The organism is Actinomadura kijaniata, assembly GCF_014138665.1.
GTDB lineage: Bacteria > Actinomycetota > Actinomycetes > Streptosporangiales > Streptosporangiaceae > Spirillospora > Spirillospora kijaniata.
Map to the genome: position 1 here is coordinate 57,450 of NZ_JACJIA010000006.1, position 57,671 is coordinate 115,120.

Below are 57,671 nucleotides of genomic sequence, written 5' to 3' on the forward strand. Positions count from 1 at the left end.
CGTGGTGGCCGCCGGTCCCGAGGACGCGGCCGAGGCCGTGGTGTTCGTGCACGGCAGTCCGGGGTCGGCCGAGGACTGGGCCGACCTCGTCGGCAGGGTCGGCGCGCACGCGCGCGCGGTCGCCCTGACGATGCCGGGGTTCGCCCGGGCGGGCGTCCCGGACGGGTTCGACCACAGCGCGGAGGCCTACGCCGACCGTCTCGACCGGGTCCTGGGAGGGCTCGGCGTCGAGCGCGCGCACCTGGTGCTGCACGACTTCGGCGGGCTGTGGGGGCTCACCTGGGCGGCCCGCGACCCCGGCCGCGTCGCGGGGCTGACCCTCGTGAACACCGGCTGCATGATCGGCTACCGGTGGCACGCCCTCGCCCGGGCGTGGCGGACTCCGCTGCTGGGGGAGCTGGTCATGAGGACGACGACCAGAGGGGTGTTCGGCCGGCTGCTGCGGCGCGGCCCCCGCCCGCTGCCCGCCTCGTTCGTCCGGCGCACCTACGACGACTTCGACCGCGGCACCAGGGACACCGTGCTGCGGCTGTACCGCGGGGCCGGGGACGTCAGCGGGGCGTCGGCCCGGCTACGGCGCCCGCTGCGGGCCCACCGGTACCCCGTCCAGGTGATCTGGGGCGCGCACGACCCGTACCTGCCCGTCCGCTACGCCCATCTCCAGCGGGAGGTCTTCCCGCGCGCCCAGGTCGCGGTGCTCCCCTTCTCCGGGCACTGGCCCTTCGCCGACGACCCCGAGGGGGTGGCCGGCACGCTCGTGCCGTTCGTCGCGCGCACGATGAGTTTCTCCGTCCGCACGGGTCCTTAGTTTCCCGGACAGAGGAGCATCGGATGCGCTTTTCCAGCACATCGGCGAACACGGCCCTGCTCAGGCAGGCGGCGGACTTCGCGCTGTCGGCGATCCAGCCCGTCGTCCCCGCGATGCTGGCCCGCCCGACGCCGTGCGCCGAATGGGACCTGGAGAAGCTGCTGCTCCACCTGTGCGACTCGATCTCCGCGCTCCTGGAGGGCCGGGGCGACCAGGTCGTCGCCCACTCCGCGGGGGCGCCGATCCCCGCCGACGACCCCCTGTCGGCCTGCCGCGTCCGGGTGCTCCGGCTGCGCCGCTCCTGCGAACGGCCGGGCAAGTGCGGCCCGGTCGTCGTCGGCGACCGGCCGCTCGACCCCGAGCTGCTGCTCGCGGCGGGGGCCGTCGAGGTCGCGGTGCACGCCTGGGACGTGTCGCAGGCGTGCGGCGCGCGGCTGCCCGTCCCCGCCGACCTGGCCGCCGCGCTGCTGCCGGTCTGCCCCCTGATCGCCCCGGAGGACGACCGCGCCCCGCTGTTCGCCGCGCCCCGCCCGGTGCCGCCCGGGGCGGGTCCCGGGGAACGCCTGATCGCCTTCCTGGGCCGCTCGGCGGCAGGGCAACGGAGGAGATGCCCGCCATGAGCCGCCGGGTGAGCATGGGAACGGCGGACGACGACGCCCGCCGTTCCCATGGGAGGGGATCGTGCCCACCATCCTCGGCGCCCTGCGCAGCCTCGCCTTCGCCCCGTCGCTCGACTCGGTGACGTTCGCCGCCCGCGGGTTCGGCGGCGAGCCGACCGACGCGACGCGGAGCCTGGAGGCCGTGCCGCAGTCGGTGATCTGCGGGTTCGAGTGGGGGATGGAGACCGGCGGATCCGGCGAGCTGGTCCGCCGCCTGGACTTCGTCACCCCCGAGCTGCGCGGCTTCGCCTACGAGGGCGCGACGATGGCCTGCACCATCCTCGACGTGATGCCCGGCCGCGGCGGCCGTACGCGGGAGCTGCTGCGCGAGGCCGGCCGCCCGCACATCTTCCTCTCCTACATCGGCATCGGGTTCGCCATGGCGCGGCTGCCGCGCATGCTGTGGCGCAAGGTCATGCCGGACCTGCCCGACGCGCGGTACTACCCGCGGATGTCCTGGCTGGCGGTGGACGGCTACGGCTTCGACCGCGCCTACTTCGAGACCCCGCGCTGGGTGGACCGCCAGGAACGGCCGGCCCCCTACGCGTGGGAGGGCGACGCCGGCTACTTCTCCCGGGCGGCCGACCAGGGCCTCGGGCGGGCCCTGTGGTTCATCGGCGGCGGGCGGGCGGCCGATGTCGCCGCCGCCGTCCGGAGGTTCGCCGACCACCGGAGGGCCGACCTGTGGAGCGGCGTGGGCCTGGCCGCGGCGTTCGCGGGCGGCTGCGACGACGCCGGGCTGGAGACGCTGCGCAGGGAGGCGGGGGAGTACCGGGACCACCTGGCGCAGGGCGTGGTCTTCGCGGTGAAGGCGCGCGCGTACGCGGGCTTCGTGCCCGCCCACACCGAGCGCGCCGCCGGAGCGCTGGCGGGGGTGACGACGCGGGGCGCGGTGGCGCTGGCCGACGACGCCGCGGTGGAGCGGCCCGCCGACGGCGTTCCCGCGTACGAGCTGTGGCGCCGCAACGTGCGCGCCGGTCTCGCCACGGCGGCCCTCGCGGCGGAGTGAGCCGCCGGGGGCGGTGACCACGCGCCCTCCCGCCGCCCGGTCCCGCGCGGCCCTCCTCCATTCCATCCTCGCCACAAATGCGCCTGCCGTTCAATTCTCTATCGTGCTCATTCGGTCCGCACGAATGAAGTAGCGGAGCGCTCGCCCGTTGTGGCTAGATCGATAAAGCGGAATCCGGCTGCGGACGCGAATTCAAGATCGGTTCCCGTGGCGGGGATTGGGGTAGGCATTGACTGCGATACTGCGTAAGCTCGTCAGTTCCGCGATCACTCCGGGAGCTGCGGAGACGAGCCTGGTGAAGCGGGGCTTCACGGTGAAGAACCCCGAGTCCAAAGAGATACTCGAAACGATCGGGAAGTCGTTCCTCCGCGGTTACTCAAGCGCCGTCGAAGTGGGGAAGCCGGAGGCACTTCCCACCCGTCTCAACTCCATTCCCGCGCGTTATCGGGGCTTTGCCTACGAGGGCGCCGGGATGGGGTTCGCGATGGTCGACGCACTGACTTTCGCGAGGAGCAGGCGCGTTCGCGGCTACCTGGTGGGCTCCGGCGAACCGCACATCTACATGGCCTACATCGGGGTGGGCTGGGCGATGGCCCGGCTGCCGCGGTTCCGCTGGCCGAGGCTGCCGCTGGACCCGCTGCTCCAGTGGTTCCTCCCCGAGGGGTACGGCTTCCACCAGGCGTACTTCCGCACCGAACAGTACGTCCGGCGGCACCACCGGGAGCCGGCGGCGCCCTGGCCGTTCGACGACCCGCACGGCTACGCCGCCCGCGCGATCGACCAGGGCGTGGGACGCGCGCTGTGGTTCGTCGGCGGCACCGACCCGGACGTGGTGACCGCGCTGATCGAGGGCTTCGCGCCCGACCGGCGCGCCGACCTGTACTCGGGGGCCGGCCTCGCCGCCACCTACGCGGGCGGGGTCGACGAGGACGAGCTGCGGAGCTTCTGGAAGCGGGCGGGCGAGCACCGCCGGTGGGTGGCGCAGGGCAGCGCGTTCGCGGCCGAGGCCCGCCAGCGCGCCGGCCTGGCCACGCCGCACACGGCGCTCGCCACCGGGGTCTTCTGCGAGATGTCCCCCGACGACGCGGCCCAGGTCTGCCTGGACCTGCGCCCCGACCACGCCGCGGTGGCCCGGTGGGACGACCGCGCGTCCGGCCCCGTCTTCGAACGGTGGCGACAGGACATCGCCGACAAGTTCGCATCTCTGGGGAGGAGCTAGCCCGTGACCCCGATCTCCCGGCGGATCATCCGCCAACTTCCGGGGGCGGTCGCCCTGCTGATGGTGCTGGCCGCGTTCTTCGTCGTCCGGCTGCCCGAGGCGCCGGCGGCCACGCGCTCCGACGTGGCGAAGCGGTACGGCTTCCAGCCCATGAACATCGCCCTGCCGGGCGGCTACCGCCAGCAGACGATCCGCCGCGTCAACAAGGACTACAAGCACATCGACGCCTGGATCTCCTCGGTCGGCGCCGGCGTCGCGATGAACGACCTGGACGGCGACGGCCTGCCCAACGACCTGTGCGTCACCGACCCGCGCATCGACCAGGTCGTGGTGACCCCGGCCCCCGGCGCCCGGTCCCAGCGGTACGCGCCGTTCGCGCTCACCACCGGCTCCCTGCCGATGAACCCCGCCATCGCGCCCATGGGCTGCGCGCCCGGCGACTTCAACGAGGACGGGCGGATGGACCTGCTGGTCTACTACTGGGGGCGCACCCCGGTCGTGCAGCTCGCCCGGCCCGACGCCAAGGGCCTGGCCGCCGCGTCCTACACACCCGTCGAGGTCGTGCCCAACAACGGCGGCGGCACCTACACCGGGCCGGAGTGGAACTCCAACGCCGTGGCGGTCGACGACTTCGACGGCGACGGCCACCTGGACTTCTACATCGGCAACTACTTCCCGCACGGCCCCGTCCTGGACGACCGCAAGAGCGGCGGGGTCGCGATGAACCGGTCGCTGTCCAACGCCAGCAACGGCGGCGAGGACTACTTCTTCCGCTGGACCGGCGCGACCGGCGGCTCCACCCCGGCGGTGACCTTCCAGCGCGTCGACAACGCACTGCCCGCCAAGATCTCCAAGGGCTGGGTCCTCGGCGCGGGGGCCAACGACCTGGACGGCGACCAGCTGCCCGAGCTGTACCTGGCCCAGGACCACGGCACCGACGCGCTGCTGTACAACCTGTCGCGCCCCGGGAAGATCGAGTTCCAGGCCGTGCACGGCCGCCGCACCCCGGGACTGCCCAAGTCCAAGCGGATCGGCGACGACTCGTTCAAGGGCATGGGCGTCGACTTCGCCGACTTCGACCACGACGGCCTGTACGACATGTTCGTCAGCAACATCACCACCTCGTTCGGCATCCAGGAGAGCAACCTCCACTTCTTCAACACCGCCGCCGACCAGGCCGACCTGCGGGCCAGGCTGCGCGACGGGGACGCCCCCTGGACCGACCGCAGCACCAAGGTCGGCACCGCCTGGTCCGGCTGGGCGTGGGACGTCAAGGCGGCGGACTTCGACAACTCCGGCGATCCCGCCATCGCCCAGACCACCGGGTTCGTCAAGGGCGAGGTCAACCGGTGGCCCCAGCTCCAGGAGCTGGCCGCCTCCAACGACCTGACGGTGGAGCACCCCCGCTTCTGGCCGCACGTGACCGCCGGGGACGACATCGCCGGCAGCCAGCGGCTGGCGTTCTTCGCCAAGGACCGCGACGGCTCCTACGTCAACGTCGCCGACCGGCTCGGCCTGGCGATCCCGGTGCCCACCCGCGGCATCGCCGTGGGCGACGCCGACGGCGACGGCAAGCTGGACATGGCGGTGGCCCGCCAGTGGGACGAGCCGGTCTTCTACCGCAACACCAGCGGCTCCCGCGGCTCCTACCTGAACCTGCGTCTGCTGCACGACACCGCGTCCGGCAAGGGGACCCTGCCCGCCGCGGGATCGCCCGCGGTCGGCGCGCAGGTGACCGTGACGACCCCCGACGGCCGCAAGCACCTGGCGCGCGTCGACGGCGGCAGCGGCCACTCCGGCAAGCGCAGCAACGAGATCCACCTCGGCCTCGGCGCGAACGTCACCGGCCCCGTCCAGGTCCGCCTGCGCTGGCGCGACCGCTCCGGCCAGGTCCGCGAACAGACCCTGCAACTCACCCCGGGCCGCCACACCCTGCTGCTCGGCGTCCAGGCCAAGGAGAAGTGACCCCCATGTCGACGAAGAAGCCCAGCCCACCGCGCCACGACCCCAAGGTCGTCAAGGCACTGCGCAACTTCGCCATCTCGATGTCGGTGTTCAACATCCTCGGCTACACGGTCCTGGGATTCGAGCAGCCGTGGACATGGCCGTTCGTCGCGATGGCGACCGCCTACCTCTTCGAGACCCTGCTGGAGGTGATCGGAGCCCGGGTGGAGGGCCGCGCCCCGCGCTTCGCGGGCAACGGCTGGAAGGGCGTGCTGGAGTTCCTCTACCCGGCGCACATCACCGCCCTCGCCATGAACATGCTCATCTACGTCAACGACGAGATCTGGGTGATGGTCTTCGGCGTCATGGTCGCCGTCGGCGCCAAGTGGGTGCTGCGCGCCCCGGTGAAGGGGCGGCTGCGCCACTACATGAACCCCTCCAACTTCGGGATCACCGTGATCCTGCTGGTGTTCCCCTGGGCGAGCATCGCGCCGCCCTACCACTTCACCGAACGCTGGGAGCACCCGGTCGACTGGCTCGTCCCGCTGATCATCCTGGGCGCGGGCACCATGCTGAACGCCAAGCTCACCGGCCGCACCTGGCTGATCATGGGCTGGATCAGCTTCTACGTGATCCAGGCGGTCGTGCGCGGCGTGCTGCTGGACACCTCGATCCCGGCCGCGCTGATCATGATGACCGGCGTCGCGTTCGTCCTCTACACCAACTACATGGTCACCGACCCGGGCACCACCCCGTCGGTCCCGGCCTCCCAGTTCGCCTTCGGCGCGGGCATCGCGATCGTCTACGGCTTCCTCACCGGGGCCGGGATCGCCTACGGCCTGTTCTTCGCCACCGCGCTCGTCTGCCTGGTCCGCGGGCTGTACCTGTGGGCGCTGCACTGGTCCGCCAAGGCCCGCGAGCAGCGCGCCGCGGGCGAGGCCGCCGGCGCCGTCCCGATCGACGCCAACGGCCAGCCCGCCGACAACGGGCAGTCCGTTCCCGGAAAGAAGGTTGTACCGGCATGACCACGACCCGGATCGCCATCGTCGGCCTGGCGTGCCGCTACCCGGACGCGACCTCGCCGCAGGAGCTCTGGGAGAACGCCCTCGCCGGACGCCGGGCCTTCCGGCGGCTGCCCGACGAGCGGATGCGGCTGGAGGACTACTGGGACCCCGACCCCCAGGCGCCCGACCGGTTCTACGCGCGCAACGCCGCCGTCATCGAGGGCTACGAGTTCGACCGCGTGGCGCACCGCATCGCCGGCAGCACCTACCGCTCCACGGACCTGACGCACTGGCTCGCGCTGGACGTCGCCGGGCGGGCGCTCGCCGACGCGGGGTTCCCCGAAAGCGAGGGCCTGCCCCGCGAACGCACCGGCGTGATCGTGGGCAACACCCTCACCGGGGAGTTCACCCGCGCCAACACGCTGCGGCTGCGCTGGCCCTACGTGCGGCGGGTCGTCGCCGCGGCGCTCCGCGAGCGGGAGGGCTGGGACGACGACGAACGGCTGGCGGGGTTCCTCGGCGACCTGGAGGACGCCTACAAGGCGCCGTTCCCGGCCATCGACGAGGACTCCCTGGCGGGCGGCCTGTCCAACACGATCGCGGGCCGCATCTGCAACCACTTCGACCTCAAGGGCGGCGGGTACACCGTCGACGGCGCGTGCTCCTCCTCGCTGCTGTCGGTGGTGACCGCGTGCACGTCGCTGCTGAACGGCGACCTCGACATCGCCGTCGCCGGCGGCGTGGACCTGTCGATCGACCCCTTCGAGATCATCGGGTTCGCCAAGACCGGCGCGCTGGCACGGGGCGAGATGCGGCTCTACGACCGCCGCTCCAACGGCTTCTGGCCGGGCGAGGGCTGCGGGATGGTCGTGCTCATGCGGGAGGACGACGCCCGCGCCCAGGGCCGCCGCGTCTACGCGACGGTCGCCGGATGGGGCGTCTCCTCCGACGGCCAGGGCGGCATCACCCGGCCCGAGGTGGCCGGTTACCGGCTCGCGCTCGCCCGCGCCTACGAGCGCGCGGGGTTCGGGATCGAGACGGTGCCGATGTTCGAGGGGCACGGCACCGGCACGCAGGTCGGCGACGCCACCGAGCTGCGCGCGCTGTCCCTGGCGCGCCGCGGCGCCGACCCGCAGGCCGCGCCCGCCGCGATCAGCTCCATCAAGGGGATGATCGGGCACACCAAGGCCGCGGCCGGGGTGGCCGGTCTCATCAAGGCCGTGATGGCGGTGCACGAGCAGGTCATCCCGCCGACCACCGGATGCGTCGACCCGCACCCGGTGCTGGAGGAGGAGCCCGCCACGCTGCGGGTCCTGCGCAGGGCCGAGCCCTTCCCGGCGGGCGGGCCCGTGCGGGCCGGGGTCACCGCCATGGGCTTCGGCGGCATCAACACCCACGTCGTGGTGGACGCCGCGGCCCCGCGGCGGCGCGTTCCGGCCGGCACCCGGACCCGGGCGCTGATCGCCTCGGTGCAGGACGTGGAGCTGCTGCTGGTCGACGCCGACTCACCCGACCACCTGCGCGAGCGGCTGACCGAGCTGGCCGGGTTCGTTCCCCGGCTGTCCTACGCGCAGCTCGGCGACCTCGCCGCCACGTTGCAGCGCCGGCTGGCGAACCGGCCCTACCGCGCGGCCCTGGTGGTCTCCTCGCCCGAGGACGCCGAACGGCGCGCGCGGCGGGCGCTGGAGGCGCTGGACGCGGACGGCCCGGAACTGATCGACCCCGAGGGCCGCGTCCACCTGGGCCACGCGGGCGGGCGCGGGCAGGGACGGATCGGCCTGCTGTTCCCCGGCCAGGGGTCGGGCCGGGGGACCAGCGGCGGCGCGCTCCGCCGCCGCCTCGCCGAGGTGGAGGAGGTCTACCTCAAGGCCGCGCTGCCCGCCGCCGGCGACATGGTGGCGACGGAGGTGGCCCAGCCGCGCATCGTCACCGGCGCGATGGCCGGGCTGCGCGGGCTGTCCGTCCTCGGCGTCGACGGCGACGTCGCGGTCGGCCACAGCCTCGGCGAGCTGTCGGCCCTGCACTGGGCCGGGGCGATGGACGAGGAGACCCTGCTGCGGGTGGCGGGCGTCCGCGGCCGCACGATGACCGCGCACAGCTCCTCGGGCACCATGGCCGGGATCAGCGCGCCGCCGCCGGTGGTGGACGGGCTGGTCGCCGGGCTGCCGGTGGTGATCGCCGGGTACAACGGCCCCGACCAGACGGTCGTCGCGGGCTCGGCGGAGGCGATCGACGCCGTCGGCCGCGCCGCCGAGCAGGCCGGGGTGGGCTGGACGCGGCTGCCGGTCTCGCACGCCTTCCACTCCCCGCTGGTGGCCCCGGCCGCCGACGCGTTCGGCGACTGGCTCGCCGGCGAGCGGTTCGGCCCGGTCGAACGGCGGGTGGTCTCCACCGTGACGGGGGAGGCGCTGGCCGCCGACACCGACCTGCCCGCGCTGCTGCGCCGGCAGATCACCGACCCCGTGCAGTTCGCCCAGGCGGTCGAGCTCGCGGCCAAGGAGGTCGACCTGTTCGTCGAGGTCGGCCCCGGCAGGGTGCTCAGCCGGCTGGTGACGACCATCGCCGACGTGCCGGCCCTCGCCCTGGACACCGACGACGAGTCGCTCGTCGGGCTGCTCCAGGTGGTCGGCGCCGCGTACGCCCTCGGCGTCCCCGTCCGGCCCGAGGCGCTCTTCCACGGCAGGCTGGTCCGGCCGCTGGAGATCGGCGCCGAGTTCCGGTTCTTCGCGAGCCCCGCCGAGGCGGCCCCGCCGCTGCGGATCGACGGCTCGACCCGGTCCCACCGCACGCCGCCCGCCCCCGAGGAGACCGGCGGCGCGACCCCCGACGACGGCGCGACCTCCGACGAGCCCGGGATCGAGCTGCTGCGGCGGCTGGTGGCGCAGCGCGTCGAGCTGCCGACGGAGATGGTCACCGACGACAGCCGGCTGCTCGACGACCTGCACCTGAGCTCGATCACCGTGGGACAGGTCGTCAACCAGGCGGCGCAGATGCTCCGCCTGCCGGTGACGCAGGCGCCGACCAACTTCGCCACCGCCACGCTGCGGGAGCTGGGCGAGGCGCTGGACGCGCTGGCCGAGACCGCCCAGCCCGGGGACGCCGTTCCGGCGGCCATGGCCGCCGGCGCCGCCCCGTGGGCCCGGCCGTTCCGGATCGATCTGGACGAGACGCCGCTGCCCGCGCGGGCGGCGCCGCAGCCCAGCGGGCCCTGGCAGGTGTTCGCGCCGCCCGGGCACCCGCTGGCCGAGCCGTTGCGCCGGGCCCTGGAACGCGCCGACGTCGGTGGCGGGGTCCTGGTCTGCCTGCCGCCGGACTGCGCCCGGGAACACGTGAGGCTCGCGCTGGAGGGTGCGCAGCGGGCCCTCGGGAGCGAGGGCGGCCGGTTCGTCCTGGTGCAGCACGGCCGGGGCGCGGCGGGCCTGGCCAAGACGCTGCGGCTGGAGGCGCCGCACGTGCGCACCACCATCGTCCATCTGCCGGAGGGCTCCGAGGCCGTCGACACGGTCGTGGCCGAGGTGGCGGCGACGGCCGACTTCGCCGAGGTGCACCACGGCGCCGACGGCGTCCGGCGGGTGCCGACCCTGCGGTCCATGCCGGTGCGGGCGGACCGGGTGCGGGCCCCGCTGGACGGGAGCGACGTCCTGCTGGTCACCGGCGGCGGGAAGGGCATCACCGCCGAGTGCGCGCTGGCGCTGGCCGCCGACACCGGGGCCGGGCTGGCGGTGCTGGGGCGTTCGGACCCCGCCGAGGACGAGGAGCTGGCGGCGAACCTGCGGCGGATGGCCGACAGCGGCGCGGCCGTGCGCTACGTCCGCGCCGACGTCACCGACCCCGACCAGGTCGGCGCGGCCCTCGCCGAACTGACCGCGACGCTCGGCCCGGTCACCGCCGTCCTGCACGGCGCCGGGCGCAACCAGCCGGCCGCGATCACGGGCCTGGACTTCGAGGAGTTCCGGCGCACCTTCGCCCCGAAGGTCGACGGCCTGCGCACCGTGCTCGACGCGGTCGAGCCCGGCCGGCTGAGGCTGCTGGTGACGTTCGGCAGCATCATCGGCCGGTCGGGGCTGCGCGGCGAGGCCCACTACGCCACCGCCAACGAGTGGCTGGCCGACCTGACCCGCGAGGCGGCCGAGCGGCACCCGGGCTGCCGGGCGCTGTGCATGGAGTGGTCGGTGTGGTCCGGGGTCGGCATGGGCGAACGCCTGTCGGTCGTCGAGAACCTGGCCCGGGAGGGCATCACCGCGATCACCCCCGACCAGGGCGTGGAGATCATGCGGCGGCTGGTGTCGGACCCGGACGCCCCGCCCGTCGTCGTGATCAGCGGGCGGACCGGGACCATCGACACGGTCCGGCACGACCTGCCGCCGCTGCCGCTGCTGCGCTTCGTCGACCGGCCGCTGGTCCGCTACCACGGGGTCGAGCTGGTCACCGAGGTCGAGCTGAACGCGGGCACCGACCCCTATCTCGCCGACCACCTGCTGGACGGCAACCTGCTGTTCCCGGCCGTGCTCGGCCTGGAGGCCATGGCCCAGGTCGCCGCGGCGGCCACCGGCCGCTCCGGCCCGCCGGTCATCGAGGCGGCCGAGTTCGACCGGCCCATCGTGGTCCCGCCCGGCGGCGGCACCACCATCCGGGTGGCCGCCACCGTGGTCGACGACGGCGTGGCCGAGGTGGCCATCCGCAGCGCGGAGACCGCGTTCGCCGCCGACCACTTCCGGGCGCGGCTGGTCTTCGCCGGCGCCGAGGTGCCGGACGGCCCGCCGGACCGGACCGCCGACGGCCTCGCGCGGGTGCCGCTGGACCCGGTCGCCGACCTGTACGGGGGCGTGCTGTTCCAGGGGACCAGGTTCCAGCGGCTGCGCGGTTACCACCGGGCCGCGGCCCGGCACGTGGACGCCGACGTCGCCGTGGACCCGGCCGCGGGCTGGTTCGCCGGGTTCCTGCCCGGCGAACTGCTGCTCGGCGACCCGGGCGCGCGGGACACGCTCATGCACGGCAACCAGGTGTGCGTGCCCGACGCGACGCTGCTCCCCTCCGGCATCGAGCGGGTGCACATCGGCCGCGCCGCGGTGGAGGCCACCGATGACCTGCGCTACTGCGCCACCGAACGGCGGCGCGACGGCGACACCTACGTCTACGACATCGCGGTGCGCGACGGCCGGGGCCGGACCGTCGAACGCTGGGAGGGCCTGCGCCTGCGGGCGGTGCGCAAGGGCGACGGCAGCGGGCCCTGGGTGGCCCCCCTGCTCGGTCCGTACCTGGAACGCGAGGTGGAGGAGCTGGTCGGCGTCCGCGTCGCGACGGCGGTGGAGCCCGACACCGGGGACTCCCCGGACGACGGCGGACGGCGCGCGCGCACCGCGCGGGCCGCGGGCCGCGCGCTCGGCCGCCCCGCCGAGGTCCGGTACCGCCCCGACGGGCGGCCCGAGCTCGCGGGCGGCCCGACGATGTCCGCCTCGCACGGGGCGGGCGTCACCCTCTGCGTCGTGGCGGAGGGAAGGCTGGGCTGCGACGTCGAGCCCGTGGCCGAACGCCCGGCGGGGGAGTGGCGGGGGCTGCTGGGCGACCACGCGGCGCTCGCCGACCTGATCGCGCGGGAGACGGGCGAGCCCCCCGGCACGGCCCGGACCCGGGTCTGGTCGGCCCTGGAGTGCCTCCGCAAGGCGGGCCTCCCGGCGGACGCCCCGCTCACACCCACCCTCCCGGGGCGGGGGGCCTGGACGGTCCTCGCCTCCGGCCCGCTCCGGATCGCGACGTTCGTCACCGCCCTGCGGGACGTCCCCGACCCCGTCGTGTTCGCGGTCCTCGTGGAAGGACGGTCGTAAGAGATGGACAACTACTTCGAGTACCGGCACACCGTCGGGTTCGAGGAGACCAACATCGTCGGCAACGTCTACTACGTCAACTACCTGCGCTGGCAGGGACGCTGTCGCGAGATGTTCCTCAAGGAGCGGGCCCCGGAGGTGCTCGCCGAGCTGTGGGAGGACCTCAAGCTGTTCACCCTGAAGGTCGACTGCGAGTTCTACGCGGAGATCACCGCGTTCGACGAGCTGTCGATCCGGATGCGCCTGCTCGAACTGGCCCAGACCCAGCTGGAGTTCGGCTTCGACTACGTGCGGCTCGACCCGGGCGGGCTGGAGACGCTGGTCGCCCGCGGCCGCCAGCGGGTGGCCTGCATGCGCGGCCCCAACACCCGCACGGTCCCGGCGCGCGTCCCCGAGGCGCTGGGCCGGGCGCTGGCCCCCTACGTGCCCGCCGAAGCGGGGAGGGCGACATGAGCCGGACGAACGGCGTCGGCGACGTCAAGCTGCTGCGGAGAACGTTCGCGGCCTTCCCCACCGGGGTCACGGTCGTGACGGTCGGCGGCGACTCCCCCCACGCCATGACCGCCAACTCCTTCACCTCCCTGTCGCTGGACCCGCCGCTCGCGCTGATCTGCGTCGGCCACCAGGCGGTCATGCACGGCAGGCTCGCCGCCGGGCACTTCGGGGTGTCGGTGCTGGGCGTCGGCCAGGAGGCGCTGGCGCGCCGGTTCGCGGACCTGTCGCGCCCCCTGGGCGCGGCCCAGTTCGACGGCGTCGACTGCGACCCCGGCCCGGCGACCGGCGTCCCGCTGATCAGCGGGGCCCTGGCCCGCTTCGAGTGCCGGTTGTGGCGCACCTACGAGGGCGGGGACCACTCGATCTTCATCGGCGAGGTCCTGTCGATGGACCGGCCGTCCCGGCCGGAGGACGACGAGGCGCTGCTGTTCTACGAGGGGCGCTTCCGCCGGCTCGAACCCGAGCGGAGCGAGGTGACGGCATGAGCGCGCTGAGGCAGTCCGCGGGCGCCCGCCGGGGCGCTCCGCGGCGCGTGCCCCCGGGGCCGCCGCGCACGGCGGCGCTGGGCCTGCTGCGGAAGCTGGCCTTCGACCGGCTCGGGCTGATGACCGCGGCGGCGGAGTACGGCGACGCCGCCCGGATCGCCATCGGCCCGCGGACGCTCTACTTCTTCAACCACCCCGACCACGCCAAGCGGCTGCTGGCCGACAACGGCGCCAACTACCACAAGGGCATCGGCCTGGTGCAGGCGCGCCGGGCCCTCGGCGACGGGCTGCTGACGAGCGAGGGCGAGCTGTGGCGCAAACAGCGCCAGGTCGTCCAGCCCGCCTTCCAGCGCAAGCGGATGGTCCGCCAGGCGGACGCGGTCGCCGAGGAGGCGGCGAAGCTGGTCGCCGGGCTGCGGGCGCGGGCCGGCGGGGGACCGGTCGACCTCATGGGGGAGCTGACCGGGCTCACCCTCGGCGTCCTCGGCCGGACGCTGCTGGACGCCGACCTCAGCGCGCACGGCTCGGTGGGCGGCGCGTTCGAGGCCGTGCAGGACCAGGCGATGTTCGAGATGGTGACGCAGGGCATGGTGCCGCTGTGGGCGCCGCTGCCCAAGCAGCTGCGCTTCCGCCGGGCCCGCCGGGAGCTGGAGCGGGTCGTGGGCCGGCTGGTGACCGAACGGGCCGCCCGCCCCGACGGCGACGACGCGCTGTCCCGCCTGATCGCCTCCGTCCGGCGGGAGCCGGACCCCCGGGTCGGCCGGCAGCGGCTGCGGGACGAGCTGGTCACCCTGCTGCTCGCCGGGCACGAGACGACGGCGAGCACCCTGGGGTGGACCTTCCACCTGCTGGACCGGCACCCGGAGGTGCTGGAGCGGCTGCGCGAGGAGGCGGCGGGGACCCTCGGCGACCGGATGCCGACCTTCGAGGACCTGCACGGCCTGCCCTACACCACGATGGTGATCCAGGAGGCGATGCGGCTCTACCCGCCGGTGTGGATCCTGACGCGGGTGGCCCAGTCCGAGGACGAGGTCGGGGGGTTCCACGTCCCGTCCGGCGCCGACGTGATGGTCTGCCCCTACACCCTGCACCGGCATCCGGGCTTCTGGGAGGAGCCGGAGCGGTTCGACCCCGAGCGCTTCGACCCCGAGCGCCCCGAGACCCGGCCCCGGTACGCCTACATCCCGTTCGGCGCGGGCCCGCGGTTCTGCGTCGGCAACCACCTCGGGATGATGGAGGCCACCTTCGTGCTCGCCATGGTGGTGCGCGAGCTGCGGCTGACCACCGTGCCCGGCCACCGCGTGGTCCCCGAGCCGATGCTGTCCCTCCGCCTCCGGGACGGCCTGCCGGTGAACGTCACCGCGCTCTGACCGGGCACGCGCGAAGCCCCGGCCGTGGGATCCACGGCCGGGGCTTCGCGTCCGCATCGGCTCTGCGCCGGCTCTGTACGGGAGTCGTCGCGGGGGTGGACGCCGGATCCCGGAGAGGTCAGCTCGCGGCCGCGCTGAGCGCGCCGCGGCGGACGTCCAGCAGCGCGAGCAGCACCGGCGGGTCGAGGGTCCGCATGGGCCGCAGCCCGATCCGCAGCGGGCCGATGATGTGGCCGTGGCGGACGGTGATCGGCCCGTGCGCGGCGACGGTCGGGGGAGCGTTCCCGATGACGTGCTCCTCACCGGGGACCACCGACTGCGCGAGCAGGTACCAGTCGCCCTCGGGGACGTTGTCGAGCCGGAAGGGGCCCGGCCGCTCCAGCACCGTGCAGCAGGCCGGCCGCCCCTGGGGGATGGTGTCGGGGAAGAGGCCGACGAAGACCGTCCCCTCGCCGGCGCCCGCGTCCTGCTGGAAGACCTCGCCGTGGACGCTGATCGAGCGGGTGGCGGGCCGCTGGATGTCGACGGGGATGCTGGCGGCGAAGCCGCGCAGCTCCCGGTAGGCGGAGGGGGAGAGCCCGACGCTGCTCTTGAAGCGGGAGCTGAAGGTCCCGACGCTGCTGTAGCCCACCTTGTGGCTGATCTCGGTGACGCTCAGGGACGTGGACAGGAGCAGCCGCTTGGCCTCCTGCAGCCGGACCGCCGACAGGAAACGCCCGGGGGACACCCCCGTAACCCGCTGGAAAATGCGGGTGAAATGGAACTTGCTGAACATCGCGGTGCGCGCCATGTCGTCGATGGTTATCGGCTCGCCAATGTTCTGGTGGATGCTGTCGATGACTCTCCGGACGCTCTCTTCCACATGTCCACCCATCAGATTTCTCCGTCGCTCGCGTCGGATCCGGCTGCGCGGCAATAGCCTTCGCAGAGGGATGAGCAGGCTTCGAGCGGTCGCGGTGGCGGCGGCTCGAGGAACTAGCCGGGAGCATATCAAAAATGCTTCCGGAGAAAACTTGACGGGTTTGAACGCCTAAACCCATGTATTTGATTCGTGACTGTGGGTGGACGGGGCGGGTCATTGAACCGTCCATTAACCGCAGAATGGGATTCGGAAATTTACCGCCGCGCGCCCACGGCGGACAGAAGTGTTCTGCGCCGGCGCTCTGGGACCGGCGGTATTCGGGGTGCGCGAATACCGGGAGAGGGGGTGTGCACCGCCGGAGTTCGCGGACACCGGGCGGTGACGGCGGAGGCCGTTCGGGGCAGGGGCGACCGTAATGGAGGCCCGGTCCGTTCGGAGGCCCTCAGGCCGGGGGACCCTCGCGGTTCTCGAGGGCGCGCGCGAAGTGCTCCCAGCTCTCCGCGTACTGGCGGGCGATCGCGACGATCGTGGCGACGCGGTGCGGCGGTATCGCGTCGACGAGCGCACTCCAGTCCGCGGCGGCCACCGACCGGGTGTGCAGCAGTTGCAGGAGCCTGCGGCCCTGCAGGCTCTGCCGGAGGGACGGGTCCCTGGTCAGCCCTTCGAGCAGCGACGACGGATCGACCGCGCCCGCCGCGCCCGCCGCGGCGGGCGCGCGGGGCGCCTCGTCACCCTCCTTCCCCTCCTCCCGCCGGGGCCGGGCCGGTTCCTCGGCGCGGCGCAGGCCGAGGGGGACGGGGTCCTCGCCGCGGCGCAGCCGGCGCCGCACGTCATGGGCCGTTCCCAGGGACACCCCGGCGACCCGCGCGATCTCCCGCAGCGAGGCGTCGGGGCGCAGGCCGATCTCCCTGGCGGCGCGGCGCCTGCCGTCCGCCCCGTTCACCGGCCGGGTCCGCCCGTCGACGCCGGTCCTGGTGTTCGACTCCGGAGAATCCCCGGTCGAACGCCGGCGCAGCGCCGCGACGGTCTTGGCGGACAGGCCCGAGCACAGCCCGATCGCCTGGTCGGACCAGTGCGGGCGGGCCGCGATGATGCGCGACGCCGCCGCCCTGCGGTCGGCCAGGGGCAGCGGAAGGCCGTGCCGGGTGTTCTCCGCGACGGCCCTTATGAAAGCCTCGTCCTCGTCGCCGTAGAAGAATTCGACCTCGATTTCCCGTTTCCCCCTGAGCGTCGCGGCGCGCAGCCGATGGACGCCGTCTATGACACGTAGTGTCGAATAGTGGACCAGGATCGGCGGCAGATCTTCTTCCGTCTGGTTGAGCCGGTGGATATGTTCTTCGTCCACGGACCGGCGGACCGAGAAGTCACCACGGAACTCCGTGATCGGCACAACGGAAGGCCTGGTCCTGGCGATGGGTTGTCTGTTTCCAGCGGGCGGGCCCTCGGAGTGAACTTTCCCCTTACCGGCGGACAGCGAACTGCGCATCCGGCTCACTTGGACTCTTTCCCCCCGTTCACTGAATAGTGAAGAACGCGGAGCGCCGGGCTCCCGGCCGCCGCCCCTCGGTGATGCGTTATGTGAAGATCTGGTCCAGAAGATACCGGCCGACCGGCTTTTGGCAACACTTCGTACATGCTCAACAAGGAGGCGCTGGGTGTCCGGGCGATCGCACACCGTGCCGACACATGGCGTGCAGTGCACCGGTGTTCACGGGCGAGAGCCGGAACGCGGTCGTGGCCGCGGCTGGCCGGAAAAGGCAATGCCGCTTTGGGCGCCCGTCATTGACAAGTGGCCGAACCTGTACTGACACCGGCTGACGTGCGGCTCGGCTCCGGGGCGGGCCGCGCTCCGGCGGCCGCCCGGGGAAGGGGCTCCGCGCGGCGGGTGGTTCAGGAGACCTTGTCGACGGCGTCGAGGTGGTCGAGGATCTCGGCCCGGCGCTCGGGGACGGCCAGGCCGGGCAGGATCATCCGCCACATCCCCATCACGAACGTGTGCAGGTCGAGGGAGGTCTCGCCGGTGCGCGTCCGCCGCTGCATCCCGGCCAGGGCGGCGATGATGAGCTCGGCCACCATCCGGGAGTCGGCGTCGGGGAGCACGTCGCCCTGCGCCTTGGCCTCCTCCAGCAGGCGCTCCACGGTGTCGATCCACGCGTCGAACAGCACCGGCGCCGCCGGGCCGATCTGGTCCCGCTCGCAGGCCAGCCGCGTGCTGGCCCGGGTCATGGAGTCGTCGCGCAGCAGGTCGCCGATCCGCCGGGACATCTCGATCAGCAGCGGGACCGTCCGCGAGTGGCGCGGGCGCAGCATGACGGCCAGCTCGGCCAGCAGGTCGTGCTGCTCGTTGATGACCGCCGCGGCGAGTTCCTCCTTCGACGCGAAGTGGAAGTACAGGGCCCCCTTGCTCACCGCCCGCCCCGCCACGACATCCTGCAGCCGGGTGCCCTGGTAGCCGTGCGTCTCGAACGTCTGGGCAGCGGCTTCCAGGATGAGGCGTCTGGTCTGGCTCGCTCGTTCCTGCATATCCCGAAGCGCCCTCGTCTCCTGCCTTCGGCTTTCCCGCCTCATTGGCTCGGGCGGTGATCGTATACCACGAGCCGCCGGGGGAGAGGGGAACGCCGATTCTGTCGTGTCCTTCCGATCTCGCCGCTCACTGGTTTCCCGCCGGCCACTTCCCGACCGGATCGCCGAACCAATTCCACCGCCCGCCGACGGCCCCCGCCGGCGCGATCCGGCGTGCGGCATGCCGACGCCGCGGGCGCTCGCGGGCCCGCCGCCGGACCGCCCCGGCCCCCTCCCGGCGCCGCCGGCGCCCTCCCGCGGCCGCCCGCCGGATTCGCCACGGCACGCTCAGAGATGCTTTGTGCAGCGCGCGGGCCAATCATGAATTCCGGGAAGACGTCAAGGCGATTCCGCCTCCGGTCCACTCGACCGCCGCGGAGTGGTCGCGGCGCCTTCCGGTCCCTGGACGCTCCGCCGTCACCGAGCCCGGTCGTCCATCGGTCTTTCTGTAGGTCGATTCCGTTTTCCCCGCCGACAACAGGAGGTGTCGCGGATGCCCGCGGACGCCGCAGCCGAAGAAGAAACGCGGAAAGTGACGATCGAGGCCTTCGCCGACACGATCGTGCCCGGCGAGAAACGCTGGCCCGGAGACCGGTCGGTGGCCGGCGCGGCGGTCGGCCCCGGCGCCGTCGCCGCGGGGGCCCTGGAACTGCTGGAGTGGTCGGCGGCGGGGGTGTCCGACAGCCTGGACACCCTGGCGCGCATGCTGAACGAGCACGCGCGGGCCCACGCGGAGTGGTGCGGGCTGACCCTGGACGCGGACGTCCCGCCGTTCGTGGCGCTGCCGTTCTCCGAGCGGACCGCGCTGACGCGGGCGCTCACCGCGCCCGGGCATCCGGAGAAGGAGGTCTGGGTCAGCATCGCGCTGTTCAGCAACATGGCCTTCGACACCGGCGCGCACATGCACACCCTCGACGCGATCGCCGAGGGACATCCCGGCATCGAGGCGATGGGCCTGGCCAAGCCGGACGCCGACGGCCTGTGGCGCTTCCCGCAGTACGGCTACGGGCGGCCGCTGGCCGAACTCCACCCCCACACCACACCGTCCGGGAGCCCCGCGTGACCAGTTTCGAGAGCACCGACGTCCTTGTGATCGGCAGCGGGTTCGGCGGCGCGATCGCGGCCTACCACCTCGCGGCGGGCGGCGCGCGCGTCGTGGTGCTGGAACGCGGCCCGTGGCTGGAGGGCGAGGACTTCGACCACGACTTCAAGCTCGGCTCGTCCTACACCCGGATCTTCGACTTCGTGGTGGGGGACGGCATGAGCGTCCTCGGCGGCAACTGCGTCGGGGGCGGCAGCGTCGTCTACTTCGCCGCGATGCCCCGGGCGCCGCGTTTCGTCTTCGAGCGCAAGGGCGGCATCGGGCGGCGCATGTGGCCCAAGGCCCTGTCGCGGGACGCTCTCGAACCGTGGTACGACCGGGTGGCCGAGGCGATGCCGGTCACGGGGCAGGACTGGGACGACGTCACCTACGCCGGCGGGCTGTGGGCGGCGCTGTGCGCCCGCTCGGGCCACACGGCCAACCCGGTTCCGGTCGCCGTCGACAACGGCAAGTGCACCAACTGCAACTGGATGATGGCCGGGTGCCGCTTCGACGCCAAGCGGTCCCTGCTGACCAACTACCTGCCGGCGGCCCTCGCCCACGGCGCGCAGATCCGGCCGCTGCACGAGGTGCAGCACATCTCGCGCACCGACGACGGCGGCTACCGCGTCCACTACAACGTCATCGACGACGAGGACTACCGCGTCCACACCGGCGGCGGGACGATCGACGCCAAGATCGTCGTGCTGGCGGCGGGCGCCGGCGCCACGCCGGTCATCCTCCAGCGTTCCGAGCCCTCCCTCGGCAAGATGCCGCACGCCGTGGGGCGTTACTTCTCCGGCAACGGCGAACGGCTCAACACCGCCGTGATCGACGAGGACCGGGTGCGCGAGGTGCTGGGCCTGGAACGGGACGGCGGCCTGGCCTACGCCGCCAACCAGATCGGGCGCGGACCGGTGGTGGCGAACTGGGACCGGCTGGACGGGTCGCTGCCCGAGCACTCCCGGTTCTCGCTGGAACAGCTGTACTTCCCGCCCGGCCTCGGCACCATCCTGGCCCAGGCGCCCGACGCGACCGGGCCGACCTGGTTCGGCGTGGAGAAGAAGGAGATGCTCAAGCGCTGGCAGTCGTGGCTGACCATCTTCATCATGTCGGAGGACGACAACGAGGGGGTGTTCGGCCCGCCCCCGGCGACCGGGAACGCCATGCGCATCTCGCAGCAGATGCTCGGACGCGGGAACCTCCGCTACCACCCGACCGCCAACACCCTGCGCGGCTGGACCGAGGCCGACGACCTGGTGCGCGACATCATCGAGCGCGACGGCGTCGGCAGGGTGCGGCCGTGGACGAACGACGTGGTGGGCGCCTACACGGTGCATCCGCTGGCGTCCTGCCGCATCGGCGACGACCCGGCGACCTCCGCCCTCGACGACCGCCACGAGCTGCGGGGCCACCCCGGCATCTTCGTCACCGACGGCTCGGCCGTGCCCGGCGCCCTCACCGTCAACCCCGCGATGACCATCGCCGCGCTCGCCGAGCGCGCGATGCCCGGCATCGTGCGGGCGGCCCGGGAACGCGGCGTCCCGGTCGAGTACGGAGCGCCCTCCCCCGACGGCGCCACCAGCGCCCGCCGCGCGGCGGCACCGCTGGTGGCCGGGCTCGTGCAGGGCCGGCGGGCCGGGTGAGCCCGCCATGGCCGGAGCTTTCGCACGGGTCACGCGGCGCGGGGCGCAGGGGCAGGTCAGGCACGTCTCGGCGGTGCGCCACGAGGCCGCGCGGGGCCGGGTCGCGGAGATCTACGCCCAGGTGGAGCGGGACTTCGGGATCCTCGCCCCTCCGGTGACCCTTCATTCCCCCGCGCCGGACCTGCTCGCGGCGGCCTGGATGACCCTGCGGGAGACCCTGGTCGCCTCCGGGCGGGCGGACCGGGCGGTGAAGGAGACCGTCGCCTCGGCGGTGTCGCTCGGCAACAGCTGCCGGTACTGCGCGGACGTGCACGGCATGACGCTGCACGGGCTGGTGCGCGGGCGCGACGCCGCCGCCATCGCCGAAGGACGGCTGGAAGCGGTCGCGGACCCGCGCATCCGCGCGGTGGCGGCCTGGGCGCGGGACCTGGGGACCGGGGAGGCGGGGGGCGGACGCCCGGCCCCCTTCCCGGCCGGCCAGGCGTCCGAGCTCGTCGGGGTGGCGGTGGTCTTCCACTACCTCAACCGCGTGGTCAACGTGTTCCTGGAGGAGTCCCCCTTCCCGCCCGGCCTGCCGGCCCGGGCGCGCGGCGGCATGATGCGGCTGGTCGGCCGCTGCCTGCGGCCGAACTCCCTGCGCCACCGCGCGCCGGGACGGTCGCTGCACCTTCTGCCCGCCGCGCCGCCGCCCGGCGACATGGCCTGGGCGGACGGGGCGCCGGTCGTCGCGGACGCGTTCGCGCGCGCCGCCGCGGCCGTCGACGCGGCGGCCGAACGCTCGGTCCCGGCCCCGGTCCGGCAGGTGGTCCGCGCGGAACTGGCCGGATGGGACGGGCGGCCGCCCGGTCTCAGCCGCTCCTGGACCGAGGGCGCGCTCGCCGTCCTGCCCGCGTCCGACCGGCCCGCCGGCCGCCTGGCCCTGCTGACGGCCATGGCGTCCTACCAGGTCGACCGCTCGGTCATCGAGGACTACAGGAAGGGCCGTTCCGGCGACGCTCCGCTGGTGGAGCTGGTCTCCTGGGCCGCCTTCACCGCGTCCCGGCGGGTGGGCGCCCTGGCGGCGGGGTGAGGGGGATGGGCCGTCCTGACGGCGGGCGGAGAGCGCGGATCGCCTGGTCACGGCTGGTCGCGCTCTCCGCCCGCCGGCGGCCTCGTGCCGTTCAGGCCGTGTACGCGCGCTGGCCCATGTTGCGGAGGACCGGCTCCATGTCGGCCAGGCACTCCTCGGTGACCATGGTCGGCAGCAGGTGGTGCCACATCATCGCGACGCGCCAGCGCAGGTCCGCACGGCCGGTCTCGATCTCGGAGATCCGCTGGCATCCGGCGAACGAGCCCACGATGAACTCGGCGGCGTACCTGGTGTCCACCTCCGGCAGGACGTCTCCCGCCTCCTGGGCCTCCGACAGCAGCCGGTCGATGATGTCGGCCCAGTCGACCAGCAGGGACGGGACCCAGGGGCTCATCTTGTCGCAGGTCTCGAACGCCAGGCGCAGGCTCGCGCGGACGAGGACGTTGTCCAGGAAGACGTCGGCGACCTGCGAGGTCAGCGCCAGGAGCAGGTTCATCGCCCGGGGGTGGAGGCCGCGCAGCTCGTTGACCAGGTCCGGCCACAGGAAGCGCTGCTCGTTGATGACGGCCAGCGCGAGGTCCTCCTTGCTGGAGAAATGGAAGTAAACCGCGCCCTTGCTCATGTTGCGGCTCTCTGCTATGTCGCGGATGCTCGTTCCCTCGTATCCGCGCTCCTCGAAAGTCTCGGCGGCTGCATTCAGGATGATGCGTCGGGTCAGGGTCGCTCTCTCCTGCAATGTTCAGCACCTTTCAGGCGGGGGTCGGGCGATTGTAACATGACCTTGACTGCGATTACCACAATGGCTCTCCGATGAGTTGATACTGCGCTGACCACGCAATTTCATTGCAGTTCGCGAACTAATGGCAGGTCCGGCGCGCGGGAGGGCGCGTCGAGGCCGGTACTGCGCCGCCGCCCGCCGGGGGAGCGCTCCGGGGCGGCCGCCGCGCCTCCGGCGCGCGCTCCGCGCCCGGCCCGGAAACGTCACCGTGTGGGCCGCGGCCGCATGAGCGCAGGTCAGGCGATTCATGGTCCTGGCGTCCGAGTGGACGCCCCGGCGGCGAAGTCGCGACGGCAATGGCACGACCGAAGATGACCGCGAGGTATTCCCTGTTGCAGTCTTGGTGGAGCGTGAAATGCCGACCGCTCCACTTTCGTCCCCAAGATAGGAGACGGCTGCATGACAGAATCGCAGAACGTATTCGACGACCTGGCCGCCGAAGGCGACGACGTGGACCGGTTGGTGGCCGATCTCGCCCCCTCCCGGTGGTCGACGCCCACGCCCGCGCCGGGCTGGACGATCTTCGATCAGATCGCCCACCTGACGTTCATCTTCCGCCTGGCGGGAACGGCGGCGTCCGACCCGGAGGGCTTCCAGCGCCTGGTCGCCGGAGCCCAGGACGACTTCAACGGCGCGGTGAACGCCGCGCTCGCCGACTACCGCGACGACTCGCCGCAGGAGCTGCTGGCCCGCTGGCGGGCCGAGCGCGCGTCGGCGGTCAAGGCGCTCGCCGCCGTCCCGGCCGACCAGACGGTGCCCTGGCTCGTCCGGCCGCTGCCGGCGGCGGTCCTGGCCTGCGCGGGGATCATGGAGCTGTTCGGGCACGGGCAGGACATCGCCGACGCCCTGCGCGTGCCCCGGCGACCGACCGACCGGCTCCGGCACCTGGTCCTGTTCACCGTGCTGGTCAGGGACTTCGGGTACCAGGCGCGCGGGCTGACCCCGCCGGAGCAGGAGTTCCGCTTCGAGATCACCGCCCCCTCGGGGGAGTCCTGGGAGTACGGCCCGGCCGACTCCGACCAGAGGATCACCGGTTCGGCCATGGACCTCTGCCTGCTGGCGACCCGGCGGCGGCACCGCGCCGACCTGGACCTGGTGGCGACCGGCGCCGAGGCCGACCGCTGGCTCGACATCGCCCAGGCGTACCGCGGCCCGGCCGGTCCGGGCCGGACCCCCGGCCAGTTCGCGGACCTGCCGCGCTGACCCCGCCGGAACGGGCCGCGCGCGGCCCCCACCCATCGGCTACGGAGGAAATGGTGTCGACCACACAGGTTCCGACGCGAGAGCAACTGGTCAGCCGGGCGGCCCGGGTGGCGCCGACGCTCCGGGCGCACGCCGCATGGTCGGAGAAGAACCGGCGGCTGCACGACGAGACGATCGAGGCGCTGGCGGACGCCGGCGTCTTCAAGCTGAGGGCGCCGGCCCGCTACGGCGGCTACGAGTGCGACACCCGCACGCTGGTGGAGGTCGCTGCGGAACTGGGCCGGGGCGACGGCTCGGCCTCCTGGGTGGCGTCGGTGTACTGGATCCCGGGCTGGATGGCCTGCCTGTTCCCGGACGCCGTGCAGGACGAGGTGTTCTCCACCCCGGACGTGCGCGTGTGCGGGACGCTGAGCCCCGGCGCGATCGCCCGCCCGGTCGAGGGCGGCGTCGTGGTCACCGGCAAGTGGGGGTTCATCAGCGGCGCCCACCACGCGCACTGGCAGGAGATCATCGCGATCCTGACGCCCGACGAGGGGGAGCCCTACCCCGTCATGGGCCTGGTCCCGATGTCGGACCTGCTGATCGTGGACGACTGGCACACCTCCGGCCTGCAGGGCACCGGAAGCGTCAGCACGGTCGCCAAGGACCTGTTCGTGCCGCAGGAACGGATCCTGCCGCTGCCCGCGGTGCTCCAGGGGCAGGGCGCGTCGAGCGCGAACGCCGCCAGCCCGATCTACCGGGTCCCGCTGCTGCCGGTCGCGGCCGCGTCGTCGGTGGGGACCCTGCTCGGCCTGGCCAGGGGGATGCGGGAGACGTTCCTCAAGCGCCTGCCCAACCGGAAGATCACCTACACGGCGTACGAGAGCCAGCGCGAGGCGCCGGTGACCCACCTGCAGCTCGGCGAGGCGTCGCTGAAGATCGACGAGGCGGAGTTCCACGCCCTGCGCCTCGCCGCGTCGGTCGACGCCAAGGGCGAGGAGGGCACCCCGTGGAAGCTGGAGGAGCGCGCCCGCGCCCGCGCCGACCTCGGCGCGGTGAGCCGGCTGGCGAAGGAGGCCGTGGACATCCTCGCCTCCGCCAGCGGCGGTTCCTCCATCTACACCGACGTGCCGATCCAGCGGATCGCGCGCGACGTCCAGGCGGTCAACCTGCACGCCCTGATGAACCCGACCACCAACACCGAGCTCTACGGGCGGGTCCTCAGCGGGCTGGAGCCCAACACGCCCTACATCTGACGCGCCGCCCCGATCGGCCGTCGAGGAAAGGAAGACGATGAGCACCTCCACCCCGAAGACGCCGGCCGGCGGGCCGGCCGCCGCCGACCAGGCCGCCGTCGCGGCCCTCACCCAGCGCGTCGTCGCGGCCTGGGCCTACCAGGACGCCGACAGCTTCGCGGGGGTCTTCACCGAGGACGGGACCATGATCCTGCCCGGTCTGTTCAAGAAGGGCCCCGACGAGATCCGCGCCCACATGAAGGACGCGTTCGAGACCACCTACAAGGGCACCCAGGTGACCGGCAGGCCGGTGGACCTGAGGTTCCTCGCGCCGGACGTGGCGCTGCTGCTCACCCAGGGCGGCGTGCTGGCGGCCGGTGAGTCCGAGGTCTCCGACGAGCAGGCCATCCGGGCGTCCTGGCTGTGCGTCAAGCGGGACGGGGAATGGCGGCTGGCGGCCTACCAGAACAGCCCGGCCGTCCAGAGCCTTCCCACCCCGGGGGCGTCCTCCCACGCGTGAACCCCTCCGTCCGGTAGAGGGCCCACGGCCTGAGCGGGCCGCCCCCCAGGGTGGCCCGCTCAGGCCGTGGGGCGTGCGGTGATGCCGGAAGCGCATGTCAGAGGATGGATGTGACCACGTATGACAGAGAGCCTCAGCGATACGGCACCCCACCGGAAGCTCACCGACATCACGCTGGGACATGCGGCTGAGCGTCATGCCGGGAACGCGGGCCTGCACCGGGCGGGGGAGGTGCACCGGGTCACGCTGGGGTCCGGACGGACCGCGTGGCTGGTCACCGGGTACGAGGCGGCGCGCGCGGCCCTCAACGACCCGCGGCTGGAGAACCGCACCGGCGACGTCGGCGGCGGACGCCGGATGCCCGAGCACCTGCGGCGCGCGATGAACAGCCACATGCTCAGCATGAGCCCGCCCGACCACACCCGGCTGCGGCGGCTGGTGTCGGCCGCGTTCACCCGGCGCCGCACCGAGCGGCTGCGGCCGTGGATCCAGCGGCGCACCGACGCGCTGCTCGACGCGCTGGACGGCGAGCACGAGGTCGACCTGATCGCCGCGCTGGCGCTGCCGCTGCCCCTGCAGGTGCTCGCCGAGCTGTTCGGCATCCCCGAGGAGGACTGCGACACCTTCCACGGGTGGACCACCGTCCTCACCTCCAGCATGGTCCCCCTCGACCGGCTCACCGCCACGGCGGGCGAGATGCTCGACTACGTGCGCTCCCTGCTCGACCGCAAGCGGCGCGAGCCCGGGGAGGACCTGCTGTCCGCGCTGACCGCCGTGCGCGACGGCGACGACAGGCTGAGCGAGGACGAGCTGACCTCGATGCTCTTCCTCTTCCTGGTGGCGGGGCACGAGACCACGGTCAACCTCATCGGCAACGGCGTGCTGAGCCTGCTGGGCGACACCGCCCAGCTGGACCGGCTCCGCGCCGACCCCGCCCTGCTGCCCGCGGCGGTGGAGGAGGTCCTGCGGTACGAGAGCCCCGTCCAGCTCACGGCCCGCCGCAGCACCGAGCCGCTGACCCTGGGCGGGATGGACATCCCGGCCGGGGAGACCGTGCTCGTGTCGCTGCTGGCCGCCGACCGGGACCCCGGCCGGTTCGACGCTCCCGACCGGCTGCTGCTGGATCGGGGCGACAACGCCCACCTGGCCTTCGGGCACGGCTACCACCACTGCCTGGGAGCGCCGCTGGCCAGGCTCGAGGGCGTCGTCGCGATCGGCTCGCTGGTCGCCCGTTTCCCGCGGCTGCGGCTGGCCCGGCCGGCCGAGACGCTCACCTGGCGCACCAGCATGTTCCACCACGGCCTGACCGAGCTGCCCGTGCTCCTGCGCTGAGCGGAGCCGACGGGAGACGCGAAGGGGGCACCGGCGCCGACCGCCGGTGCCCCCTGTGATCCGTCGGGGGACGGGTGCCCGCCGCCCGCCTCAGCGCGCGGGCGGACGGATCGACTGGGAGTGGTGGAAGACGTTGCGGGGGTCCCACTGGGCCTTGGTGCGTTGCAGCCTGGCGTAGTTGTCCTTGAAGTACAGCGTGTGCCAGGGCACGCCCGAGGAGTTCCAGCGCGGGTCGTTGAGGTCGCCGTCGGGGTAGTTGATGAAGCAGCCGTCGGTGACCTCGTTGGGGACCGGGACCCCGCCCGTCGCGGCGAAGACGCCCTTGTAGAACTCGCGCACCCAGGCGACGTGCCGGTCGTCCTCGGCGGGGTCGTGCCAGGTGGCGAAGAACATCGCCCGCATGATCGAGTCGCGTTGCGCCACGGCCGTGTGGCCGGGCGCCACCGCGCCGATCCTCCCGCCCAGGGAGGCGATCGAGACCAGGGCCGTCTGGTGCTGGTAGTCGGTGCGGGTGAGGTGGCGGTACATGGCGGCGAGCTGCTCGGCGGTGAAGCCCCGGCGCATGTTGGCGGACTTGTAGTCGGCCCGGCCGGTCGGGTCGGCGCCGGCGTTGTTGGCCCAGGAGACCGAGTGCAGCCACGGCACCCGCCGGTGCTCGGTGACCATGGAGGGGACGCCCACGCCCTCGCCGATCGCGGCCACGAACTCGCGCATCCGCTGCTCGGCGTCGCCGCCGTCGGAGGCCAGCGAGCTGGCCAGCTGGACGACCCCGCCGGCCTTGTGGAGCAGGTTGAAGCGGCTGAACAGACCGTCGAAGGGGGTCCCGGCGGCGCGGTGGCGCTCGTACCAGCTTCCGTAGTTGCGCACCAGACGCGTGAACCCGGCCTCGGTCAGCCCCTCCCACGGCCAGATCACCGAACTCAGCCAGGTGTGGGAGGGCGGCTTCGGCAGCAGGCCGGACGGGTCGTCCCCCGTCGCGCCCGGCGTCCGGAACCAGAAGCGCGTCACGACGCCGAAGCTCCCGCCCCCGCCGCCGGTGTGGGCCCACCACAGGTCGCGGAGCCGGGCGTCGGGGTCGTCGCGGCGGGCGACCACGGCGTGGGCGCCGCCGTCCCGGTCCACCACGACGACCTCGACCGCGTACAGGTGGTCGCTGATCAGGCCGTACATGCGGGACATCGGCCCGTAGCCGGCGCCGGGGACGTGGCCGCCCGCGCCGACCGACAGGCACTGCCCGCCCGGCACGGTGACCCCCCAGCGCCGGAACATCGTGTCGTAGACCTCGACCAGGGTGGCGCCCGCCTCGACCTCGATCGCCCGCCGGCCGGCGTCGTAGGAGATCGCGGCCAGCTGGCTCAGGTCGATGACCACCTTGATGTCCGGGGTGGTGGTGAAGTCCTCGAAGCAGTGGCCCCCGCTGCGGACCGTGACGCGGCGGCCGGACCGGACCGCGTCGGAGACGGCCCGGACGACCTGCTCGGTCGTCGTCGGCAGGAGCACGTAGTCGGGCTTTCCGGCCCAGCGGAGGTTGAACCCGCGGACGAGGTCGGGGTAGCGCACGTCCCCGGGGAGGACGCGGCCGGCCGGCGTCGGGCGGGCGGCGGCCGCCGCCTCGGTGGGTATCAGGGCGGCGCCCGCCAGAGCTCCTGTCGATGCCAGGACTCTGCGCCGGGGGATTGGGGACATCGCTTGCTCCCTGCTGGTCGTTGGGAACCGACGGGCTTGAGCTGATCACACCGGAACGCCCGAGACTGCGATTTCTGACATTTGGCAGGATCAGGGCATGGGGGACGGGGAGAGCGCGCCGTCCACGGTGGCGCGCAGCGCCTTCTTGTCGACCTTGCCGATCGCGGTGAGCGGCATCTCCGGGACCAGGACGAGCCGTTCGGGGAACTTGAACCGGGCCACTCCCGCCCGCTCCATCACCGCGTGCACGTCGGCCAGCCGCACCGCCCGTCCCGGATGGACGGTGACGCACAGGCACACCCGCTCCCCGAGCTCGGGATCGGGAACGGCCACCGCGGCGGCCGCCCGGACGCCGTCGACCCGGCGGGCGAAGTGCTCGACCTCCTCGGCCGCGATCTTCTCCCCGCCCCGGTTGATGACGTCCTTGACGCGGCCGTCGACGAGCAGGTTGCCGTCCGGGCGCAGCCGCACGAGGTCGCCGGTGCGGTACCAGCCGTCCTCGGTGAACGAGCGCGCGTTCAGGTCCCCGCCCCGGTAGTAGCCCCGGACGGTGTAGGGGCCCCGGGTGAGCAGTTCCCCCGGCTCGCCCGGGGCCACCGGCCGGCCGTCCTCGTCCACGACGAGGAGCTCGTCGTCCGGGGACACCGGCCGTCCCTGCGTGCGCAGGATGACGTCCTCGGGGTCGTCGAGGCGCGTGTAGCACAGCAGCCCCTCCGACATCCCGTACCCGTGCTGGAGCGTGCACCCCAGCGTCGGCGCGATCCGGCGCGCCAGCCGCTCCTCCAGCCGGGAGCCGCCCGACTGGAGCAGCTCCAGTGAGCCGAGGTCCCGGCCGCGGTCGGTCTCGCGGTGCTCCACCCAGCGCTGGATGGCGGCCGGGACCAGCGAGGTGGCGGTGACCCCCTCCCGCTCGATCACGGCGAACGCCCGCTCCGGGGCGGGCGAGGGCGCGATCACGACCCGCCCGCCCGACATCAGGGTGCCGAGGACGCCCGGACCGGCCATCGGGAACCCGTGGCTGAGCGGGAGCACCGCGAGGTAGACGGTGGAGGGCCCGAAACCGCACAGCTCCACGGCCCGCCGGATCATGTAGCCGAAGTCGTCATGGGTGCGGGCGATCAGCTTGGGCATGCCCGTCGTGCCGCCGGACAGCAGGAAGAGCGCCACCGCGCTCCCGTCGGGGGCGATCGCGTCGAGCGTCCCGCGCGCGGCGTCGGCGTCGTCGGCCGGCTCGCACAGCGCCCGCAGGTCGACGCCGCCGTCCCGGACGTCGTCGCCCAGCACCAGGACGTGCTCCACCTCGGGCACCTGCGCGGCGACCGCCAGGGCCATGGCCTGGTGGTCGAAGTCCCTGACGGTGCCGGGCACCAGCAGCGCCCTGGCCCGCGCGACGGCGGCCACCGAGGAGATCTCCCCCTGCCGGTGCGCGGTCAGCGCCATCACCGGGAGCACGCCCAGCCGCAGGAGCGCCACCGTCAGCACGACGAACTCCCAGCAGTTCGGCAACTGCACGACCACGCGGTCGCCCGGACGCAGCCCGAGTGCCCGCAGGCGCGTCGCGGCGCCGTCCGCGCGGGCCGTCAGCTCGCGGTAGCTCAGCCGCCGCTCGCCGTCCACCAGGCAGACGGCGTCCGGGTCGGCGTCCGCGGCGGCGTACAGGCGGGCGCCGAGCGGGCGGCCGTCCCAGTACCCCTTGGCGCGGTAGGCGGCGGCCGCCTCGTCCGGCCAGGGAACGATGCTCGCGCGGCTCGGTCTCGTCACTCTCGCGGCCACCTGGCGCCTCCTCCGGAACGACGCGCGCCACGGGAACCGCGCTGGCGCACGGCCCTTTCGACGCGACACGGATGATCGGTTCGTCAACTGCACAAGGATCACCGCTGACCGTTGGCGGCCGCTTCTCCTGAACTGCCTTCTTTGTAATTGCTCGGTACCGGGAACGACCTTCCCTCGCCCTGTGGGCGGGCTTAGTGTTCGAGCTGGAGATCGGATCGTTCAAACATTTGTTCGTACCTGGAAAGGGCAGAGAGATCGACCTTTCGAGGTGAACGGGGTTTGCGCGGTATTCCGATTCTCGGGATGCCGGTTCCTTGGAGGAGCACGATATGGGCGAGACTGGGAAACTCTCGGAAGCCATAGCGATCGTGGGGATGAGCTGCAGGTTCTCTCCCGACCTGTCCTCGCCGGACGAGCTGTGGTCTTTCCTCGCCGAGGGCCGGCATTCGGTGGGACAGATGCCGGACAAACGATGGGAACCGTACGCGTCGAGCAGCCCGCAGGCGACCGCGATCATGCGGCAGACGACGCGGCTCGGCTCCTTCCTCGACGACATCGAGGGATTCGACGCCGACTTCTTCGGCATCTCGCCGCGCGAGGCCGATTTCCTCGACCCGCAACAGCGCATCATTCTGGAACTGGCGTGGGAGGCGCTGGCGAACGCCGGAATCCCGCCGCTGTCGCTGCGCGGCTCGGAGGCGGGCGTGTTCACCGCCGCGAACTCCAACGACTACGGCCGCCGCCTCCTGGAGGACATCCCGCGCACCGGCGCGTACGCCGTCAACGGGACGACCTACTACGGGATCGCCAACCGGACCTCCTACTTCCTGGACCTGCGCGGACCGAGCGTGGCCTTCGACACCGCGTGCGCGGGCTCGCTGACCGCGCTGCACTACGCGTGCCAGAGCCTGCGGTCGGGGGAGATGCCGCTGGCCATCGTCGGCGGCGTCAACATCATGGCGACGCCTGCCCTGTTCGTGGCTCTGGACGCCGCCGGCGCGACCTCGCCGGACGGGCGGAGCAAGGCGTTCGACAAGGACGCCGACGGCTACGGCCGCGGCGAGGGCGCGGGCGTGGTGGTCCTGAAGCGGCTGGCCGACGCCCGGCGCGACGGGGACCCGGTGCTGGCCGTGGTGCTCGGCAGCGGCGTGTTCCAGGACGGCCGCTCCGACGGCATGATGGCGCCGAACAGCCAGGCCCAGCAGCACATGCTGCGCGAGGTCTACCGGCGCGCGGCCATCGCACCGGACACGGTCGGGTACGTCGAGGCGCACGGGACCGGCACCCCGGTCGGGGACCGCGAGGAGGCCCTGGCGCTGGCCGAGGTGTTCGGCCGCGGCCGCCGGGCGGACGAGCCCTGCCTGGTCGGCTCGCTGAAGCCGAACATCGGCCACATCGAGGGCGGATCGGGGATCGCCGGGGTCATCAAGACCGTGCTCGCCCTGCGGCACGGCGAACTGCCGCCGAGCCTGCACTCGGAGCCGCACCCCGACGTGGACTGGGAGTCCTGCGGGCTGCGCCTGGTCGGCGAGCGCACCCCCTGGACCGCGAACGGGACCCCGCGGCGGGCCGGCGTGTCGAGCTACGGCGTCGGGGGGACGATCGCGCACCTCGTCCTGGAGGAGGCCCCGTCCGGGCAGGCCCACCCGAAGACCGCGTTCCCGCGCCGCGACGCCCGCGGGGCGTCGGTCTTCCCGCTGTCGGCGATGTCCGAGGCGGGGCTCCGCGCCCTCGCCGGGAGGACCGCCGACTGGCTGACCGGCGACCCCGACGCCGACCTGGAGTCGGTCGGGCACACGCTGTCCCGGCGCCGGTCGCACCTGGCGCAGCGGGCGGCGGTCGTCGCCGACTCCACCGCCGAGCTGGCCGCGGCCCTGCACGCCCTGGCCGAGGAGCGCCGGGCGCCGGGGCTGGTCACGGCGCGCACGGCGGCCGGGCAGGCCACGGGACCGGTCTGGGTGTTCTCCGGGCACGGCGCCCAGTGGTCGGGCATGGGCCGCCAGCTGCTGGAGGAGGAGCCCGCGTTCGCCGCCGCGATCGACTCGCTGGCCGAGGTGTTCGAGGCGGAGCTTGGCTGGACCCCGCGGGCGGTGCTGACCAGGGGCGGCCCGTGGAGCGCCTCGCACGTCCAGGCGCTCACCTTCGCCATGCAGATCGGCCTCGCCGAGGTGTGGCGCCGGCACGGCCTCGTCCCCGGCGCGGTCATCGGCCACTCGGTGGGGGAGATCGCCGCCGCCGTGGTGGCCGGGTGCCTCGACGTGCGGGAGGCCGCCCGGTTCGCCTGCCGCCGGGCGAGGGCGCTGCGCCGGGTGGAGGGACCGGGCGCGATGGCCCTGGTCGCGCTGGACTGGGAGGAGTGCCGGCGGCGGCTCGGCGACCGCACCGACGTCGGGGTGGGCATCGCGGCCAGCCCCGGGTCGACGGTCGTCTCCGGCGACCGCAAGGCCGTCGCCGCCCTCGCCGACGAGCTGAGGGCCGAGGACATCGACGTCCGGCAGGTCGCGACGGACATCGCGTTCCACAGCCCGCACGTCGACGCGGTGACCGCCGAGGTGCGGGCCGCCGCGGCCGAGCTGCGCCCCCGTCCGGCGCGGATCCCGCTGTACACCACCGCGCTGGCCGACCCCCGGTCCGAGGAGGCGCGCGACGACGCGTACTGGACCACCAACCTGCGGCAGCCGGTCCGGTTCACGCAGGCGGTCCAGGCGGCCCTGGAGGACGGCCACCGGCTGTTCGTGGAGCTGTCGGCCCACCCGGTGGTGACGCACTCGATCGCCGAGACCTGCGACCACATGGGGGTGGAGGACGCCACCGCCGTGCCGAGCCTGCGCCGGGACTCCGACGAGGTGCGCACCCTGCTCGGCAACCTGGCCACGCTCCACTGCAACGGCGCGGCCGTGGACTGGTCGCGCGAGCACCCCGGCGGGACGCTGGTCGAGATGCCCGCCGTGGCGTGGCAGCACCGGCCCTACTGGGTGTTCTCCGGCTCCGACCACGAGACCGGGTTCGGCGGGGGCCACGACCCGGACCGCCACACCCTGCTCGGCGGCCGCATGACGGTCAGCGACAGCCCGGTCCGCCAGGTGTGGCAGACCCACCTCGACCTGACCTGCCGCCCGTACCCGCAGAGCCACGAGGTCGTCGGCGTCGAGATCACGCCCGCCGCCGTCATCATCGACACGTTCGCGACGGCGGCCACCGGACCCGACGGCCGCCCGCCCGCCCTGAGCGACATCGTGCTCCGCACCCCCGTCGCGGTCACCCCGCCGCGCGTGGTCCAGGTCGTGCTGGCCGAGAACGCGCTGCGGCTGGCGACGCGGGTCGCCGACGGGGACACCGAGCACGAGTGGCTCACCCACGTGACCGCCACCGTCGACCGGGGACGGGAGCCGGCGGCGGGCACGGTGGACGTCGAGGCCGTGCGCGCCCGGTGCGACCGGACGACGCCGTGGTCGGCGGTGGACGACATGTTCCGGACCATGGGAGTCGGCGGCTACGCCTTCGACTGGGAGGTCACCGAGCTGCGCCGCAACGACACCGAGCAGCTCGCCCTGATCACGATCGAGCCGTCGCCCGCCGAGCACGCCGCGAGCTGGGCCCACGTCATCGACGGCGCGCTGACCATCAGCGCCGTGGTGGTGACGCCCGAGGACGCCCGCAGGCTGTGGATGTCCTGCCACATCGACGCGGTGGCGTTTCGGGGCGACCCGCCCGCCAGGATCGTCGTGCACTCGCGCCGGTCGCCGGCCTCCCCGGAGGACACCGTCGACGTGCTGATCGCCGACGAGAGCGGGCAGGTCGTCGGCGAGGTCACCGGGCTGCGGTTCGCCGCGCTGAAGGACGAGCCCGGCGCGGTGGCCTCGCCCCGCGACCTCGTCCACGAGATCGACTGGCACCCGTTCGCCCTCGACGGCGCCGAGCGCGCCGGTCGCCGGCCGGTGCGCCGGGTCGTGCTCGTCGGCGACGGCGCCCTGGCGGGCCGCCTCACCGGGCAGCTGGAGGAGGCCGGGATCGACTGCGCCCGCGCCTTCGCGGCGGAGGAACTGGACCAGGACGCGCTGGCCGCGGCCGACGCGGTCGTCATCGCGCCGTCCGCGACGAACGGCGAACCGCCCGAGCGGGTCGCCGAGGACAACGCCTGGATGCTCCTGCGCACGGCGCAGCGGCTGGCCGAGGGCCTGCGCGCCGACCCGGCCCGGGACACGCGGCTGTGGTGCCTGACGCGGGGAGTGCGCACCGCGCGGGAGGAGACGTCGCTGGCCCACGCGCCGCTGTGGGGCGCCGCGCGCATCGTCGCCGGGGAGCACCCCGAGCTGTGGGGCGGGCTCGTCGACGTCACCGACCTGAACGACGACACCGGCCAGCGGTTCCTGACCCTCATGGAGCGCGCCGCGGGCGAGGAGGACGTCATCTCCCTGACCGGGGACGCGGCCGAGGTGCCGCGGCTGGTCCCGATCACGCGTCCGGCCGAGGGCGGGACGCTGCGCTGCCACCCGTCCGGGACCTACCTGATCACCGGTGGGCTGGGCGCGCTGGGACTGGCGGTGGCCGAATGGCTCGTGGACCTCGGAGCGCGCCGGTTCCTGCTGGTGGGCCGGCACGGCCTGCCGCCCCGCTCGCAGTGGCCGCGCGTGCGCGACGCGCGGGTCCGCCGCCAGATCGCGGGCGTGCAGGCGCTGGAGGCCCTGGGCGCGACCGTCAAGGTGCTGGCGCTCGACATCACCGACGCCGACCGGGTCGCCGAGGCGCTGGACCCGTCCGCCCACGGGCTGCCGCCCGTCCGGGGCGTCGTCCACGCCGCGGGCGTGGTCCGCGACGCGATGGTCGACAAGGTGGAGCGGAGCGGCCTGCACGACGTGCTCGGGCCGAAGGCCGTCGGCGCGATGGTGCTGCACCGGATCTTCCCGCCCGGCTCGCTGGACTTCATGGTCCTGTTCTCCTCCTGCGGCCAGTTCGCCCGGCTCACCGGCCAGGCCAGCTACGCGTCGGCCAACTCCTACCTCGACGCGCTCGCCGCGCACCGCCAGGCCGCGGGCGGGACCGAGACGGTCAGCCTCGGCTGGACGTCGTGGCGCGGGATGGGCATGTCGGAGGCCATCGACGGCACCATGCTGGAGGCCAACTCGCGCGGGCTGGAGATGGTCACCGCCACCGAGGCGTTCCGGTCCTGGTCGTTCGCCGACCGCTTCCGCTCGCCCTACAAGGCGGTGCTGCGCGTCCTTCCGCTGCCGCCGGGCACGCCGCGGGTGCCGATGTTCCGCGAGCTGACCGTGGCCGAGGACGCCGGTGACGCCGGCGACGCCTTCACCATCGACTGGGCCGGACTGGCGGAGGACGAGCGGCTCGCCCTGATGACCGCCGACGTCCGCGAGCAGGTCGCCGCCGAGCTGAACCTGGCGGCCGAGGAGATCGAGCTCAAGCGGCCGCTGGCCGAACTCGGCGTCGACTCGGTGATGACCGTCGCGCTCCGGGTGCGGATGCAGCGCCGCTACGGCCTCGACCTGCCGCCCAACATCCTGTGGAGCAAACCGAGCATCGCCGCGCTCGCCGGCCACCTCCTCGACGCGCTCCGCCCCGACGACGGCGCGCACGACGACGGCGCCCACGACGACACCCACGACGCCGCGGCGGAGCCGGTCGGCGCGTAGGGCCCTCCCCACGACCAGGACCAACCGATCAGAAGGGAGACCGGCATGCCGAAAGTGACCGACAACGAGGACGGCACCAAGACCTTCAGCGTGAACTCCAGCGAGCTGCGGGTCGTGAAGGAGCTCCTCGAGGGACAGGTCCCCGACCTCAAGAAGGTCGTGCAGACCCTGGAGGGGCCGTGGCTCAGGGAGAGCCTGAGCTTCATCCGGGCCGTCGTCGACTGAACCGGGGCGCGCCCCGCCGCCCTGAGCAACCGTACCGGCAGCGGGCCGGTCGGCCGGATCGCGAAAGGACGTAGTGGTGAGCGTAGTGGAAGCTTCGGGCGGCGGGCGGACCCGTTCGTCGGCGATATTCGGGATCCGGGCGGTGGCCTCGCTCGGCCTGCTGACCGTGCACGTGGCGATGTTCTCGGCGCTGCTGGGAACGCGGGAGTTCGAACCCGCCCAGCCGCCGAGCAACGTCGTCGGGGCCTTCTTCGTGAGCGGCATGCCCGCCTTCATCGGCGTGCTGTTCGCCCTGCCGGCGATGTTCTACTTCCGGCCGGTCGCCAGGGCGATCATCCGGGGCGAGCGGGCCCCCTCGCAGCGCAACGGCTTCATGCGCCGGATGCTCCGGTTGCTGCCCGCCTACTACGTCCTGTACGCGGTGATGCTGCTGACGCTGAACCGCGACGTCCTCGATGACGGCTGGTCCGCCCTGTGGCCCGCCCTGCTGCTCCACATCTACGTGCCGACGCCCTTCGAGGCCAACCCGATGAACGGCATGGAGGTCACCTGGAGCGTGCCGAGCATGGTCCAGTGGTACCTGGCGCTGCCGCTGGTCGCGTGGGCCGTGCAGGGTTTCGCGCGGCGGGGCGCGACCCCGGCGGCCCGCGCCCGGCGGCTGATGCTCCCGGTGCCGCTCCTGATGGGGATCGGTATCGCCTGGCTGTTCGTGGTGACCGGCCAGGGCTGGGACCACCGCATCATCTTCTGGTGGCCGCTGGGGTTCGCGCCGACCATCGCGGTGGGCGTCTTCATGGCCGTCCAGCTGGCCCTGGCCGAGGTGTCGCCCAAGGACACGCCGCGGCTGGTGCGGCTGGCGACCGCGCGCCCGCAGCTGTTCTGGCTCGCCTCGCTCGGCCTGTACGTGGTCAACTGCGTCCGGCCGTTCAGCGTCATCGGGATGGACGACTACTACTCGGTGTCCGGCCTGTTCATCGCCTACGTCATCGTCTCGCTGTTCGGGCTGACCGCGTCGCTGCCGCTGGTCGTGCGCGGAGCGCGGCGGACGTCGACCGAACGGGTCCTGGGCAGCGGGGTGCTGGCCTACCTCGGGAAGATCTCGTACGGCGTCTACCTGTGGCACATGGCCGCGATGCACTTCTACCTCCAGCCCGGCACCGTGTTCGGCGGCGAGGCAAGGACGCTCGACCAGCTGTACGCCAAGAGCGGCTTCTGGGCCCTGGAGGCCGCCACGCTCACCGGCGCCGTCATCCTGGCCTCGCTCAGCTACTTCCTGCTGGAACGCCCGATCATGAGATGGGCCGACCGCCGCTTCGCCGACCCCGGCCGCAGGGCCGTGCGTCCCGGCCCCGCCGGTTCCGTCGTCCCCCGGCCGACCGCGGCCGCGGCCCGCACGACGAAGGCGGCGCCTCCCGAGGACGTCGCGGCGAGCGTCGCGGCGGCGGTCGCCGACCGCGACGCCATCCGGTCGAACCTCGTCGACCTGGACCGCAGCCTGGGGCGGCAGCTGCTCGACGGCGCGGACCTGACCGGCCGCACCAGACGGGCCTGGGACGAGGCGGCCAGGGACCTGGCGACCCTGTGGGAGATCTTCAACGCGTACTCCGCGGTGGTGGACCAGGCGTCGCGGGGCCTGGACGCGTCCGGCCGGCCGCCCGAGACCGGCCCGGCCGGGATCGCCGAGCTGTTCGACGGCCCCACGGTCCTGGTCAGCGAGGAACCGCCCCCGCTCGCCCAGCGGCACATCACCGACGACGGGCAGCGGCGCCTCACCCCCGCGGCGGCGGTGGAGCGGATGAACGAGCTCTTCCGCGGCCTGGCCGAACTGGTCACCCACGTCGAGGCGGTCTGGAACGAGGTGACCGGGCGGCTGGACGACCTCCGCACGGACCTGGAACGGGTGCGGGTCCACTCGGACAACGGCGGCACGGCGCCGTCGGAGGCGGTCGCCGCCGCCCACGCCGAACTGGACCGCCTCCGCACCGCCCTCACCGCCGACCCGCTGTCCCTGTGGCAGGGGGAGCGGACCGACACGGCCGACCTGGATCGCCTCGCAGAGGCCATCGCGGCCCTCCACGAACGCGCCCGGCACCCGGCCGGGCACGACGGCGGGCCCGGTGACGCGGCCCGGCCCGCCGGAACCAGGTAGGAACGCGCCCGCGACCGCGGGCGCGCAGCTCCCGGAAAGGAAGTCATGCTCAAGAAACTGATCGGAGCGTCGGCGCTCGCCCTGGCGCTGGCGACGACGCTCCAGTCCCCCGCCACCGCCGACGCGTCGATGACGGTGACCCCCTCGACGGGCCTGACCGACGGCCAGGTGGTCCAGGCCGCCGTCAGCGGTCTGAACCCCGGCACCACGTACCGCCTCGGGCAGTGCGCGGAGGTCGAGCCCGGGAAGTTCGCGTGCAGCTTCCCGGACATCGTCGAGGGCCAGGCCGACGCCGGCGGGAACTTCTCGACACCGCTGACCGTCCGCGCCACCTTCCCGGGCGTCCTGTTCGACGGGACCGCCTGGGGCACGGTCGACTGCAAGGTTCACAGCTGCGAGGTCGGCATCGGTGACCTCGACCTGAACCACGCGGCCGACGTGCCGATCTCCTTCCAGTAACCGACGACGCGGCTTCCCGGCCGCGCGAACACCAGTGGCCGCCCGCGCCGGACTCTCGCAGCCCGGCGCGGGCGGCTCCGGCGTTGGGAGAAGGGCGCCGTCACACGCGTATGGCCGGGCCCAGGGGCCCGGCCATACGCACGTCGCTTCGAGCCGCCGCGCTAGGAGGCGCGGTGCCCGGGAGCGGGGGAGGAGTCGTCGAGCAGCCCGGCGGGCCGGCCGCGGCCGGCCGGCGACCGCCTGCTCCCGCGTCGCGAGGCGCGCAGCACGTCGCGCACCAGGCCGGGGCGCATCAGCGTCTGCGGCGGGTCGAGGAGACCCGCGACCCGGAAGAACGTCGCGGTGAACCTGCCGTCGTTCTGGGCCGCCTCGAGGAACCGCGCCATGTAGGCGTTGCCGAGCCTGACCTTCAGCGTGCGGGGCCCCTCGACCCCGGGGTACGCCAGGTCGGCGCTGGCCGAGGTCTCCCAGGCCACGTCGATGAACGGCTTGACCTCGCGGAAGAACCGCAGCGGCCGCGGCTCGCCCGCCGCCAGGTGCGCGGCGAGCGCGTGCGCCTCCATCGCGGCCAGCGTCATCCCCTGGCCGTACACCGGGTTGAAGACGCACAGGGCGTCGCCGAGCACCAGCAGCCCGGCGGGGAAGCGCCGCAGCCGGTCGTAGCGGCGGCGCACGCTGGCCGGGACCCGGAAGGAGGCGATGTCGCCCAGCGGCTCGGCGGTCCGCACCGCCTGGTAGATCTCGGGCGGCTGGAGCGTGGCGGCGAACCGGAGGAACCCCTCGTGGTCGCGCGGCGGATGGTCGCCCAGCATCCCGGTGAGCGACAGCAGGGCGATCCCGTCGGGGAACTTCCCGAAGAACGCCCCCCGCGGGTTCGCCGGCGAGGAGAGCGGGTTGATGGCGAGGGCGTCCCCGAAGGGGTCGCTGTCCAGCCTGAAGAACCGCGAGGTGTAGGCCAGGTCGATCTTGACCCTGTCCTCGGGGGGGCGCTCGTAGCCCAGCTCCTGGAGCCAGAGCGGCGTGCGGCTGCCCCGGCCGGTCGTGTCGACGACCAGGTCGGCCGCCAGCGTCTCGGGGGCCGGGCCGTCGCCCGCCAGCCGGACGCCGGTGACGCGGCCGCGGTCGGCGGAGGCCGTGAGTCCCTGGATGACGGTGTTCTCCCGGAACTCCACGTTGGGCAGCGCGGCGACCCTGGCCCGCACGTGGGCCTCCAGGTCGGGCCGGGCCGCCGAGACGCTCAGCGCGCCCGAGCGCGCCCGCCGCAGCGGCCGGCCGTCGAGGTACCAGCGGAGATCCCCCGCGACGTCGCCGGTGAGGACCCCGGCCGCGTCCAGTTCCTCCTGGAGGCCGGGGAACAGCTCCTCCATCGTCTGCTGGCCCCGGGCCAGCAGCGCGTGCGCGTGGCGGGCCTGCGGCACGCCGCCGCGGGCCCGGGTCACCCCGGTCAGCGTGTCCCGGTCGATCACCGACACCTTGCGGTACCGGTCCGCGAGGACGCGGCATGTCATCAGGCCGGCCATTCCTCCGCCGAGCACGACGGCGTGTTCTCCGAGTCGTTGGACCACGTTTCCTCCAGCCATTGTCGACCGCCTCCCAAATAGTGCGATCGGCGCAAAGGCGATGCATCTCTTGGAATGCGTTCAGCGCGAGGAGAACGTGGGGAATGCCGGCGGTCGCCCGCCGCCCGCGGGCCGGTCAGGCGGTGCCGTGCCCGCCCAGCGTCACCGGCACGGCGGCGGGCCCGTTCATGATGAAGGTCGGCTGGGGCGCCAGCCGGTCCCGTCCGGCCGCGAGCCTGATGCCGGGGAACCGGTCGAACAGGGCGGGCAGCGCGATCGCCGCCTCCAGCCGGGCCAGCGGCGCGCCCAGGCAGAAGTGGGCCCCGTGGCCGAACGACAGGTGCGTCTTGTCGGCCCGGGTGATGTCGAACAGGGCCGCCTCCTCGCCGTGCAGCGCCGGGTCGCGGCCGATCCCGGCGAAGCCGACGAGCACCGGGTCCCCCCGGGGGATCGTCACCCCGCCGACCTCGACGTCCTCGGTCGTGAAGCGGAACGGCAGGTGGGCGATGGGCGACTGCCCCCGCAGGGACTCCTCGACGACCTGCTCCCAGTCGACCTTCCCGGTCAGCACCAGGTCGAGCTGCTCGGGATGGGACAGCAGGTCGACGACCGCGTGGCACAGGAGGTTCATCACCGTCTCGGAACCGGCGCCGAGCATCAGGAACAGGGTGCCGACCAGTTCCTCGTCGGTGAGCCGCGTCCCGTCCTCGGCCGCGTCGACCAGGACGCTGGTCAGGTCGTCGCCGGGCTCCCGGCGCTTGGCCTCGACGAGCTCCCCGAGCGCCCGTTGCCACTGCTCGACGTTGGCCGCGGCCTCCTCCGGGGTGATCGCGGTGGTGGTGTTCACCTCGCCGCCGCGCAGCGCCTCGGCGCGGGACTCGGGCGGCACGCCGAACAGGTCGCAGACCACGCTCGCGGGCAGGGGGTAGGCGAAGCGCGCCTTCAGGTCGACGACCTCCCCGGGCGGGACCGCCGCCAGGTCGTCCAGCAGGCCGGTCGTGATCCGCTCGATCAGCGGCCGGGTGGCGGCGACCCGCCGCGGGGTGAAGGCCCGGGAGATCAGCCTGCGCAGCCGGGCGTGGTCGGGGCCGTCATGGGTGGTCATGTTGTCCATCACCACCCACGTGATCATCGGCCAGTCCGGCGGGATCTCGCCGTTCACGTACGCGGGCCAGTTCCGCGGGTCCTTGGTGAACCGCGGATCGGACAGCACCTTCCTGGCCAGGTCGTGGCCGATCACCGTCCATCCGGGGACCCCGCCCGGAAGCTCCACCCGGGCCACCGGGCCCTGGGAACGCAGTCGGGCGTTCTCGGCGTGGATATCCGTTCCGGCGCGGTCGAGGGTCACAGGGCATGTGCGTTTCACGACGAAACCTCCGAACGTGGTGGCCTATCACTGTAGGCAGGCGAGTAACGCCTGGCTTCTTCGAAATGGCGCTGGGAAACCGCTTCCTTCCGGACCGGTCGCGGCCCGGTCAGGGCGTGCGGATCGGCAATATGCGAGATGCCCCCGGTACGCCCCTCACCGAGGATCGAAGTGATCCGCGCGGGCGCCCGACGGATCGCCCGGTGAACGATCGAGAACCGATCCTCGGCCAAACGGAAGACCGTGAGGGAAAATGAGGGCAACACAAGAGGACGTCGTCGCTCGACTCGTCCGGGAATTCGACTACCACGACCCGGAATACACCCCGGAGGTGGCGGAGATCGTCAACAGCGAGATCCGCGAGCGCGCGGCGGTGACCTATTCGCCGGCGCACGGCGGCTTCTGGGTGCTGTCGCGCTACGAGGACGTCAAGGCGGCGCTGCGCGACTACGAGACCTTCAGCTCCGGTTCCGGCGTGCACTTCCCGCGCGCCGCGGGGATGCCGAAGTTCTCGCCGATCGACTACGACCCGCCCGAGCACCGGGTGATCCGCAAGCTCATGGCGCCGCCGATGGAGAGGGAGGCGCTGCGCCGGCTGGAGCCCGCCGCCGCCCGGCTCGTCGCCGACCTCGTGGACCCCCTCGTCCGGAAGGGCGAGGCGGACCTGTTCACCCAGCTGGCCCAGCCGCTCTCGATCGGCGTCCTGGGCCTGGCCATCGGGCTGTCGGACGCGGCCCAGCACCGGATCCGCGACCTGACGCGCAGCATGTGGAAGCGCCTGTCCAGGGACAGCGACGCCGAGGGCTTCTGGCCCGCCTTCCGCTCCCTGCTGTCGGAGGAGATCCGGCGGGCCCGCGAGAAGCCGGGCGACTACTACCTGTCCCACCTGGTCAACGCGCGCGTGGACGGCGAGCCGATCTCCGAGGACATGCTGTACTCGATCATCGTGTCGTACTGCGTGGCCGGGCACGACAACCCGATGAACTCGGCCAGCCGCCTCCTGTGGTACCTGGCCGGGCACCCGGAGCTGCAGGAGCGCCTCAGGACCGAACCCGAGCTCCGGACCGCCGTGGTCGAGGAGTCGCTGCGCCGGTGGTGCCCCGCCGACCGGCTGACCCGGGTGACCACCCGGGACGTCACGATCGACGGGGTGACCATCCCCGCCGGCTCCAGGGTCGTGCTGCTGTTCGACGCCGCCAACCGCGACCCCGCGAAGTTCCCCGCGCCGGACGAGTTCGACCCCGGCCGCGGGAACTCCCACCACCACCTGAGCTTCGGGTTCGGCATCCACCACTGCATCGGCGCGCAGCTGTCGCGGATGGAACTCCGGGCCACCCTGGACGAGCTCGCCCGGCGTCCGGCGTACGTCCTCACCGAGGAGCCCCGCCGCCACTTCGAGAACGGACGGCACATCGTCTTCTCCGGCATCCGCGTCCGGTTCGAGGCGCCGGACACCGGACCGGACGGGCAGGAGGGCTGAGCCATGGACGACCTCATCCCTCCGGGACCGGAGACCGAGCCGCCCGCCGCCGACGTCCTGGCCCAGATGGCCCAGGGGCTGCTGGTGTCGCAGACGCTCGTCGCGGCGGAGGACCTGGACCTGTTCACCTTCCTGTCGGCCAAGGGCGCGGCGACCGTGGCCGAGGTGGCCGCCGGCGTCGGCGTCGACGAGCGGCCGGCGGAGATCGTGCTCACCGCCTGCGCGGCGCTCGGCCTGGTGGAGCGCGACGGCGCGGGCTTCCGCAACACGCCGGTCGCCGACCACTACCTGGTGCGCGGCCGGCCCTACTTCTTCGGCGACTACATCCGGATGCTGCGGGACCACGCGTTCACCGGCTGGATGCGGGTCACCGAGGCCGTCAGGTCCAACCGCCCCAGCCGGTGGACCGCCGAGCAGCGCGAGGACATCTTCACGTCCGAGAACAGGGCCAAGCTGTTCTGGGACGGCCTGTACCCGCTCTCCGCCGTCACGGCGCGGGCGCTCGGCGAGGCCGTCGACCTCGGCGGCGTCACCAGGCTGCTCGACGTCGGCGGCGGCGGAGCGGCCTTCGACATCGAGCTGTGCCGCCGGTACCCCGGCCTGCGCGCCACCGTCTACGACCTGCCGCACGTGTGCGAGCACGCGGCGGAACGGATCGGCGCCGCCGGGCTGTCGGAGCGGGTGAGCCCGCACCCGGGCGACTTCTTCGCCGACGAGGAGCTGCCGGACGGCCATGACGCGATCCTGCTCTCCATGATCATGCACGACTGGGACGAGGCGCGTAACCGGGAACTGCTGGGCAAGTGCTTCCGGGCGCTGCCCCGCGGCGGCCTCCTGGTGATCAGCGAACTGCTCGTCGACGACGACCGGACCGGCCCGCTGGACGCGGCGCTGATGAGCCTGAACATGCTGGTCGCGACCTGGGGCCGCAACTACACGGCCGGGGAGTACGGCGACTGGCTGCGGGCCGCCGGGTTCGACGACGTGCGGACCGTGCGGTTCCGCGCCCCGGGGGCGAACGGCGCCGTGCTGGCCCGCAAGCCCTGAGCCCGGACGGCGGGCCAGGGGGACGACCTGTTCGGCGGGCCGCCCGCGCCGATGCGCGGGCGGCCCGCTTCGTGTCCGGCACCGGCCGCCGTCAGGTCTTGCGGTTCAGGGACCGGATGGACAGCGGCGCGAAGATGAGCACGAGCGCCACCGCCCACACGACCGTCCACCACAGCGGCGTGGCGACCGGCCCGCCGTTGATGAGCCCGCGGCTGGCCTCCAGCAGGTTGCCGACCGGGGTGTACTCGGCGAACTTCTGCAGCGCCGTGGGCATCGTCTCGACCGGCGCGAACGTGCCGCTGACGAAGTTGATCGGCAGCACCACGGCCATGCCGAAGACCTGCACCTGCTGGGCGTTCTTGGAGGCGACGCCCACCAGCACCGCCACCCAGGAGAAGGCGAGGGCGAAGAACAGCAGCAGCAGCGTGCCGGCGAGCATGCCCTGCACCCCGTTGCCCGGCCGGAACCCGAGCAGCAGGCCGACGGCGAAGACGAGGACGATGCCCCACAGCTGCATGAGCTGGTCGGCGAGGATGCGGCCGGCCAGCGGGGCCCAGCGAGCGATCGGCAGTGTCCGCATCCGGTCGAACACGCCCATCGCCAGGTCGGTGTTGAGCCCCTGGCCGACGTAGAGGGAGTTGAACAGCATGTTCATGGCCAGCATGCCGGGGATCATGAACTGCAGGTAGGTCTGCCGGTCCCCGTCGGAGGCGATCGACGCGCCGAAGACGTAGGTGAACAGCAGCGTGAAGATGATCGGCTGGAAGCTCTGGTCGGCCAGCTCCTGGGGGTTGTGCCGGACCTGGATGATCACGCGCCGGGCCAGCGTCAGGGTCTGCCGCAGCCCCTGGAGCGGGCCGACGCGCGGCGCGAGCTCGGGCAGCCGCGGAGCGGTCTCGATCGCGGCGGTCATGCCGACACCTCCTGTGGTGCGCCGTCCTGGACGGCCTCGGTGGACTCTTCGGCCCGGTGGCCGGTCAGCGCGAGGAACACCTCGTCGAGGCTCGACCCCCGCAGGGACAGCTCGGCGATGTCGACGTCCGCCTCGCGCAGGCGCTGGACGGCGGTCTGCAGGGTCTGGGCGTCGGCGGCCAGCGCGGTGACCAGCTGCCCCTGCACGTCGGGCTCCCGGCCCACGATCGCCTCGACCACCTCGGCGACCCTCGGGACGTCGAGCGGCCGGACGGGCTTGACCTCCAGCCGCTGCGCGCCGATCCGGGACTTCAGCTCGTCGGGGGAACCGGTGGCGATCACCTTGCCCTGGTCGATGACGACGATCTCGTTGGCCAGCGCGTCGGCCTCCTCCAGGTACTGCGTGGTCAGCAGCACCGTGACGCCGTCGGCGACGAGGGCGCGGACCATCTCCCACAGCTTCAGCCGGGAGGGCAGGTCCAGGCCCGTGGTGGGCTCGTCCAGGTAGAGCAGCCGGGGGTTGCCGACCAGGCTCAGCGCCAGGTCCAGACGCCGGCGCATGCCGCCGGAGTACGTCTTGACCTGCCGGCCCGCCGCGTCGTGCAGGTCGAACCTCGTCAGCAGCTCGTCGGTCTGCCGCTTGGCCTCGCGCCCCGACAGCCCGAGGAGCCGGCCGATCAGCAGCAGGTTGTCGACCCCGGTCAGGTTCGCGTCGACCGAGGCGTACTGCCCGGTCACCCCGATGAGTTGCCGCACCTTGTGCGCGTCCCGGACGACGTCGTGCCCGTACACGGTCGCCTTGCCGCCGTCCGGTTTCAGCAGGGTCGCCAGCACCCGCACCATCGTCGTCTTGCCCGCCCCGTTGGGGCCGAGCAGCCCGAGCAGGATGCCGCTTCCGACCTGTAGGTCGACGCCGTCGAGCGCGGCCTTGTCGCCGAAGCGTTTCACCAGCCCATCGACGTGAATCGCATGTTCCACCAAGGACTCCCTTCTGGTCGCACGTCGCCGTGCCACTGTGTCGACCCGGCGACTCCGCGAAACTCATCGCGACTTCTCGCGCGGGTTCTGACCGATCTGCTGACTGGCCGACAGAAGGGATCCATGCCGGTAGGGTTCCGCTGTCGGCCGGCTCTTTCGCGACGGTGGTTGCCACCGCTGGCGTATTGGTCCAGGGTCGGAACCGTGCCCCGTCGGCGATCTATCCCGGGACGTCGCCGATCCGTCCGCAAAACCGCTGATGAGGAGAGCACCATGCGCAAACTCTGTGCCGGCCTGATGATGTCGTTGGACGGCGTGGTGGAATCGCCCGACCAATGGACGGAGCAATATTGGGCGCCCGAAATGGCCGGGGTGATGGCGGAGGCGCTGGAGAGCGCCGACACCGTCCTGCTGGGACGCCGCACTTACCTGGAGTTCGCCAAGCTCTGGCCGGAACAGGGCGACTCCAATCCGATGGCCGCCTTCCTGAACGGGTCGCCCAAGTACGTGGCGTCGTCCACTCTCGACACCCTCGAATGGGAGGGTTCCACGCTGGTCGAGGGCGACGTCGTGGCGAAGGTGCGCGAGCTCAAGCAGCAGGAGGGGGGCAACATCCAGGTGCCCGGAAGCCCGCTGCTGGTCCGCTCGCTGCTGGTCGCGGGGGTGCTCGACGAACTCGCGCTCATGATCTTCCCGGTCGTGGTGGGCGGCGGCACGCGCCTGTTCGACGACGTCACCCGGTCGTTCGAGCTCACGCTCGCCGACGCCACCACCTACAGCACGGGTGTGCAGGGCCTGCGGTACGAGCCGGCCGGGAAGTAGGAAGGACCGCGCGCCCGCCGGCCGCCGGCCGCGGGCCCTCCCCTTCCGGACCTGGTCCGGGGCCGTTCCCCTCAGGGGGCGACGCCCCGGATCAGGTCGGCCGCCCTCTCGGCGATCGCGATCGTGGGGGCGTTGGTGTTGCCCCGGACCAGGTCCGGCATCACCGAGGCGTCGACGACCCGGAGCCCGTCGACGCCCAGGACGCGCAGGTGCCCGTCGACCACCGTGCCCATCGCGCAGGTGCCCGCCGGGTGGTAGAGCGTCTGGGTGGCGCGGCGCACGTAGGCCCGCAGGTCCGCGTCCGACTCCGAGGCCGGGGCGTCCATCAGCGTCTGCGTGAACGGCTTGAGCGCCTTCTGCCTGGCGATCTCCAGCACGACGCGCATGCCCGCGACCGCGACCTCCATGTCGGCGGAGTCGGCGAAGTAGTTGTGCTGGATGACCGGCTTGGCCGTCGGGTCCTCCGTGGCGATCGTCACGCTTCCCCGGCTCCGCGGCTTCAGCACGCCCACCCCCACCGACAGGGCGTGGGCGGTCGGCGCGCGCAGGCCGCCCTCGGCGAACATGATCGGCCCGGCGAGGAACTGGACGTCGGGGACCTGCGCGCCGTCCGTGGCGCGGACGAACCCGCCCGCCTCGGCGATGTTGGACGACAGCGGGCCGCTGCGCTCCCGCTCGTACTGCAGCGCGTACTGCGGCTCTCCGGCGATCAGCAGGCTGATCGGGCGGTCGTGCGGGAAGATGAGCAGGGTGTGCGGGTGGTCCTGGAGGTTCTGGCCGACGTGCGGCTGGTCGATCCGGACCGGGATGCCCAGCGGGGCCAGCGCCTGCCCGGGACCGATCCCGGACAGCATGAGGAGCTGCGGCGAGTTGTAGGCGCCGGCGCTGAGGATGACCTCGCGCTCGGCGCGGATCTCGACCTCCTCGTCCCGGTGGGTGCCGGCGATCCCCACGGCGCGGTCCCCGTCGAAGACGACGCGGTGCGCCTGGAACCCGGTCATGACGGTGAGGTTCGGGCGGTCCAGCGCCGGGCGCAGGAAGCCCGCGGCGGTGCTGCAACGCCGCCCGTCGCGCTGGGTCACCTGGTAGAAGCCGAAGCCGTCCTGCTCCGCCCCGTTGAAGTCGTCGTTGGCGGGGAAGCCCGCCTCGACGCCGGCCTGGATGAACGCCGCGGTCATCTCGTTGCGCGAGCGCCCGTCGGAGACGCCGAGCGGTCCGCCCGCGCCGTGGTATTCGGAGGCGCCGCGCTCGTTGTCCTCCGAGCGCTTGAAGTAGGGCAGCATCTCCCGGTAGCCCCAGCCGGGCGTGTCCCATCCGTCGTAGTCGGCCCGGTGGCCGCGGATGTAGACCATGGCGTTCATGGAGCTGGACCCGCCGAGCATCCGTCCGCGCGGGAGGTAGACGCGGCGGCCGTCCAGGAAGGGCTCGTCGAGGGTGTCGTAGTCCCAGTCGAGGCGGGTCCGGAACAGCCGGCCGAACGCGGACGGGAGGTGGATGTTCGGTGAGGTGTCGGCCGGGCCCGCCTCGAGCAGGCAGACCTTCGTGTGGGGGTCCTCGCTCAGCCGGGCCGCCAGGACGCACCCCGCGGAGCCGGCACCGACGATGACGTAGTCGTACATTCGCTGTCCTCTTCGACCTGTTGGAGGGATCGTCGACGGGTCCGGCGGCCGGTGCGCGGACGTGCCGGGCGCCGGCCGGGGTCATCGAGGCCGCAGGCCGCCGTCACCGTCCAGCCGGGCGAGCACCTCGGTGATCGCCCGGGTCGCCCGCGCCGCGTCGTCCCGGTCGAGCACCAGGGGAGGGGCCAGGACGATGGTGTTGCCGTAGTCGCGCGTGATGACCTGGTGGACGTCGCGCAGCTCGGCCGTCGCGGCGCCCGCGCCGGCGAACAGCGGCTCGCGGGTGTCGCGGCTGACGACCAGCTCGATGCCGACCATCGCCCCCACCACCCGGATCTCGCCGACGTGCGGCAGCTCCGCGGCGGACGCCAGGCCGTCGCGCAGCCACTCACCGACCTGCCGGGCCCGGTCCACCAGGCCCTCCTTCTCGATCAGGTCGAGGTTGGCCAGCGCGATCGCGCAGGATGCCGCGTGCCCGAAGTAGGTGAAGCCGTGCGCGAATCCCTGGTCCTCGGTGATCCCGTCGCCGATGTCGGTGCGCATGAGCACGGCGCCGAGGGGCGCGTACCCGCTGGTGAGGCCCTTCGCCATGACGATCATGTCGGGCGCCATGCCGCGCCGGGCGGAGTCGAACCAGGCGCCGGTCCGGCCGAAGGCGGTCACCACCTCGTCGGCGATCAGCAGGATCCCGTGCCGGCCCAGCAGCTCGCGGACCCGGGGCCAGTAGTCGTCGGGCGGCGGGACCACCCCGGCGCCGCCCATCACGGGCTCGCCGATCATCGCGGCGACCTTGTCCGGGCCGATCCGCGCGAGGGTCTCCTCCAGCTCCCGCAGCAGGAAGTCGGTGGGGTCCTCCCCGCCGTACATCTCCCGGTGGTAGGGCAGCGGGGGCGTCACCTTCTCGAAGTTCGGCAGGAACGGACCCGCGCCGAACTGGAGGTGGTCGAAGCCGCTGGCGCTGCCGGCGCCGTAGGTGACGCCGTGGTAGCCGAAGCGGCGGGAGATGATCCACGTCCGGTCGGGCTCCCCGCGCCGGCTGTGGAACAGCCGGGCGGCCTTGATCGCGGTGTCGACGCCCTCGGAGCCGCCGTTGGTGAGGAACACCCGGTCCAGGCCCTCCGGGGCGAGGTCCGCGATCCGCGCCGCCAGCAGGATCGACTTGTCGTTGGAGTACACGTCGAAGCTGGTGAAGTACTCCAGCTCCGACGTCTGTCGGGCGGCGGCCTCGGCCAGTTCGGGACGTCCGTGGCCGACCTGGGCCAGCCAGTTGGCGGCCCCGGTCATGTCCAGGTACCGGGTGCCGTGGGCGTCCCAGACGTGGCACCCCTCGCCGCGGACCATGACGTGCCGTTCGTGCTGGGCGGCCCGCTGGTGCGGATGGATCAGGTGCCGCCGGTCCAGGTCCTCGAGTTCGGCCGCGGACATCGACTGCGTCCGCGCCGTGGAAGCGATCGTCACGAATCCGTTCCTTTCGTCTCCGGCCATGGGACCGAATCGAATGATCAGCACAACCGAATGGATTTCCGCCGCTCTGAAGGTACTGCGATCGCCCCCGCGGGCCTTCTCGGTAATTGCTCGATATCCGGGGCGGCCCGAAAACGCGGGACGGCCGGCGGTCCCGCCTGGTCGGAAGGGGAGGAAGCGGGCCCTATACCCGTCACCGCAATCACGAAGATGCGGGCCCGGCGGGCGGGCACTGAAATGAACCCGGAACGGAGCGGCTAGGAGGAGCGCAGCGATGAACAGCCGGATGGGAAACCGCGCGGTGGTGCTGGGCGGCAGTATGGCCGGGCTCCTCGCCGCCCGGGTACTGGCCGAGTCCTACGCCGAGGTGGTGGTCGTCGACCGCGACCGGCTGCTCGGCGTACGCGAGTCACGGCGCGGGGCGCCGCACACGGTGCACGCGCACGGCCTGCACGCCCGCGGCCATCTGATCCTCGAGGAGCTGTTCCCGAACTTCACCGCCGAGCTGACCGAGGCCGGGGTGCCGACCGGCGACCTCGGCGAGATGCGCTGGTACTTCAACGCCAGGAAGCTCCGGCCCGCCCGCACCGGGCTGCTGTCGGTCACCGCCCCCCGCCCCGTGCTGGAGGACCACGTGCGCGGGCGGGTGGCGGCGCTGCCCAACGTCACCTTCCTCGAAGAGCACTCCGTCCTCGGCCTGGCGGCCACGGCGGACGGCGGGCGGATCACCGGGGTGCGGGTGCAGCGGCGGCTCCGGGAGGACGGGGACGGCGGGGAGGACGTGATCGAGGGCGACCTGGTGATCGACGCCAGCGGTCGCGGCTCGCGCGTTCCCGCGTGGCTGGAGGAACTCGGCTACCAGCGGCCCGCCGAGGAACGGGTCAAGGTCGACCTCGCCTACACCACCCGGCATTACCGAATGCGCCCGGAGATGTTCGACGGCGTTCAGTCCATCAACCCGGTGGCCTCTCCGGCGCATCCCCGCGGCGCGTTCTTCGGTCAGGTCGGCCCCGACAAATGCATCCTGTCGCTGACGGGAATTCTCGGTGACCACCCTCCGACCGATCCGGAGGGTTTTCTCGAATACGTGCGCTCGCTGCCGGTTCCGGACGTGTACGAGGCGGTGCACGACGCCGAACCGCTCGACGAGCCGGTGCGTTTCCGGTTCGCCGCGAGCGTGCGGCGCCGCTACGAGCGGCTGACCCGGTTCCCCGACGGGCTGCTGGTGCTCGGCGACGCGTTCTGCAGCTTCAACCCGGTGTACGGCCAGGGGATGAGCGTCGCGGCGATCGAGGCGATGGCGCTGCGCGACCAGTTGCGCCGGGAGCCCCGGCCGTCCCCGCGGCCGTTCCTCGCCCAGGTCGCGCGCGTCGTCGACGCGCCGTGGGAGATCTCGGCCGGCGGAGACCTGGACTTCCCGGGCGTGGAGGGCCCCCGCACGGTGAAGGTGCGGATGGGCAACGCCTACATGGCCCGCCTGCAGTACGCCGCGACGAAGGACGCCGCGGTCACCGACGGGTTCATGCGGGTCGCCGGCCTCATCGACCCGCCCACCGCGCTGATGCGCCCGTCGATGGTGGCGAGGGTGCTGCGGCACGCCGTCCGCCGTCCACCGGCGGGCGAGTCACGGTCGCCGGACGGCCGGAGCGGCCCGGTCCGCCAGCCCTCGCGCTGACCCGGGACGCCCCGGGATGCGCGTGCGCCACGGTTCTGCGGCCGTCTTCGGAGTGTTCGCCGCCTACGGGGCCCTGTGGGGTCCCTACCTCGCGCTCATGCCGGAGGTGCGGCGCGCCACGGGCGCGGGGGAGGCGCAGTACGGCGCCGCGCTGCTCGTGGGAGCGCTGGCCACCCTGCCCACGATGTTCGTCGCGGGGCGGCTGGTCGACAGGTGGGGACGCCGCATGGTGCCGATCTTCATGATCGGGTTCGCGGTGCTCGCGACGGCGCCCCCGTTCGCCGGCTCGGTCCCCGAGCTGTTCGTCGCCGTCACGTTGTTCGGATGCGGCTCGGGGGCGTGCAACGTGGTCGCCGTGGCCTTAGCCTCCGCCGTGGAGGCCGGCTCGGGAGAACGGATCATGAACCGGGCGCACGCGCTGTTCCCGGTCGGCCTGCTGACGTGCAGCCTTCTCACCGGAGCCGTCCGCACCGCCGGGATCTCCGCCGAGGTCGTCGTGGTGGGCTTCAACTCCGCGGTGGCGGCGAGCGTGCTCCTGTGGGGGAGGACGGCCCTGCCCGTGAGCTTCGCCCCGGCCGGGCGGAGCCGGGACGGCCGGCGCGGCGGGTGGCGCGGCCTCGGCCGCGCCGCCCTGCCGTTCTGCGCGCTCGCCGCGCTCGCCCTGGTGGTGGAGAGCGGGGTGCAGCAGTGGAGCGCGGTGTTCCTGACGGACGTCGTCCGCGCGCCGGTCGGGCTCTCGGCGGCGGCGCCGGGCGTCTTCGCCGCGGCGATGGCGCTCGGCCGGTTCGGGGGGCACTGGCTGTCGGGCCGCGCCTCCGACCGGACCGTGCTGCTGGCGTCGGGCGGCCTGGCGGCGTTCGGGGTCCTGGCGCTGGCGGCCGCCGGGGGCCCCGCGTCCGCCCTGGCCGCGACCGCCATGGTCGGCGCCGCGATCTCGGTGGCCCCGCCCACCGCCTACGGCCTGATCGGACGCGGCGCCGCCCCGGAGAACCGGGGCGCGGTGCTGGGTTCGAGCACGTCGCTGGCCAGCATCGGGCTCCTGCTCGGGCCCGCCCTGGTGGGCTGGTTCGCCGCGTGGCTGGACCTGCGCACCGCCATCGCGGGGCTGGCCCTGGTCGCGTTCGTCGTCTCGCTGCTCGCCCTGAACGTTCCCAGCCGTTCCGAACACCCATGAAGCGGAGGACAGGACCATGGTCGACGCCACGAGAGGGCGGGGAGGCGCGGACTTCGTCGAGGGCCGGTGTCCCCGGCATCTGGTCGGACGGTTCCCGGTGGCCGAGGGGCGGACCGTGACCCTCCTGCGGGAGGCCGACGGTGTCGGGGAATGGCTGGTGACCGGGTACGAGGCGGGCCGCGCGGTGCTGCGGGACCCCCGGTTCGCCCGGGGCCCGTCGGCCGGGCTGCGCCGGCCGCGCGGTCCCGCGGCGAGGATGTCGGTCACCGACCTCGACCCGCCCGAGCACGGCCGGATCCGCCGCCTGGTCGGCAGGGCGTTCTCGCCCCGCCGGGTGGCGGCGCTCCAGCCGCGCGTCGAGCGGATGGCGGAGGTGCTCCTCGACCAGCTCCACGTGTCCCCCGCCACCGGCGACCTGCTGCGGGACTTCTGCGTCCCGCTGACCTTCGGCGCGCAGTGCGAGCTGCTCGGGGTGCCCCCGGCGCGCCGTGAGGTGATCTTCCAGTGCGCGACCGAACGGCTCGGCCCGCCGGAGGCCGGCCCGGCCGAGGTCTACCGCGGCGAACTCCGGCTGCACGCCGCGGTCGTGGAGCTGCTCGCCGACCGCGAGGAGCCCCCGGCGGGCCTGCTGGGCGAGCTGGTCGCCGCCCACCGGGAGGGCGGGCTGGGCGGCTGGGACGACCTCACCGGCCTGGCCGCCTCGCTGTTCTTCGACGGGCACGCGCTGGCCGCGGCGCAGATCGCCAACGCCGCCCACCGCCTGCTGTCCAGCCCCGCCCTGGCGGAACGGCTCCGCGCGGACCCCCGGCTGCTCGACGGGGTGGTGGAGGAGTCGCTGCGGCACAGCCCCGCGGTCACCCTCAGCATGGCCCGGACCGCCACGTCCGACGTCGAGGTGGACGGCGTGCGCATCCGCGCGGGCGACCAGGTGAGCGTCGCGCTGCCGGTGGCCAACCGTGACGGGACCGTGTTCGCCGACCCGCACCGGTTCCGGACCGACCGCGCGTCCGGCGGGCATCTGGCGTTCGGGCACGGGGCCCACTTCTGTCTCGGCGCCCATCTGGCGCGGGTGGAGATGCGCGTGGCGCTCGGCGCGCTGGTGCGAAGGACCCCGCGCCTGCGCCTCGCGGTGCCCTCGGCGGATCTGGGATGGTGGGTCTCCTCCAGCAGGAGGAGCCTGGTCTCCCTGCCGGTGAGGACGGAGCCGGTCTCCTGGCGGCGGTCTCCCGCCGCCCACGGCGCGGTGCTGTGAGCTGCCGCCCCCGGCCCGGTGCGCCCGCAAGGCTCCGCACCGGGCCGGGGACGGCGGTCGGCGGCTCAGCGCCCGTCCGCGTCACGCACGGTGCGGGCGAACTTCCGCACGTCCTGGACGAAGTCCGCGGGCCGCTCCATCGCGGCGAAGTGGCCGCCGCGGTCGAACTCGGTCCAGTGCACGATCGTCTTGATGTCCCGCTCGGCGAGCCTGCGCACCGGCAGGTAGATGTCGCGCGGGAAGACCGCGACCCCGACCGGCACGGTGACCGGCGGCGGGGCGATCCCCGAGGCGGCCATCCGCATCCCCTCGGCGCCCTCGTAGTACAGCTGCGCCGAGGAGCCCCCGGAGGCGGTGAGCCAGTAGAGCGTCACGTTGGTCAGCATCTGGTCGCGGTCGACGGCGTCCTCGGGCGCGTCCGTGGAGTCCGTCCAGTCCTTGAACCGCTCGACGATCCAGGCGAGCTGGCCCACGGGGGAGTCGGTGAGCGCGTACGCCAGCGTCTGCGGCCGGTTCATCTGCAGGGTCATGTAACCCGACAGCTCCGCGTTGAACCTCGCCATCAGGTCCAGGCGGGCGCGGTCGCCGTCATCGAGCTCGGCCAGCGAGGAGGGGTCCTGCGGCGGGTAGGTGAGCAGCATGTTGACGTGCACGCCGAGCACGTGCCCGGGGTCCGACCTGCCGAGCTGCAGGGAGATCACCGCGCCGGCGTCCCCGCCCTGCGCGAGGTACCTCCGGTAGCCGAGCCGCTCCATCAGCTCGCTCCAGGCCCGCGCGATCCGGACGGCCTCCCATCCGGGGCGGAGCGGCTGGGAGAACCCGAACCCGGGGATGGACGGGGCCACCACGTGGAACGCGACCGCGGGGTCCAGCCCGTGCGCGCGGGGGTCGGTCAGCGGACCGATGACGTCGGCGAATTCCACGAACGATCCGGGCCAGCCGTGCGTCAGCAGCAGCGGAATCGCGTCCGGCTCCGGGGAGCGCCGGTGCACGAAATGGATCTGCGCGCCGTCGACTTCCGTGATGAACTGCGGGAGGTCGTTCAGCCTCGCCTCCGCCTGTCTCCAGTCATAGTCGTCGCGCCAATAGCGCACGAGTTCCCGGAGATAGTCGACGGGGACCCCGCGTTCCCATCCCGCCGCGTACCCGTCCGGCCAGCGGGTCCGCGCGAGTCGCTGCTTGAGATCGTCAATGGCTCCCGATGGGATCTCGATGCGGAACGGCCGCATTCCGTCCTCCTTCGCGCGGTCGGGGAACCGGGACGGCATCCATTGATCGAAAGGATTCGCCACCGGCCGTGTCAACTACTGAATCGTCCGTCCGGGGCGGGGGGAAGCGCATCTTTTCGAGTGCGCTTCCAGGGATTTGACCCGGCCGAGAAAAGCATTCTTTGATAAATGTCGAGCAATGTGGGAGACAGGTGCGGGGGCCCGCCGGGCGGCCGCCGCCCGCCGGGCCCGGGACGGGGAAGACGGCCCGTTCGAAGAAGACATCGCCATGGCCGCGATGCAGGCTCGTAACCGAAACCGCCGCGATCTGGGTTCGGGTCGCGTGACGCGCCGAGCCGGATGGAGTTGGTCCGATGTTGGTGAGCGTGACCGGCGGGACGGGGTTCCTGGGGGCCCATACGGTGTCCTCGCTGGTGAGGCGGGGACACCGCGTCCGGCTGCTGGCCCGGGACGAGGGACGGGTCGAACCCGCGCTGGGGCCGCTGGGAGTGGACCGCTCCGCCGTGGAGGTGGTGGTCGGCGACGTCACGGACGAGGCCGCCGCCGGGCGCCTGGTGCGCGGGGCCGACGCCGTGCTGCACGCCGCCTCGGTCTACTCGTTCGACAGCAGGCGGCGCGCCTCCATGCGGCGGACCAACGAGCGGGGCACGGAGGTCGTGCTCGGCGCGGCCCGGCGGCTGGGGGCCGATCCGGTCGTCCACGTCTCGACGTTCGGCGTGCTGGAGCCGGACGGCGGGCGGCGCGTCCGCGCGGACGCGCCGGTCGGGCGTCCCCGCGAGTGCTACCTGTCGACCAAGGCGGCGGCCGAGCGGATCGCGCGGCGCCACCGGTCGCGGGGCGCGCCGGTGGTGATCACCTATCCGGCCGCCCTGCTCGGCCCGGACGACCCGAAGCTGGGCGACCAGACCGCCCGGCTGCGCGACGCGTTGCGCGGCCTGATGCCCATCTGGCCGCTCGGCGGATTCCCGGTGGGGGACGTGCGGGACGCGGCGGAGTTCCACGCGGACCTGTTCGACGCCCCCGGGAGGGGAGCGGAACGGCTCCTGGTCCCGGGGCGGCACATGTCCACGAGGGAGTACGTGGCCACCCTGCGCCAGGTCACCGGGCGCCGCCTGCCGACCGTGTTCCTCCCGGCCCGCGCGGTGGTCCCGGTCGGGCTGCTCACCGACGCCGTGCAGCGCGTCTGGCCATGGCACATTCCCGCCGAGTACGGCGCCGTCCATGTCAGCGGCCGTGACCTGCGCGTCGACGGGGAACCGGGGCCGCGCCCGGTGACCGAGACCTTCGGGGACACGGTGCGCTGGTTGCACCGGGCGGGGCTGCTGTCGGCCCGGCAGGCGGGCCGGGCGGCCGAGCCTCCTTCGCGGGCTCTCCAGGAACGACGGGAACAGGGGAAGGTGAGGCGGTGAGCGCGCCGGAGGTCGATTTCGTCCCGGTCCCGGTACCGCGGCCGAACGGTCGGCGGCCCGCCGGGCCGGAGCAGGCGCAGGACGGCCGGGGACGGCAGGCCGCCGAGCCGGCGCCGCCGATGCGGGGGCTGCGCGCGCGGAACGACGAGCTGCGCGCGCGGGTGGTCGCCGGGCAGGCGGAGGCGATCGAGCGGCAGCACGGGCTGGGCAAGCGGACCGCCCGGGAACGGCTCGAACTGCTCCTGGACGAGGACTCGTTCGTCGAGCTGGAACCGTTCCGGCGGCATCAGGCGCACGGCCTGGGGATGGAGCGGAAGCGCCCGCACACCGACGGCGTCGTGGTGGGCTCGGGCACCGTCCACGGCCGCCGGGTCTTCGTCTACGCCCAGGACTTCACGGTCTTCGGGGGCTCGCTGGGGGAGGCGCACGCCGCCAAGATCCACAAGGTGATGGACCTGGCGCTGGACAACGGGGCGCCGCTGATCGGGCTGAACGACAGCGGCGGCGCGCGCATCCAGGAGGGGGTGATGGCGCTCAACGGCTACGGCGGCATCTTCCACCGCAACGTCCGGGCGTCCGGGGTCATCCCGCAGATCAGCGTCATCCTGGGGCCGTGCGCCGGGGGAGCGGCCTACTCCCCGGCGCTGACCGACTTCACGT

General features: G+C 73.3%; 42 protein-coding genes (2 of these 42 cut by a window edge). 29 read left to right on the top strand and 13 right to left on the bottom strand.

Annotated elements, in window-relative coordinates:
* From HNR61_RS22995 to HNR61_RS23040, 10 genes are all read left to right on the top strand, one after another.
* Positions 1 to 808: the 3' portion of an alpha/beta fold hydrolase gene (locus tag HNR61_RS22995; RefSeq protein WP_182845276.1), read on the top strand. 56 nt of this gene lie to the left of the window's left edge; 808 of the gene's 864 nt are visible here — the last part of the coding sequence; its start codon lies off the left edge, out of view; it ends in the stop codon at positions 806 to 808.
* A 23-nt stretch (positions 809 to 831) separates the two neighbouring features.
* Positions 832 to 1,428: a TIGR03086 family metal-binding protein gene (locus tag HNR61_RS23000; RefSeq protein ID WP_067814243.1), complete on the top strand. Its 597-nt coding sequence runs from the start codon at positions 832 to 834 to the stop codon at positions 1,426 to 1,428.
* A gap of 61 nt (positions 1,429 to 1,489) precedes the next feature.
* Complete coding sequence (locus tag HNR61_RS23005) at positions 1,490 to 2,476, top strand: DUF1702 family protein (RefSeq protein WP_182845277.1); 987 nt, start codon at positions 1,490 to 1,492, stop codon at positions 2,474 to 2,476.
* Between the two features lie 229 nt (positions 2,477 to 2,705).
* Positions 2,706 to 3,695, top strand: coding sequence for a DUF1702 family protein (locus HNR61_RS23010; protein ID WP_182845278.1), 990 nt, complete (start codon positions 2,706 to 2,708; stop codon positions 3,693 to 3,695).
* A gap of 3 nt (positions 3,696 to 3,698) precedes the next feature.
* Positions 3,699 to 5,660 (top strand): CRTAC1 family protein, encoded by a 1,962-nt coding sequence (locus HNR61_RS23015; protein WP_312898043.1) that lies wholly within the window; start codon positions 3,699 to 3,701, stop codon positions 5,658 to 5,660.
* Between the two features lie 5 nt (positions 5,661 to 5,665).
* Positions 5,666 to 6,664, top strand: a complete 999-nt coding sequence (locus HNR61_RS23020) for an enediyne biosynthesis protein (protein ID WP_182845279.1) — start codon at positions 5,666 to 5,668, stop codon at positions 6,662 to 6,664.
* Entirely contained in the window at positions 6,661 to 12,468 is a 5,808-nt protein-coding gene (locus HNR61_RS23025; RefSeq protein ID WP_182845280.1) for a type I polyketide synthase, read from the top strand. The genes HNR61_RS23020 and HNR61_RS23025 overlap by 4 nt, the downstream gene beginning before the upstream one ends.
* A 3-nt stretch (positions 12,469 to 12,471) precedes the next feature.
* Positions 12,472 to 12,921 (top strand): acyl-CoA thioesterase, encoded by a 450-nt coding sequence (locus tag HNR61_RS23030; protein ID WP_182845281.1) that lies wholly within the window; start codon positions 12,472 to 12,474, stop codon positions 12,919 to 12,921.
* Entirely contained in the window at positions 12,918 to 13,448 is a 531-nt protein-coding gene (locus HNR61_RS23035) for a flavin reductase family protein (protein ID WP_182845282.1), read from the top strand. Before HNR61_RS23030 ends, HNR61_RS23035 begins: the two co-directional genes overlap by 4 nt.
* A complete protein-coding gene (locus HNR61_RS23040) occupies positions 13,445 to 14,818 on the top strand; it encodes a cytochrome P450 (RefSeq protein ID WP_182845283.1) in 1,374 nt (457 codons plus the stop codon). Before HNR61_RS23035 ends, HNR61_RS23040 begins: the two co-directional genes overlap by 4 nt.
* A gap of 118 nt (positions 14,819 to 14,936) precedes the next feature.
* On the opposite strand, the gene HNR61_RS23045 is transcribed toward HNR61_RS23040, so the two are convergent.
* From HNR61_RS23045 to HNR61_RS23055, 3 genes are all read right to left on the bottom strand, one after another.
* Complete coding sequence (locus HNR61_RS23045) at positions 14,937 to 15,692, bottom strand: helix-turn-helix domain-containing protein (protein ID WP_067814259.1); 756 nt, start codon at positions 15,690 to 15,692, stop codon at positions 14,937 to 14,939.
* 430 nt (positions 15,693 to 16,122) lie between these two features.
* Complete coding sequence (locus tag HNR61_RS23050) at positions 16,123 to 17,166, bottom strand: ParB/RepB/Spo0J family partition protein (RefSeq protein WP_182845284.1); 1,044 nt, start codon at positions 17,164 to 17,166, stop codon at positions 16,123 to 16,125.
* Between the two features lie 404 nt (positions 17,167 to 17,570).
* Complete coding sequence (locus HNR61_RS23055; RefSeq protein WP_182845285.1) at positions 17,571 to 18,203, bottom strand: ScbR family autoregulator-binding transcription factor; 633 nt, start codon at positions 18,201 to 18,203, stop codon at positions 17,571 to 17,573.
* A 571-nt stretch (positions 18,204 to 18,774) separates the two neighbouring features.
* Between HNR61_RS23055 and HNR61_RS23060 the strand changes: the two genes are divergently transcribed.
* From HNR61_RS23060 to HNR61_RS23070, 3 genes are read left to right on the top strand one after another with little or no spacing between them, the layout of a single operon-like run.
* On the top strand, positions 18,775 to 19,305 hold the full coding sequence (locus HNR61_RS23060; RefSeq protein WP_245681585.1) for a DUF5987 family protein: 531 nt from the start codon (positions 18,775 to 18,777) through the stop codon (positions 19,303 to 19,305).
* Positions 19,302 to 20,969, top strand: a complete 1,668-nt coding sequence (locus HNR61_RS50050) for an FAD-dependent oxidoreductase (RefSeq protein ID WP_182845287.1) — start codon at positions 19,302 to 19,304, stop codon at positions 20,967 to 20,969. Before HNR61_RS23060 ends, HNR61_RS50050 begins: the two co-directional genes overlap by 4 nt.
* 7 nt (positions 20,970 to 20,976) lie before the next feature.
* Entirely contained in the window at positions 20,977 to 22,038 is a 1,062-nt protein-coding gene (locus HNR61_RS23070; RefSeq protein WP_182845288.1) for a carboxymuconolactone decarboxylase family protein, read from the top strand.
* Positions 22,039 to 22,129: 91 nt separating this feature from the next.
* Here the strand turns inward: HNR61_RS23070 and HNR61_RS23075 are convergent, their stop codons facing one another.
* Complete coding sequence (locus HNR61_RS23075; protein ID WP_182845289.1) at positions 22,130 to 22,774, bottom strand: ScbR family autoregulator-binding transcription factor; 645 nt, start codon at positions 22,772 to 22,774, stop codon at positions 22,130 to 22,132.
* Positions 22,775 to 23,215: 441 nt separating this feature from the next.
* On the opposite strand from HNR61_RS23075, the gene HNR61_RS23080 reads away from it, so the two are divergent.
* The 4 genes from HNR61_RS23080 (at position 23,216) to HNR61_RS23095 (ending at position 27,085) form a co-directional block, all read left to right on the top strand.
* Complete coding sequence (locus HNR61_RS23080; protein ID WP_182845290.1) at positions 23,216 to 24,019, top strand: TIGR03084 family metal-binding protein; 804 nt, start codon at positions 23,216 to 23,218, stop codon at positions 24,017 to 24,019.
* Between the two features lie 50 nt (positions 24,020 to 24,069).
* Positions 24,070 to 25,254: an acyl-CoA dehydrogenase family protein gene (locus HNR61_RS23085; protein WP_182845291.1), complete on the top strand. Its 1,185-nt coding sequence runs from the start codon at positions 24,070 to 24,072 to the stop codon at positions 25,252 to 25,254.
* 37 nt (positions 25,255 to 25,291) lie between these two features.
* On the top strand, positions 25,292 to 25,753 hold the full coding sequence (locus HNR61_RS23090) for an SgcJ/EcaC family oxidoreductase (RefSeq protein WP_182845292.1): 462 nt from the start codon (positions 25,292 to 25,294) through the stop codon (positions 25,751 to 25,753).
* 120 nt (positions 25,754 to 25,873) lie between these two features.
* Complete coding sequence (locus HNR61_RS23095) at positions 25,874 to 27,085, top strand: cytochrome P450 family protein (protein ID WP_182845293.1); 1,212 nt, start codon at positions 25,874 to 25,876, stop codon at positions 27,083 to 27,085.
* 90 nt (positions 27,086 to 27,175) lie between these two features.
* Here HNR61_RS23095 and HNR61_RS23100 read toward each other — a convergent pair whose 3' ends face one another.
* Both HNR61_RS23100 and HNR61_RS23105 read right to left on the bottom strand, forming a co-directional pair.
* A complete protein-coding gene (locus HNR61_RS23100; RefSeq protein ID WP_182845294.1) occupies positions 27,176 to 28,771 on the bottom strand; it encodes an FAD-binding oxidoreductase in 1,596 nt (531 codons plus the stop codon).
* 90 nt (positions 28,772 to 28,861) lie between these two features.
* Positions 28,862 to 30,532, bottom strand: a complete 1,671-nt coding sequence (locus HNR61_RS23105) for a (2,3-dihydroxybenzoyl)adenylate synthase (protein WP_312898044.1) — start codon at positions 30,530 to 30,532, stop codon at positions 28,862 to 28,864.
* A gap of 341 nt (positions 30,533 to 30,873) precedes the next feature.
* Between HNR61_RS23105 and HNR61_RS23110 the strand changes: the two genes are divergently transcribed.
* From HNR61_RS23110 to HNR61_RS23125, 4 genes are all read left to right on the top strand, one after another.
* A complete protein-coding gene (locus HNR61_RS23110) occupies positions 30,874 to 36,192 on the top strand; it encodes a type I polyketide synthase (protein WP_182845296.1) in 5,319 nt (1,772 codons plus the stop codon).
* Positions 36,193 to 36,237: 45 nt separating this feature from the next.
* Entirely contained in the window at positions 36,238 to 36,417 is a 180-nt protein-coding gene (locus tag HNR61_RS23115; RefSeq protein ID WP_157419786.1) for a hypothetical protein, read from the top strand.
* A gap of 76 nt (positions 36,418 to 36,493) precedes the next feature.
* Positions 36,494 to 38,566, top strand: a complete 2,073-nt coding sequence (locus tag HNR61_RS23120) for an acyltransferase family protein (RefSeq protein ID WP_182845297.1) — start codon at positions 36,494 to 36,496, stop codon at positions 38,564 to 38,566.
* Positions 38,567 to 38,611: 45 nt separating this feature from the next.
* Positions 38,612 to 39,025, top strand: a complete 414-nt coding sequence (locus HNR61_RS23125) for an enediyne antibiotic chromoprotein (RefSeq protein WP_182845298.1) — start codon at positions 38,612 to 38,614, stop codon at positions 39,023 to 39,025.
* Between the two features lie 161 nt (positions 39,026 to 39,186).
* On the opposite strand, the gene HNR61_RS23130 is transcribed toward HNR61_RS23125, so the two are convergent.
* Positions 39,187 to 40,605 (bottom strand): FAD-dependent oxidoreductase, encoded by a 1,419-nt coding sequence (locus HNR61_RS23130; protein ID WP_182845299.1) that lies wholly within the window; start codon positions 40,603 to 40,605, stop codon positions 39,187 to 39,189.
* Between the two features lie 115 nt (positions 40,606 to 40,720).
* Positions 40,721 to 41,950 carry a cytochrome P450 family protein gene (locus HNR61_RS23135; protein WP_182845300.1) on the bottom strand — a complete coding sequence of 410 codons (1,230 nt, stop codon included), beginning with the start codon at positions 41,948 to 41,950 and terminating at the stop codon, positions 40,721 to 40,723.
* A 253-nt stretch (positions 41,951 to 42,203) separates the two neighbouring features.
* Between HNR61_RS23135 and HNR61_RS23140 the strand changes: the two genes are divergently transcribed.
* Both HNR61_RS23140 and HNR61_RS23145 read left to right on the top strand, forming a co-directional pair.
* On the top strand, positions 42,204 to 43,430 hold the full coding sequence (locus HNR61_RS23140; protein WP_182845301.1) for a cytochrome P450: 1,227 nt from the start codon (positions 42,204 to 42,206) through the stop codon (positions 43,428 to 43,430).
* A 3-nt stretch (positions 43,431 to 43,433) separates the two neighbouring features.
* Complete coding sequence (locus tag HNR61_RS23145; protein ID WP_182845302.1) at positions 43,434 to 44,477, top strand: methyltransferase; 1,044 nt, start codon at positions 43,434 to 43,436, stop codon at positions 44,475 to 44,477.
* 91 nt (positions 44,478 to 44,568) lie between these two features.
* Here the strand turns inward: HNR61_RS23145 and HNR61_RS23150 are convergent, their stop codons facing one another.
* Together HNR61_RS23150 and HNR61_RS23155 are read right to left on the bottom strand one after the other, a co-directional pair.
* Positions 44,569 to 45,390 carry an ABC transporter permease gene (locus HNR61_RS23150; protein WP_182845303.1) on the bottom strand — a complete coding sequence of 274 codons (822 nt, stop codon included), beginning with the start codon at positions 45,388 to 45,390 and terminating at the stop codon, positions 44,569 to 44,571.
* Positions 45,387 to 46,367 (bottom strand): ATP-binding cassette domain-containing protein, encoded by a 981-nt coding sequence (locus HNR61_RS23155; RefSeq protein WP_182845304.1) that lies wholly within the window; start codon positions 46,365 to 46,367, stop codon positions 45,387 to 45,389. The genes HNR61_RS23150 and HNR61_RS23155 overlap by 4 nt, the downstream gene beginning before the upstream one ends.
* 273 nt (positions 46,368 to 46,640) lie before the next feature.
* Between HNR61_RS23155 and HNR61_RS23160 the strand changes: the two genes are divergently transcribed.
* Positions 46,641 to 47,189 (top strand): dihydrofolate reductase family protein, encoded by a 549-nt coding sequence (locus HNR61_RS23160; protein ID WP_182845305.1) that lies wholly within the window; start codon positions 46,641 to 46,643, stop codon positions 47,187 to 47,189.
* Positions 47,190 to 47,260: 71 nt separating this feature from the next.
* Here the strand turns inward: HNR61_RS23160 and HNR61_RS23165 are convergent, their stop codons facing one another.
* Positions 47,261 to 48,808: a GMC family oxidoreductase gene (locus HNR61_RS23165; RefSeq protein WP_182845306.1), complete on the bottom strand. Its 1,548-nt coding sequence runs from the start codon at positions 48,806 to 48,808 to the stop codon at positions 47,261 to 47,263.
* An 81-nt stretch (positions 48,809 to 48,889) separates the two neighbouring features.
* On the bottom strand, positions 48,890 to 50,266 hold the full coding sequence (locus HNR61_RS23170; RefSeq protein ID WP_312898045.1) for an aminotransferase family protein: 1,377 nt from the start codon (positions 50,264 to 50,266) through the stop codon (positions 48,890 to 48,892).
* 280 nt (positions 50,267 to 50,546) lie between these two features.
* Between HNR61_RS23170 and HNR61_RS23175 the strand changes: the two genes are divergently transcribed.
* From HNR61_RS23175 to HNR61_RS23185, 3 genes are read left to right on the top strand one after another with little or no spacing between them, the layout of a single operon-like run.
* Positions 50,547 to 51,947, top strand: a complete 1,401-nt coding sequence (locus HNR61_RS23175) for an FAD-dependent oxidoreductase (protein ID WP_182845307.1) — start codon at positions 50,547 to 50,549, stop codon at positions 51,945 to 51,947.
* Between the two features lie 22 nt (positions 51,948 to 51,969).
* Positions 51,970 to 53,121, top strand: a complete 1,152-nt coding sequence (locus HNR61_RS23180) for an MFS transporter (RefSeq protein WP_220509698.1) — start codon at positions 51,970 to 51,972, stop codon at positions 53,119 to 53,121.
* 16 nt (positions 53,122 to 53,137) lie between these two features.
* A complete protein-coding gene (locus HNR61_RS23185) occupies positions 53,138 to 54,373 on the top strand; it encodes a cytochrome P450 (RefSeq protein ID WP_182845309.1) in 1,236 nt (411 codons plus the stop codon).
* Positions 54,374 to 54,438: 65 nt separating this feature from the next.
* On the opposite strand, the gene HNR61_RS23190 is transcribed toward HNR61_RS23185, so the two are convergent.
* Positions 54,439 to 55,602, bottom strand: a complete 1,164-nt coding sequence (locus HNR61_RS23190; RefSeq protein ID WP_182845310.1) for an epoxide hydrolase family protein — start codon at positions 55,600 to 55,602, stop codon at positions 54,439 to 54,441.
* A 353-nt stretch (positions 55,603 to 55,955) separates the two neighbouring features.
* Here HNR61_RS23190 and HNR61_RS23195 point away from each other — a divergent pair, with 353 nt between their 5' ends.
* Together HNR61_RS23195 and HNR61_RS23200 are read left to right on the top strand one after the other, a co-directional pair.
* Positions 55,956 to 57,011: an NAD-dependent epimerase/dehydratase family protein gene (locus HNR61_RS23195; protein ID WP_182845311.1), complete on the top strand. Its 1,056-nt coding sequence runs from the start codon at positions 55,956 to 55,958 to the stop codon at positions 57,009 to 57,011.
* Positions 57,008 to 57,671, top strand: the start of a protein-coding gene (locus HNR61_RS23200) for an acyl-CoA carboxylase subunit beta (protein ID WP_312898046.1). The gene runs 1,001 nt beyond the window's last position; the window shows 664 of its 1,665 coding nt (coding positions 1-664); its start codon is at positions 57,008 to 57,010; its stop codon lies beyond the right edge, outside the window. The genes HNR61_RS23195 and HNR61_RS23200 overlap by 4 nt, the downstream gene beginning before the upstream one ends.

Bases quoted from the DNA above. Each gene is read 5' to 3' on its own strand.
- HNR61_RS23000 (WP_067814243.1), top strand. From the start codon at position 832: ATGCGCTTTTCCAGCACATCGGCGAACACGGCCCTGCTCAGGCAGGCG.
- HNR61_RS23020 (WP_182845279.1), top strand. From the start codon at position 5,666: ATGTCGACGAAGAAGCCCAGCCCACCGCGCCACGACCCCAAGGTCGTC.
- HNR61_RS23025 (WP_182845280.1), top strand. From the start codon at position 6,661: ATGACCACGACCCGGATCGCCATCGTCGGCCTGGCGTGCCGCTACCCG.
- HNR61_RS23030 (WP_182845281.1), top strand. From the start codon at position 12,472: ATGGACAACTACTTCGAGTACCGGCACACCGTCGGGTTCGAGGAGACC.
- HNR61_RS23035 (WP_182845282.1), top strand. From the start codon at position 12,918: ATGAGCCGGACGAACGGCGTCGGCGACGTCAAGCTGCTGCGGAGAACG.
- HNR61_RS23040 (WP_182845283.1), top strand. From the start codon at position 13,445: ATGAGCGCGCTGAGGCAGTCCGCGGGCGCCCGCCGGGGCGCTCCGCGG.
- HNR61_RS23045 (WP_067814259.1), bottom strand. From the start codon at position 15,692: ATGGGTGGACATGTGGAAGAGAGCGTCCGGAGAGTCATCGACAGCATC.
- HNR61_RS23050 (WP_182845284.1), bottom strand. From the start codon at position 17,166: ATGCGCAGTTCGCTGTCCGCCGGTAAGGGGAAAGTTCACTCCGAGGGC.
- HNR61_RS23055 (WP_182845285.1), bottom strand. From the start codon at position 18,203: ATGCAGGAACGAGCGAGCCAGACCAGACGCCTCATCCTGGAAGCCGCT.
- HNR61_RS23070 (WP_182845288.1), top strand. From the start codon at position 20,977: ATGGCCGGAGCTTTCGCACGGGTCACGCGGCGCGGGGCGCAGGGGCAG.
- HNR61_RS23080 (WP_182845290.1), top strand. From the start codon at position 23,216: ATGACAGAATCGCAGAACGTATTCGACGACCTGGCCGCCGAAGGCGAC.
- HNR61_RS23085 (WP_182845291.1), top strand. From the start codon at position 24,070: ATGGTGTCGACCACACAGGTTCCGACGCGAGAGCAACTGGTCAGCCGG.
- HNR61_RS23090 (WP_182845292.1), top strand. From the start codon at position 25,292: ATGAGCACCTCCACCCCGAAGACGCCGGCCGGCGGGCCGGCCGCCGCC.
- HNR61_RS23095 (WP_182845293.1), top strand. From the start codon at position 25,874: ATGACAGAGAGCCTCAGCGATACGGCACCCCACCGGAAGCTCACCGAC.
- HNR61_RS23100 (WP_182845294.1), bottom strand. From the start codon at position 28,771: ATGTCCCCAATCCCCCGGCGCAGAGTCCTGGCATCGACAGGAGCTCTG.
- HNR61_RS23110 (WP_182845296.1), top strand. From the start codon at position 30,874: ATGGGCGAGACTGGGAAACTCTCGGAAGCCATAGCGATCGTGGGGATG.
- HNR61_RS23115 (WP_157419786.1), top strand. From the start codon at position 36,238: ATGCCGAAAGTGACCGACAACGAGGACGGCACCAAGACCTTCAGCGTG.
- HNR61_RS23125 (WP_182845298.1), top strand. From the start codon at position 38,612: ATGCTCAAGAAACTGATCGGAGCGTCGGCGCTCGCCCTGGCGCTGGCG.
- HNR61_RS23130 (WP_182845299.1), bottom strand. From the start codon at position 40,605: ATGGCTGGAGGAAACGTGGTCCAACGACTCGGAGAACACGCCGTCGTG.
- HNR61_RS23140 (WP_182845301.1), top strand. From the start codon at position 42,204: ATGAGGGCAACACAAGAGGACGTCGTCGCTCGACTCGTCCGGGAATTC.
- HNR61_RS23145 (WP_182845302.1), top strand. From the start codon at position 43,434: ATGGACGACCTCATCCCTCCGGGACCGGAGACCGAGCCGCCCGCCGCC.
- HNR61_RS23150 (WP_182845303.1), bottom strand. From the start codon at position 45,390: ATGACCGCCGCGATCGAGACCGCTCCGCGGCTGCCCGAGCTCGCGCCG.
- HNR61_RS23160 (WP_182845305.1), top strand. From the start codon at position 46,641: ATGCGCAAACTCTGTGCCGGCCTGATGATGTCGTTGGACGGCGTGGTG.
- HNR61_RS23165 (WP_182845306.1), bottom strand. From the start codon at position 48,808: ATGTACGACTACGTCATCGTCGGTGCCGGCTCCGCGGGGTGCGTCCTG.
- HNR61_RS23175 (WP_182845307.1), top strand. From the start codon at position 50,547: ATGAACAGCCGGATGGGAAACCGCGCGGTGGTGCTGGGCGGCAGTATG.
- HNR61_RS23185 (WP_182845309.1), top strand. From the start codon at position 53,138: ATGGTCGACGCCACGAGAGGGCGGGGAGGCGCGGACTTCGTCGAGGGC.
- HNR61_RS23190 (WP_182845310.1), bottom strand. From the start codon at position 55,602: ATGCGGCCGTTCCGCATCGAGATCCCATCGGGAGCCATTGACGATCTC.
- HNR61_RS23195 (WP_182845311.1), top strand. From the start codon at position 55,956: ATGTTGGTGAGCGTGACCGGCGGGACGGGGTTCCTGGGGGCCCATACG.